Raw genomic sequence first — 56,446 nt, 5'->3', positions numbered from 1 at the left:
TGCGGCGAGCAAAACCGTGCGTGACCTCAAGGGCCTGATCCGCAAACCCGCCAAGCCCGTGTCCCTTGACGACATGAGCCGCGCCATCGCGGCGCAAGGGGCAAAAGCGCGATGATCGGCCTGGATACCAATGTGCTGGTGCGCTATGTCACCCAGGATGACCCTGTGCAATCGCCCAAGGCATCCGCGCTGATCGAATCGCTCACCACCCTGTCGCCGGGCTTTGTCAGCCTGGTGTCGGTAGTTGAACTGGTGTGGGTTCTGCAAAGTTGCTACCAATGCCTCAAGCAGGAGGTGGTGACGGTGCTGGAAACGCTTTTGCGCACCCGTGAAATCACCATCGAGCATGCCGAGATCATCTGGCAGGCACTGCGCCGCTTCAGCGCGAACAAAGCCGATTTTGCCGACTGCCTGATCGAACGCTGCGGCCACGCGGCGGGGTGCGAGTACACGGCCACCTTTGACATTGAAACGGCCAAGGCACCTGGCATGAAACGACTGGGCTGAACCGTAGTGTTGCGACGACATTGAGGCTTTGGTAAAAATCCCGTTCAACCTTGATCGAGAGAAAGACCCACGTGCGTACGCTTCTTCTCGCAATCCTGAGCATTGCATCGCCCTTGGCCAGCGCCAACACCATCATCTGGCCCGACCTCCCGCAAACCTGCTTTGTCAGTGGCCGCTCCGCCACCAGTGCGGACGTCGATACGGGTTGTGCGGCGTTTCTGATCAATGTGAAAGGTGAAGCGGCGGGTACGCCGATCAAGCTGGATATTCCGCAGTACGCCATGCATGTCGACGAAACCACCGGCAAGGAAACGCCGGTGATCATCATCCAGGCGGAAGAGAACGGCGAGATCAAGGCGGTGGGTTACAAGGAACTGGGCACCGATCAGCTCGGTGCCGCGCTATTGCGGGAAGTTCGGCTGCTGGGTATCAAGAAGCCGAGCTAGCCTGGGGCTCAACGCACCCAGCCACCACCCTGCCAGTGGTAACCATCACTACGTTGCACCCAATGCGGATGCACGTAGCGATACCCCTCGCGCACCGGCTCCCAATGGCCGTGAACCGCAACGTAACGCCCACCCGCCCAACGCCAGTAACCGCGCGACCATACGTAGCCATAACGGACTGGCGGCTCGACTTCGATCACCTGCACGGGCGGCGGCTGCGGGGCAATCACCTCGACGTATTCACGCTGAACCGGCCTGCGTTCATGCACGACACGCTCTTGCACACACCCGGATGCCGCGACGACCACCGCCGCCAATGCCGCATAACGTAGCAACATACAAACCCCTCGGGCGTCATCGCCCTACACCTGCACCGACAAAATCCCCCCTTGCTGCAGCCACGCTCCTGCTTGGCCTGGAGTATTTTTAACAGGTAGTGTCTGTCGGGTTGCTGAACCCATCGCCGCCGAAACGCTGCAACACAGCCTCGACAAATCGCCGCAGCTTGGCCGTGCGCTGGCGGTTGGCGGTATAGACCAGATGCATCGGCCGACTTGGCGCATCGAAGTCAGGCAGTACCCGGACCAACTCGCCCTTGGCCAACGCCACACGCAAGAAATCTTCCGGGCCGAGGACGATACCAAAACCATCCAGCGCAGCCGACATCAGGGCCCTGCTTTCGTTGATCCGCAAACGACTGGCAACCGGCACGGTGTAAGACGTCGCGCCCTGGTGAAAAACCCACTCGCGATCCGCCGGGCGAGACCAAAAGGCGTAGCCCAGGCATTCGTGGTGCTCAAGGTCTGCCGGTGTCAGCGGTAGACCTCTCGCTGCCAGGTAAGCGGGCGCCGCGCAAACCACCAGACGATAAGGCGCAAGTGGTCGCGCGGTGAGGCCGGTGGTCGCGAGGGGACCAATGCGAAATGCCACCTCGTAACCCTCCTCCACCAGATCGACGAATCGGTCGGTCAGGTGCAGGTCGATTTCCACATCCGGGTGGTCGCGTAGAAATTGGGTGATCAAGGGCATCAGGCTGTAGGAACCAAACGTCACCGGCGCAGTGACTTTCAGCTTGCCACGCGGCGTGTCGTTCATGATCTGCGCCAGCGAGTCGGCGGCATCAGCCTCCGTCAGAATATGTTTGCAACGCTCGTAGTACGCACTGCCCAACTCCGTCAGGCTTTGCCGCCGCGTGGTGCGATTGAGCAGGCGGGCACCGAGACGTTGCTCGAGTGCCGCGACGTGTTTGGCGACCATCTGTGCCGACATGTTCAAGCGCTCGGCCGCACGGGCATAGGAGCCTGATTCGGCAGCCATCACGAAAGCATTCATGCTTGAAAGACGGTCCATCATTCCCTACTCCCAGTAACAACAGCAACACCAGAACGATCATTTATCACCAAATGGTTGCCAATCATCATAACCACTCCCGCAATCCACTGGAGCAAGGACATGAACATTGGCGTTATTGGAGCAGGATTCATCGGGCGCGCCGTTGCCCAGTTGGCCCTGGCTGCCGGGCATGAGGTGATGTTGAGCAACTCCCGTGGCCCACAAACCATGAGCAGCGTGCTCAGCGGCATACCCGGTGTTCAAGTCGGCCGCGCGGAAGACGCGGCCAAGTTCGGCGAACTGGTGCTCATAGCGATTCCCCTGGAGCACTATCGCGCCGTGCTCCCGCAATGGCTGGAAGGCAAGACGGTGATGGATGCCAACAATTACTATCCGCAGCGCGACGGGCACATCCCAGTGCTGGACCGTTTTGAAACCACCACCAGCCGGCTGCTCGCCGACCATCTGCCACACGCGCACGTAGTGAAGGTGTTCAATGCGATCTTTGCGCCGGAGCTGACCCAGGATGCGCGCCCTCACGGCGCCACCGACCGCCGTGCGCTGCCAGTGGCTGCGGATGATGCAGCGGCAAATGCGCAAGTGATCCGATTGCTTGATGAGTTGGGTTTCGACGCGGTGGATGCCGGTGGGCTGGATGAAAGCTGGCGATTTGAGCGGGCCAAACCGGCCTATTGTGTCCGGTTGGACCAGCACGCCTTGAAGGCGGCGCTGGCCGCAGCCGAGCGAACGGTGGAATTGCCTGCAGTCGAGCGGGTTCGCACCCACGGGTAACCTGCGCACAAAAAAAACCGCTGACCGTTGCCGGTTCAGCGGGCTTTTTTGTTTCAGCGTGGTCCGTGGGACCACAGCTGCTTCTTACAACGCCAGATCAGACGCCGGCTTGCTCGGCTCAGCCGCAGGCTTTGCAGCCTCGACAGCCTTTGGCGCGGCGCTTTGTGGGATCACAGGCGGTGTCGGCAGTTGCAGGACACCGGCGGTGTAGGCCCATTCCTTGGCAACCGCTTCAGGGCTGTCGTTCAGCTTGGTACCATAGCTCGGTACGATCTGGTGCAGCTTGGCCTGCCACTCAGGGGTCGCAACCTTGTCCTTGAACACTTTCTGCAGCACGGTCAGCATGATCGGAGCCGCGGTGGACGCGCCCGGCGATGCACCCAGCAGGCCTGCAATGGTGTTGTCGGCAGAGCTGACCACTTCGGTGCCCAGCTTCAGGACGCCGCCCTGCTCTTCGTCACGCTTGATGATCTGCACGCGCTGACCGGCTTGCCACAGGCGCCAGTCTTCTTTCTTGGCGTTCGGGAAGTACTCTTGCAGCGCCTTGAAGCGGTCGTCATCCGACAGCATCAGTTGGCCAGCAAGGTACTCGACCAGTGGGTATTCACGAATACCGACTTTGGTCATTGGCCAGATGTTGTGGGTGGTGGTGCTGGTCAGCAGGTCCAGGTACGAACCTTCCTTCAGGAACTTGGTGGAGAAGGTTGCGAATGGGCCAAACAGGATCACGCGCTTGCCATCCAGCACGCGGGTGTCCAAGTGCGGAACCGACATCGGTGGCGCGCCAACCGACGCTTTGCCGTAGGCCTTGGCCAGGTGCTGCTCGGCCACGGTTGGGTTATCGGTCACCAGGAACGAACCACCTACCGGGAAGCCAGCGTATTCCCGGGCTTCAGGAATGCCGGATTTTTGCAGCAGGTGCAATGCACCGCCACCCGCGCCGATGAACACGAACTTGGCGTCGGTTTCGGTCTTGGTGCCGTCTTTCAGGTTTTTGTAGCTGACACGCCACGAACCGTCGGCGTTCTTGGTGATGTCCTGCACTTCGCTCGACAGTTTCAGGTCGAACTTGGGCGTGGTTTGCAGGTGAGCGACGAATTGGCGCGTGATTTCGCCAAAGTTCATGTCGGTACCCAGCGGACTCCAGGTAGCCGCGATTTTCTGGTTCGGGTCACGCCCTTCCATCATCAGCGGGACCCACTTGGCGATCTGCGCCGGGTCTTCGGAGTACTGCATGCCGGCAAACAGCGGGCTGGCTTGCAGGGCTTCGTAACGCTTCTTGAGGAACTTGATGTTGTCATCGCCCCACACAAAGCTCATGTGCGGAGTGGTGTTGATGAACGAACGTGGGTTCTTCAGCACGCCCTGCTGGACCTGCCAGGACCAGAACTGACGGGAGATCTGGAATGCTTCGTTGATTTCGACCGCTTTCGGGATCTCAACGTTGCCGTTCTTGTCTTCCGGGGTGTAGTTCAGTTCAGCCAGAGCCGAGTGACCGGTACCCGCGTTATTCCAGCCGTTGGAGCTTTCTTCGGCGACGCCATCGAGGCGCTCGACCATCTCCATCGACCAACCCGGCTCCAGCTCATTGAGCCATACACCCAGGGTTGCACTCATGATGCCGCCGCCGATCAGCAGCACATCGACTTTCTTTGCCTCTTCCGCGTGAACGGACGTGATCCCCATCGACAAAGCCAGCCCCAGCAGGGCAGTGTTTACTTTCTTAAACATCAGTAGCACCTATGATAAAACGCCATCCGCCCCACTGCCCCTAATCATGGACGACCCTCCTTCACGCTGCGCCAGGCAACGCACCGCGAGATAGGGTTTGCACATTCACTTCAGGACCGCAGGGTGGGCACACAAGGCCGACGTATCGACCTCACTTTTATGTCCCTTCTGCGCTGACTTCTTATCATTATTGGCTTCAGCTACCTCGGCGACAGTCATCCGCCGGCACGTATTCGGGTGTACGTGCCGAGGAAAGCTCAGACCAAGATGGCGCGCAGAATATCATGCCCGAGGAGGATGGGGCGTCTGATGTGGACTCAGCGGTCGAATCCCGACATCGGCGGGCTACCGGAGCAAAAGCCATACCGTAGCAGATTGGAACCTTTCGCCTCCCGCCACAATCGATATTGTCATTGTCCGGTAACGCTGTAACAGCAAATGCATTTAACTAATCTACAATCATCGAAACGTATTAAAAAGGATCTCTCGTGAGAAGCATGACGAAGCCGAATAATCAATACAACGATGATGAAATAGATCTCCTGCCATTCATCCATGCCTTATGGAAAAATAAAATAAAAATAAGTATAGCCGTTGTGATTGGAGTAGTGATTGCGTTGGCTGCGTTTTACTTTTCACCCCCTAAATGGGTTGCCAGCAGCTATATCACCAAAGGCTCATTGTTGAGTATGTACAGAGAAGTGCGCAGCACCGAAACGGTGCCCGTCTCGACGACACAACCGATAGAAATCAAGCTCTACAGCTCGATCCAGGACGATGTGTACTACATCGCCATGGGCATCATGACAGCCAACAAGGTTGACATCGTGGGCACGCCCCAACCCTACGTCCATCTGGCGTCGTTCAAGGCAAACTCAAAAGAACTGGCTATATCGAAACTGAAATCGATATTGGATACCGCCAACACACAGGCCCTTGCCCTCAGCCTACCGTCCCTGACGGTTGATCACAGCCTCAGGGCATTCAACACCCTGGGTAAAGTCAAAATAAAAAACGCAAAAGCCATAACACCGTATTTGGTAGCGGGTATTTTCCTGGGACTATTAGTGGGGTGTTTATTGGCCTTGCTACCCCTGCTCAAATCTCATTATGAGCGTACGAATCGCGACTAACACTATTGATGCTGGACAGACCATAAGAACCACTATTTAAAAACAATCAGCGCATTCGCAGCGGTTTTTATTAAACACTCATCGAGGATTCGAGCGATCGTATGAAATCCCTGCGCCACCACTCACTAACGACTCTTCTACCCTGCGCATTCTATGGACCAAACCACACCTGAACGCCAAGCGCCTGAAAGCCCTGAACTCTGGTGTGAAAAGCCTTTCCTAGACGCCTCCCTTGACGTTCTTTAGCATCACCGGCTTACCTTGCGCCCCTTGAGAACAGAGCATTCCATGTCCACCCAACAAACACCTGGGCACGTACTGCCCGCGCGCAGCGCCGCCAAAATGGAAGCGGCGATGGCCGTCGGCAGCTTCGCGATTGGTACCGGCGAATTTGCGATCATGGGCTTGATGCCCGACATCGCCAGCAACCTGCACCTGAGCGAACCCCAGGTGGGCCATGCGATCAGCGCGTATGCCCTGGGCGTAATGGTCGGCGCCCCGCTGCTGGCAATCCTTGGCGCCAGGCTATTGCGCAAACATATGCTGCTATTGCTGATGGGTCTTTATGCCTTGGGCAACCTGGCGACCGCCTTCACCCCGACGTTCAGCTCCCTGGTGGCGTTCCGCTTTGTCAGCGGCCTGCCCCACGGTGCTTACTTTGGGATTGCCGCCGTAGTAGCGTCCAGCATGGTGCCCTCGGACAAGCGCGCCGGTGCCGTCGCGCGCGTAATGATGGGCTTGACTCTGGCCATGCTACTGGGCAATCCAATCGCGACTTTCCTGGGGCAGCATCTGGGATGGCGTTCGGCGTTTGCGCTGGTGAGCCTGATCGCCCTCTGCACCATCGCCCTGGTCTGGCGCTTCGTCCCCGAGCGTCATGACGAACCGCGCAGCGACCCACGCAAGGAACTGCGCGCTTTCACCAAACCCCAGGTGTGGATGGCCCTGTCGATTGGCGCCATCGGTTTTGCCGGCATGTTCTGCGTCTTCAGCTATCTGGCCCCGACCATGCTCGAAGTGACCAAGGTCGCGCCTCAGTGGATCCCCTTCGGCCTGGCCGCATTTGGCGTTGGCGGCATCATCGGCAATATTGCCGGCGGAAAGCTGTTCGATCGTATGCAGTTCCGCGCCGTGGGGTTGATATTGGTCTGGTCGATGGCCGTGCTGGTGTTCTTCCCTTTCGCTGCCGGATCGCTTTGGGGTGTGTTGCTGGGCATCGGCCTGGTCGGCACCATGGTGTCACTGGCAGCACCGCTGCAGATCCGCCTGATGGACATTGCCCACGAAGCACCAAGCCTGGCGGCGGCGTCCAACCACGCGGCATTCAACTTGGCCAATGCGTTGGGACCATGGTTTGGCGGGATCGCGATCACTGCAGGCCTGGGGTGGACCAGCACCGGCTACATTGGCGCAGCGACGGCCTTGATTGGGCTGGGGCTTTACCTGGTAGCCCGTCGGATGCGCGGAGGCGATTAAACGATCGAGACGTACCTGTCAATGCAACAAAGCCCAACTGCGGACAGTTATTTATTTATCAGACAGGTTAGGTTCAGGTTGGATCCAATAGCACCTCACGTGTAACATTCCCGTCATATTTCCTCCATGACAAGGACGTGTTTTGATTTTCCCCGACCCAGGTGTGCTTCGGAGCTTTCCAGCAACACTCGACCACCGCAACGCCAGGATTTTTCTGACACAAGAAACAGATAGCAGTGTCGAGTTGGCGATCCAGAGCCTTATCGACAGCCGACACCAGCTACCGCACCGCATCAGCGCCCCGCTTCAAGGCATGGAAAGCGACCTTTTTGCCAAGTTTCAACCCCTCGACAGCCTCAAGCCAAAATTGAGAGTGACCCTCGGACGTGCCAAGCGCGACGGCGCGTTCGATTGGCCGGTCGAAGAAGTCATCAACACCTACGGCGCACAGAAACGCGGGGCCCCCGTCGCCAACTTGCTGGGCTTTGGCTACAGGAAATCGGCGATTGGCTTGATCCAGGAGTTTTTTATCTTCACCGAAATGCTCGATGACCATCTCAATGGTCTCGAGTGGCTAAACCAGAGCCGCGACATCCGCAGCCTGATCACGCGGTCATTCGACCTGCTTCGCGCCCTGCACGAAAAAGGCATCGTGCACATGGACTTCTGGGCAAACAACGTGATGATCAATTTTGACGACGCACGCCCCGCGAAGGCAATTGATCTGGAAAACTGCTTCCTCACTCCGACGGACTACTTGGCCGAAGTATTAGCGTTTCAATTCGGGTTCTATTATCGCCGGGAAGTCTTCCGCTTTGTGATCGAACAGGAATACGACCAACTCGTCATGGACGAGCTGAGCAAATATGGCGATATCGATCGTCGTCGATTCGACAGCATCTATGCAGCAAGCAAGTATGAAAATATAAGCCGCCGAGCCAGACGGGAGATTTTTCATAAGGGCACGGTGACTACAGGGTGAGCACAAACCCTGAATGCCGTCCGGCAGCAGGGTGCGGATTCAGTGAAGGCAGCGCCGCAAGCATGGGGTTTGCAGCGGCCTTATAGGGCATGTTGCCCCCAGGACTTTTTAGCAAAATCCCGGCCAAGCGATAGTCTCAGACCTGAATATCAACTCATAAAATCACTCAGCATGTACCAAGTCCAATCGTTTAATCCCAAAAAAACGGGTCGAGACTTTATAGTCGGCGATATCCACGGACACTTCAGGGTTTTAGGCATCGTTTAAAAACATCGGGTTCAATACACGTCGGCTGTTCTTCTGATGACGGGGTAGTAACACTCATTGAACTCAGTTTGTCCTGTGCGTGAAGCGGCTGATTACTTGTCAGTTCCAGGCAGGATATGTTCTTCCACATATTCAATCAGTCGACCCAAGCTGTGCTCAAACGTCTGGCCAGCGGTGTCGATGATCAGATCAGGGGCCAGCGGCGGCTCGTAAGGCGCGTCTATACCGGTAAAATCGCGAAGCTCTTTGGCCCTGGCCTTGCGGTATAGACCCTTGGGGTCACGCATCTCACAGGTTGCCAAGTCTGCCGCTATGTAGATCTCATGAAAAGAAGTGTTGCAGGCAGCGGCACGAGCACGCGCCCTCCCCTCACGATAGGGTGAAATAAACGCCGTGATGCAAATCATGCCCGCATCAGCGAACAGGGCCGCCACTTCACTTACCCGGCGAATATTTTCTGTTCTATCGTCTTCTGAAAAGCCCAAATTGGCGTTAAGCCCCTTGCGGACATTATCCCCGTCAAGGGTGTAGCACGCGTAACCCGACCTCAACAGGTGAGCCTCCAACGCCATCGCCAGACTCGACTTGCCAGAGGCGGAGAGCCCAGTGAACCAAAGTACAGCGCCGGGATGCCCCATGTAATGGGCACGCTCAGCCTGGCTCACATGGTGGCTGACAGAAGTCAAATTCTGGTTATTGACCGGCGAATTCATAAAATAGTCTAGCGCCTCACAACACATTGATTATGTCCGCCCGAGCATTCCACTCGGCAACGTTTTATTGTAGCCGGCAAACCTCGACGTCACCGCACCAGGCAATCAGCCAAAACTTCTTCCAAATACCCAGATAGATATTCGGCTGAAAAGGCGTGGGCTGCGCGTACTCCACCAACTCTGGCTGTTCGGCGCTGCATGGCCCAACTCATCTGGCTGAGCCAGCTCGGTCTCCCGTCGCTTGGCCCAGGCCTGGGCGACCTGCTTACAGTCGAAGGTTCGGCTTTCCTGATAAACTGTCTTGCCATCCCGATTGATCCGTATCTGCGCCGCGTAGGCTGTCGAGTTGTCCTTGCGCTTACGTGCTGTGATCGTGCCCATTTCCAGTTGCTACATTGCCGAATGTCGATTGCTACTACGTAGCTACCGACTTCAGAAAACAAGGGAAAACGGGAAAAAACCGCCGTATAAAAGATCAGTATTAATGAACTCCGAAAAAGCCGAATCCCCAGCAAACGCTAACCTTTCCCGCTCCGAGCCCTCTCGCCGCTTCAGCGTGGCGCCGATGATGGATTGGACTGATCGCCACTGCCGTTTTTTCCTGCGCCTGTTGTCAAAAAACGCACTGCTCTACACCGAGATGGTGACCACTGGCGCGATCCTGCATGGCGACCACGAGCGTTTCCTGCGCCACAACGACGCCGAGCACCCGTTGGCACTGCAACTGGGTGGCAGCGTTCCGGCGGACTTGGCGGCCTGCGCCCGGATGGCCGAGGCCGCCGGGTATGACGAGGTGAACCTGAACGTTGGATGCCCCAGTGATCGCGTGCAGAACAATATGATCGGCGCGTGCCTCATGGGCCATCCGGCGCTGGTGGCAGATTGTGTGAAGGCAATGCGCGATGCGGTGTCGATTCCGGTAACGGTGAAGCACCGCATCGGGATCAATGGCCGGGACAGCTACGCCGAGCTGTGTGATTTTGTCGGGCAGGTGAAGGACGCAGGCTGCACCAGTTTTACCGTGCATGCGCGCATTGCGATTCTGGAGGGTTTGTCGCCCAAGGAGAATCGGGATATTCCGCCCTTGCGTTATGACGTGGCGGCGCAGCTGAAGCGGGATTTTGCCGAGCTGGAGATCATCCTGAACGGTGGAATCAAGACGCTGGAGCAGTGCCAGGAGCACTTGAAGACCTTTGACGGGGTGATGCTGGGGCGCGAGGCGTATCACAACCCCTATGTGCTGGCGCAGGTCGATCAGCAGCTATTTGGCAGCACGCAGCCGGTGATCACGCGGGCGCAGGCGCTGGCGCACCTTCGGCCGTATATCGCGGCGCATTTGGCGACAGGCGGTTCGATGCACCACATCACCCGGCATGTGCTGGGGCTGGGCACCGGCTTTCCTGGAGCGCGCAAGTTCCGGCAGTTGTTGTCGGTGGATATTCACAAGGCTGCCGACCCACTGGCACTGCTCGATCAGGCAGCCGCTCTGCTGGATGGGCGCTGACCGTTAGCGGAGTTGAACCTGCCAGCCTTTTCGCCCTCCTATTAAACCGTCAGGCCCGCCATTCAGATGACCGTTCCCAGATTGTTGCCACGGCGGGCCGATGAACGCATTTGCGCCCTTGAGCGGCTGTCAGCGCTCGGGTAATGTCATCAGACCCACAGGACAGAGCACGCCCATGACTTCCAAGCTGGAACAACTCAAGCAAATCACCACTGTCGTAGCCGATACCGGCGATTTCGAAGCTATCGCTCGGGTCAAACCGCAGGATGCCACCACCAACCCGTCCCTGCTGCTCAAGGCGGCGTCGATTCCGGCCTATGCCAAGCTGCTGGATGAGTGCGTGAAAGACTGCAACGGCGACGTTGGCCTGGCCAGTGACCGCTTTGCGGTGGCCGTGGGCCAGGAGATCCTGAAAGTAGTCCCGGGGCGCATCTCCACTGAAGTGGATGCACGCTTGTCGTTCGACACTGACGCCGTACTCAAGCGTGCGCACCGTCTGATCGATCTGTACGAAAAAGCCGGCGTTGGCCGTGACCGTGTGCTGATCAAGATCGCCTCCACCTGGGAAGGTATCCGCGCCGCAGAGAAGCTGGAAAAAGAAGGCATCCAGACCAACCTGACCCTGCTGTTCTCCTTCGCCCAAGCGGTGGCTTGCGCGGAAGCGGGCGTGTTCCTGATTTCGCCGTTCGTGGGTCGCATCTACGACTGGTACAAGAAGGCCAACGGCACCGACTACACCGGCTCGGAAGATCCAGGCGTACAGTCGGTGACGCGCATCTACAACTACTACAAGGCCAATGGCTACAAGACCGTGGTGATGGGTGCGAGCTTCCGCAACCTGAGCCAGATCGAAGAGCTGGCCGGTTGTGATCGCCTGACCATCAGCCCGGACCTGCTGGAAAAACTCGCTGCCGATACCGGCAAGCTGGAGCGCAAGCTGTCGCCCGGCCATGCCGGTGAGCCACGCGTGCATTTGACTGAAGCGCAGTTCCGCTGGGAATCCAACGAGGATGCGATGGCAACCGAGAAGCTGGCCGAAGGCATTCGCCAGTTTGCGCGTGACCAGGAGAAGCTGGAGGCGCTGTTGACTGCCAAGCTGTAAGGCAGCAGCAACAAAAAGGGCGGCACCTGTGAAGGTGCCGCCCTTTTTTGTCTGTTTGGAAGTGCGCTGATCGATCTGGCGCTATCGGGGGCAAGCCCCCTTCCATATTTGGGATGTATTCCTACACAGGAGATCAGTGGCGCTCGAGGGCATTGACGAGGTCGTGAAACGCCTCGCGGTTGGACTCGTTCAAGCCCATCAGGATCTTGTGCGCTTCCAGCACCTTGATGCGTACCACCTCCTCGGACTGGTCCTGGGACGGCAAGTCAGTCAGGCATTCCGGGCATGGAATCGGGCGATCAACGATGTTGAACACCTGATCGAAGCCCATGGACTGCAACAGCCGGGTGATGTCTTCGTGGGTGGTGACCACCGTCGGCAACAAGCCGACCTTCTGCCGCGACAGAATGGACAACTTGGCCAACAACCCAAGGGTCGTGCTATCGATGCTGCGGGTTTCGGTCAGATCGATCACGATCGCCGAAAAATTCAGCGCGGTGAAGATCCGCTCGATCGTCGCATCCAGCGCCGAACACAAGGTCAGGCGCACTTCACCGACAAACTTCAGGACAAAGGTCCCGTCTTGCTCGGCGAATTGGATTCTTCCGGTACTCATCAAAGATTCCTGCTCAACACCAATAGGGCGATATCATCCGGCATCTCCCCTAGCGTGGCCAATCCAAAAACCTGCCGCAGGCCATCCAGGCTGCCGCCCGCCGACTTGACCTTTTGGGGCAAGGCAGCTTCTTTCTCCTTGAGTGTAGGCTCTGGAAGAAGGTCGAGGATGCCATCGGACATCAGCGTCAAGCTGAACGTCGGTGGCAGTTCCAGGATGTGGTCTTCGTAGGTGGCTTCGTTAAACAAGCCTACGGGCAGACCCCGTCCTTCCAGGTAACGCACACTGTCAGGCGTGTACAACACAGGCATCGGCAGGTGACCGCCAATGCTGTAGGTCAAAAGACCGGTTTCTTCATCAATCACGCCGCCCACCATCGTTACGTGCTTGCCCAGCTTGCAGCTGATCAGGCCTCGGTTGATGTGGCCCAGCACCTCGGACGGGGTGAACTCCGGCAAGGTGCCATTGCGCTTGGATTCGAACAGCAGCCGCGTGGTCATGAACTTCAACAACACGGTGACAAAAGCAGAGGAAGCACCATGGCCGGAGACATCGGCCAGGTAGAACGCGACACGCCGCTCATCAACGCGGAAGTAGTCGACAAAATCACCCGACAGGTACAAGGACGGAATGATCTGGTGGGCAAACTGAAACTCGTCGATGGTCCAAGGGCTCACCGGCAGCATGTTCATCTGCACCTGGCGACCGGCATTCTGGTCTTCCTGGAGCAGGTTCAGGCTGGCTTCGAGTTCGCGGTTGGCGGTTTCGAGCTTTTCGCGGTAGCGCTGGTTTTCCAGCAGCAGGCGTGCACGATCCAGGGCACGACGCACCGAGTGCTCCAGCACCGCGAGGTCTTCAAGGGGCTTGATCAGGTAGTCGGCAGCGCCCAGGCGCAGAGCCTCGACCGCATCGTTCATCACCCCGGCACCGGACACGACAATCACCGGCGTCTGCGGCGCGAGCTCGGTCACCTGGCGAATCAGCTCCAGGCCGCCCATCTGGGGCATGCGCAGGTCGCAGATCACAAGGTCGGGCTTGTCGCGCTCGAATACCTGGAGACCCTGTTGGCCATTGCTGGCCTGCAGGACGCTGAAGCCACTGTCTTCCAAATAGGCCGCGAGACTCGCGCGCACTACTTCGTCGTCATCGATTATCAGCAGCGTGGCACTGGTTTTTTGCATGTGGGCAAACGGCGCCAGAATTAGGTTGGCGTAGGTGGCGCGACAATGGCCGGGCGCACTTACTGGATTCGCTTTCTAGCCTCTCTGTCCTACAAAGCATGGGCATTTGGCCCACGCACAACGGTAAAGCAGAGGTGCCCTTCTAAGGCGCAGACGGTACTCCCATCCGTCAGGGGTTTCAAGCTCATGCCGATGGTCGCCAAGCGTCTTTACATCGCAAATCACCGAGAGTTATAAGAACAGCCACGACCACAACACAAAGTAAGGATGGAACCCGTGAGCCAACACGAGCGCGACTACGCCGAAAAACGCGATTTCATCCGCATGCGAGTGGATGCCGATGTGTCGCTGATCCACGCCGGGCAGGAGATTGCCGGGGTTTGCGTGGACCTTTCCAGTTCCGGCATGCAGGTGCAGGCACCTCGCCAATTCCAGGTAGGCGACAAACTGACTGTACGCATCGATTCCGAGCACAGCGCCCTCACGGGACTGGAAGCGGACACCGAAGTGGTCTGGACCAAGACAAACGGCCCAGACCAGCACCTGGGGCTCAAGATCCTGAAAATGTACTGAAACCTGCCCACAAAAAAGGCGACCATCGAGGTCGCCTTTTTCGTTTCAAAACATCACGGCTTAAAAGTCGTCGACGACCTTGCCGTCCTTGACCTTGAACTCGCGGTTCTGCAGGTAAGCATTGCGGATGAACGTGTACTTGTCGCCGGTGATCAGCTTCTCGCTGTCCAGCAGGCTGGCACGGGTATCGACAACGTTCAGACCGAAGGTGCTGTTGCGCCAGCCGATGTCGTTCATATAGCGGTACGGCTGGGTGTAGCTGTCTACGTATTTGGACGGCGCATCACGCAGGGTGCTTGGGCCCAGCAGTGGCAGCATCACATAAGGACCACTGCCGACGCCCCAGTAGCCGAGGGTCTGACCGAAGTCTTCGTCACTGCGTTGCAGCCCCATTTTGGTGCCGACGTCGATAAAGCCGAGCACACCAAACGTGGTGTTCATCAGCAAGCGCGCCGTGTCCACACCCGCCGCATGCGGCTTGAGCTGCAGCACGTTGTTGGCCAGGTTGCCGACATCGCCGATGTTACGGAAGAAGTTATGAACGCCGTCCTGCATGAATTGCGGCGTCACGAACTGATAACCCTGGGCCAATGGCTTGAGCGCATAGGTATCAACGGTGTCGTTGAAGGTGAAGATCGGGCGGTTGACGCTTTCCCACGGATCATCTTCCGAGGCGGCCTGTACAGCGAACGGGGCCAGCAGGACAGTGGCACACACCGACAGCTGAGCGAAATAGTGGCTCCAGCGCATAGCTTTTGCTCCTTAAGGGTCTGTCATGGGCGCTATGCCCTGAATAAGTCAGTGAGTATATGACGGAAGTGTCCATTTACGCAGCAGTCGGGGAAACGTCCTGTCTAAAATGCACAAAATTCCTACAATTGAAGCCCTGTGTCATCCACTTGTCATCCTATGCCGATAGCGTCAGAGCTATTTCAGGGATGTCGACATGCCTCACGCCGAGATTGCCATCGCCAGCGCGCCTGCCTTGACCGCTGTATTGTTCGGCCTGAGTGGCTGCCTGGTGGACTTCGGTTCCCAGGCACGTACCGATTCGCCCTCGCCAGGCTCCCACGCCACGCCGGGCGCCCTGAGCATACTGCGCAGCCTGCATGAACAAGGCGTGCCCTGCGCCTGGCTGGATGAACTGCCCGCTTCCGTCACCACGCCACTGGCCGCCGTATTGCCGGGCTGGCTGAAAGCCGCATCGCCCTCTGCCATCCGTTGGCCTGCGCCTCACGCCTGCTGGCAAGCCTTGATGGAACTGAACATCGAACGCCTGGAAGGCTGTGTGCTGGTCAGCGGCGAACCGCGCTTGCTGCAATCAGGGCTCAACGCCGGCCTGTGGACGATTGGCCTGGCATCCTGCGGCTCGCTGTGCGGCATGGCCCCGACACAATGGCAGGCATTGAGCGAGCAAGAGCGCGAGCACAAGCGCGGCAAGGCCACCGTGGCCCTGTACGGGCTGGGCGTGCACTCGGTGATCGACCACCTGGGCGAACTCGGCACCTGCCTGGCCGACATCAGCCTGCGCCAACTAAAAGGCGAGAAGCCCTGACACGGATCATGCACGGTTGGCGCCAGTGGATTAATCTACAGGTCAGCCCGTAGACCTTTCTCGGCGTGCCGTGGTCTATGTCAGTGCCTATCGATAAAAGGAAACACGTCATGCCTGATCGCAAAAAACTGGAAGAACAGGTCGAAATCCTGCGCGGGCAGTTGGAACAGGAACCGCCGCTGTCGGAAGAAAAACGTACAGCATTGCAAGCCTTGATTGCCAAGTTCGAATTACAACTTGAACTTGAGCCGGCCACCCAGACACCGAGTATTTCCGATGATGTGAATCAAGCGGCCATTGAGTTCGACGCTGAGCACCCGGTGATTTCCGGGACCTTGCGCAATATCATGGTCATCTTGGGCAATATCGGGATCTGACGGCACAGCACCTGAAAATCAACATCTATCAGAGCTGCATTTGCGCGGATCCCTCTCGGCAAACAATTGAAAACCGATGCCTAAGCGGGCGTCGGCTTTTTTTTGCTCAGAAATACGCCTTCCCTTTTGTAGAATCATAGCGTCGCTTTTGCGGGAAATTTCATCATCGACGGGAACCCAAACCGCTGAGCTTTCCACTCAGGTTGTGAGAGGAATGGTCCTTTCAATTAACTTTGGAAGTTTTACCTATAATGAATGCCGTATCGAGCACATCGCCAGTTTTTCAACCAAGCCAACAGTATTATCAGCAGAACGAGATAGATACAGGGCCGCAAGAGGCTAAAGGACCTGGGCCTTCATACTCAATTTCGCGCAGCGCTGGTGAGGCTTCAGACGAGAATGGTCGACGTTTCACAGTTGGCGACGACATGGAGAAAATGCAAATCACATACTGATACCCACGAAACGCCGTCTATCCACGCACATTAGGCGTGGATAAGAAAGTGGCGGGAGGAACCACTCCCGCCACTCCTGAAGAGTGACGTTTTCCGGTTTTACTGACGCGCCAGGCGCACGTTCTGGAACGCCACATCCTCAGTACTGCGATACGGGTTGATATCCAACCCGCCCCTGCGAACATACCGCGCATACACGGTCAGTTTTTCCGGCTTCAGCAAGCTCGCGTGATCCAACGCGCGCCCCCGGTATTCGACCACCACACTGCCCCAATCGGGCTGGCTGGTCACCGGGCAGTTGGATTTGAGCAGGTGGCTGTGCACGCCCTCCTCGACAATCCGCGATTGATCGCAACGCAGCAGCTCCGGGCGTGGGTGTTCGTAGTTGCTGACGCTGATGTCCAACTCTTCAATGCACAGACCGGGCAACGCCATCACGCCTTCGGCCTCGATCTCGGCCAGGCTGCGGATGCGCACGCTCACCGGCTTGCCCGACGGCAGCAGCCAGGACAGTTCGAAGCAGTTCCAGAAATCCACGCCTTTGTATGGCAGGGTCTCGGCACTCAGGCCCAGCTCGGCCCATTTGGCGGCGCGAGGGATCGGGAACAACAACGACGGGGTGTAGGTGGAGATGTATTCACTGGACTTGCCCAGCGGCGAATTTCCGGGACCTTGCGCAATATCATGGTCACCTTGGGCAATATCGGGATCTGACGGCACAGCACCTGAAAATCAACATCTATCAGAGCTGCATTTGCGCGGATCCCTCTCGGCAAACAATTGAAAACCGATGCCTAAGCGGGCGTCGGCTTTTTTTTGCTCAGAAATACGCCTTCCCTTTTGTAGAATCATAGCGTCGCTTTTGCGGGAAATTTCATCATCGACGGGAACCCAAACCGCTGAGCTTTCCACTCAGGTTGTGAGAGGAATGGTCCTTTCAATTAACTTTGGAGTTTTTACCTATAATGAATGCCGTATCGAGCGCATCGCCAGCTTTTCGACCAAGCCAACAGGATTATCTGCAGAACGAGATAGATGCAGGGCCGCAAGAGCGTGTGAAAGATAAAGAACATAAGCCTTCACAGGCAATTACGCGCAGCGCCTCTGGGGCTACAGACGAGAATGGTATATATTTCTCAGAAGCTGGCCCTGAACAGAGAATCACATACTGATACCCACGAAACGCCGTCTATCCACGCACATTAGGCGTGGATAAGAAAGTGGCGGGAGGAACCACTCCCGCCACTCCTGAAGAGTGACGTTTTCCGGTTTTACTGACGCGCCAGGCGCACGTTCTGGAACGCCACATCCTCAGTACTGCGATACGGGTTGATATCCAACCCGCCCCTGCGAACATACCGCGCATACACGGTCAGTTTTTCCGGCTTCAGCAAGCTCGCGTGATCCAACGCGCGCCCCCGGTATTCGACCACCACACTGCCCCAATCGGGCTGGCTGGTCACCGGGCAGTTGGATTTGAGCAGGTGGCTGTGCACGCCCTCCTCGACAATCCGCGATTCATCGCAACGCAGCAGCTCCGGGCGTGGGTGTTCGTAGTTGCTGACGCTGATGTCCAACTCATCAATGCACACACCCGGCAACGCCATCACGCCTTCGGCCTCGATCTCGGCCAGGCTGCGGATGCGCACGCTCACCGGCTTGCCCGACGGCAGCAGCCAGGACAGTTCGAAGCAGTTCCAGAAATCCACGCCTTTGTATGGCAGGGTCTCGGCACTCAGCCCCAGCTCGGCCCATTTGGCGGCGCGAGGGATCGGGAACAGCAACGACGGGGTGTAGGTGGAGATGTATTCACTGGACTTGCCCAGCGGCGAATTTCCGGGACCTTGCGCAATATCATGGTCACCTTGGGCAATATCGGGATCTGACGGCATAGCACCTGAAAATCAACATCTATCAGAGCTGCATTTGCGCGGATCCCTCTCGGCAAACAATTGAAAACCGATGCCTAAGCGGGCGTCGGCTTTTTTTGCTCAGAAATACGCCTTCCCTTTTGTAGAATCATAGCGTCGCTTTTGCGGGAAATTTCATCATCGACGGGAACCCAAACCGCTGAGCTTTCCACTCAGGTTGTGAGAGGAATGCTCCTTTCAATTAACTTTGGAGTTTTTACTTATAATGAATGCCGTATCGAGCACATCGCCAGCTTTTCGACCAAGCCAACAGGATTATCTGCAGAACGAGATAGACGCAAGGCAGCAAGAGGCTGTGAAAGAGAAAGAACATAAGCCTTCATGGTCAATTTCGCGCAGCGCCAGTGGGTCTACAGACGAGCAAAAAGGATATTCCTCAATTGTCGACAAAATACCGACAGTGGAAATCACATACTGATACCCACGAAACGCCGTCTATCCACGCACATTAGGCGTGGATAAGAAAGTGGCGGGAGGAACCACTCCCGCCACTCCTGAAGAGTGACGTTTTCCGGTTTTACTGACGCGCCAGGCGCACGTTCTGGAACGCCACATCCTCAGTACTGCGATACGGGTTGATATCCAACCCGCCCCTGCGAACATACCGCGCATACACGGTCAGTTTTTCCGGCTTCAGCAAGCGCTGCAAATCCAGGAAGATGCGCTCCACGCACTGCTCATGGAAGTCAGAGTGCTGGCGAAAGCTCACGATATATTCCAGCAAGCTCGCGTGGTCCAACGCGCGCCCCCGGTATTCGACCACCACACTGCCCCAATCGGGCTGGCTGGTCACCGGGCAGTTGGATTTGAGCAGGTGGCTGTGCACGCTCTCCTCGACAATCCGCGATTGATCGCAACGCAGCAGCTCCGGGCGTGGGTGTTCGTAGTTGCTGACTCTGATGTCCAACTCATCAATGCACACACCGGGCAACGCCATCACGCCTTCGGCCTCGATCTCGGCCAGGCTGCGGATGCGCACGCTCACCGGCTTGCCGGCGGCGGCGCCGAGGTCGGTACGCAAGGTCGCTTCCAGGCTTGCCGTATCGGCAAACGCGGTCTGGTTCAACGAGTTGAGGTACAGCTTGAAGGACTTGGACTCAATGATATTCGGCGAGTCAGCCGGGATGCTGAACTCACCGATGGCCACCACCGGCTTGCCCGACGGCAGCAGCCAGGACAGTTCGAAGCAGTTCCAGAAATCCACGCCTTTGTATGGCAGGGTCTCGGCACTCAGGCCCAGCTCGGCCCATTTGGCGGCGCGAGGGATCGGGAACAACAACGACGGGGTGTAGGTGGAGATGTATTCACTGGACTTGCCCAGCGGCGAATGTTCGGCTGCGGGATGCATGGCGGAAACCTGGCTAAATAAACGCCGCCAGTCTACCAGCCTTTGCCCCCGCCTTTGCGGCCTACTCGACGTTCAGCTTGCCAACCATGCCCGCCTGATAATGCCCTGGCAGGTTGCAAGCAAACTCCAGGCCCGTGGACTGGGTGAACGTCCACGTCAACTCGGCGGTTTTGCCGGGCTCGACCAACACGCTGTTGGGATCATCATGCTTCATCATTGCGCCATGGCCCATGGCGCTGTGATCCATCTTGCCCATGCCAGTGGCGGTGAGCATGCCGCTGGCCTGCATCTGCAACATTTCCTTCTGGTGCTGGGCATGCATCGCCGCATCGCCCAGGTTGAATTCGTGCAGCAACTGGCCTTTATTCACCAGGACAAAGCGCACGGTCTCACCGGCCTTCACGTCCAGTGACTTGGGCGAAAAAGCAATGTCCTGCAGGGTCACTTCCACGGTACGCGTGGCCTGCTCGGCCGGGGCCGCGTGGCCGAAGGCAAAGGTATGTGCCGCATCCGCCATCGCACCAAAACTCGCCACCAACAGGCAACCTGCCAACAACAGGGGTGTACGCAATGCCATCTCAACTCTCCAAAAATGTGTAACCCGCTTGGACAGCACTCTAAGATGAGGCCGCTGCCAGCCAGCTGACTGCTAGATTACAACTTTGTCAGGTTGCGCCCTGATCCCGTAACCCACGGTATAAAGCGCCTCGTGCACCGCAACCAAGAGCCGCCCATGAAATTGCTGATTGTCGAAGACCAACCGAAAACCGGCCATTACCTGCGCCAGGGCCTGGCCGAGGCCGGCTTCACCACCGAACTGGTGGCCGACGGCACCAGCGGCCAGCACCTGGCACTGACCGGCGACTATGATCTGCTAATCCTCGACGTGATGCTGCCGGGGCGCGACGGCTGGCAAATCCTGCAAGCGGTACGCAGCGCCGGCCTGGACATTCCGGTGCTGTTTCTCACCGCTCGCGACGCCGTGGAAGACCGCGTGCATGGCCTGGAGCTCGGCGCCGACGATTATCTGGTCAAACCCTTCGCCTTTTCCGAACTGCTGGCCCGGGTACGCAGCCTGCTGCGCCGCGGTAGCAGTTCGCCGCAGGAAACCGCCCTGCAACTGGCCGACTTGCGCCTGGACCTGATCCGCCGCCGCGTCGAGCGGGATGGCCAGCGCATCGACCTCACCGCCAAGGAGTTCTCCCTGCTGGAACTGCTGCTGCGCCGCCAGGGCGAAGTATTGCCAAAATCCCTGATTGCCTCACAAGTGTGGGACATGAACTTCGACAGCGACACCAACATCATCGAAGTGGCGATCCGCCGCCTGCGCCTGAAAGTCGACGACAACTTCCCCAACAAACTGATCCACACAGTACGCGGCATGGGTTATGTGCTGGAGGAGCGTGTCAATTGATCAAGCGCCTGTCCCTGGCCAGCCGCCTGGCGCTGCTGTTTGCCGCGTGCACGGCGGTGGTCTCGTTGCTCGCCGGCGTGTTGTTCAACCGCGCCAGCGAGGCGCACTTCATCGAACTGGACCAGCAACTGCTCGAAACCAGGCTGGGAGCCCTGCGCAGTACCTTGCAGGGGGTCGACACGCCGCAGCTATTCAGCCAGCGCGAAGCGCAATTGCGCACTGAACTCGATCACCAACCCGACCTGACCCTGCGCATCAGCGCTGCCGGCCAACGCTGGTTTGATGGTGCGCCGGGGGTCACGCTACCCGAATCCCCGGGCCTGCATCGCCTGCAACACGCCGGCACCGATTACCGTGTCTACAACGCGCCGCTGAGCGCCGGTCAACCGGGCTCGGCGCAACTGAGCCTGATGCTCGACATCACCCACCACCAGCACTTCCTGCAACGCATGCAGCATTTGATCTGGCTCACCGTCGGCCTTTCGGCACTCGCCACCGCACTGCTCGGCGCATGGGCGGCACGCAGTGGCTTGCGGCCACTGCGGCGCATGGGGGAAGTGGCGGCGGGCGTTTCCGCCCACTCCCTGACCCAGCGCCTGCCCCAGGAACAAATGCCGGCGGAACTGGCCGAGTTGGCCCAAGCCTTCAATGCCATGCTCGGCCGCCTGGACGACGCGTTCCAGCGCCTCTCGGCGTTCTCCGCCGACATCGCCCATGAACTGCGCACGCCGCTGTCAAACCTGCTGACCCAGACCCAGGTCATCCTCACCCAGCCACGCCCGCTAGAGGATTATCGCGAGGCCCTGCACAGCAACCTGGAAGAGCTGCAATGGATGGCGCAGCTCGTGAACGACATGTTGTATTTGGCCAAGGCGGACCACGGCTTGCTGATGCCCAGGCGCGAACCGCTGGCACTGGCGGAAGAAGTGGATGCCCTGCTGGAGTTTTTTGCGTTGCTGGCGGAAGACGCGCAGATCAGCCTGATGCGCGAAGGCACGGCCCACATCACCGGGGATCGCGGGATGCTGCGTCGGGCGCTGTCGAACCTGCTGGATAACGCGCTGCGGTTTACCCCGACAGGCGGAGAAGTGCGGGTACGGATCGAGGACGGGGTGCGGCTGACTGTCGAGAACACCGGGGAAGGCATTGCACCGCAGTTGCTACCAAAGCTGTTTGACCGCTTCTACCGGGCTGACCCGGCGCGGCGCGAGGGCAGCAGCGAGCATGCGGGGCTGGGGCTGGCGATTACCCAGTCGATTGTGCGGGCGCATGGGGGGCGGATTTTCTGTGAGTCCGGGCCGGGGTGGACCAGGTTTGTGGTTGAGCTGCCACAGCCGGATTGATGCAGGCGGTGCCGGCCGCTTCGCGAGCAAGCCCGCTCCCACATTTGAATGTATTCACAACTCAAAATGTGGGAGCGGGCTTGCTCGCGAAGACGGTCTTAAAAACTACGAGTATCTCAGGGCATGCGCCGGCTCAATCTTCGCCGCCCGATACGCCGGGTACAGCGTCGCCAAAAAGCTCAACACAAACCCTGCCGTACAAATCAGCAGCACATCGCCGCCTTGCAGCTCCGAGGGCAGGTTACTGACGAAGTACACGTCTGAGCTGAAGATATGCTGCCCCGTCACCCGCTCGACCCAGCCCACCAGCTCACTCACGTTCAGGGCCGCAATCACCCCCAGCACACCGCCAATCAACGTGCCGACGATGCCGATCACCGTGCCCTGCACCATGAAGATCGCCATGATCTGGCGTGGCGTGGCGCCGATGGTGCGCAGAATCGCGATGTCGGCGCCCTTGTCGTTCACCACCATGATCAAGGTCGCGATGATGTTGAACGCCGCCACCGCGACGATCATCAGCAGCAACAAGCCGATCATGGTCTTCTCCATCTTCATCGCGCTGAACAGGCTGCCCTGGGTGTGGGTCCAGTCATCCGCCTTGTAGGCCGCGCCCAGGCTAGCGGCAATATCGGCCGAGACTTTGGGGGCGGCGTACAGGTCCTTCACCGCCAGGCGCACGCTCTGCACCTGGTTCGGCTGCCAATGCTGGATTTCTGCCGCGTCAGCCATGTGGATCAACGCCATGGAGCCATCCAGCTCGGCGCCGACCTTGAAGATGCCGACCACATTCAAGCGCTGCATGCGCGGGGTGATGCCGCCGGGCGCGCTGCTGATTTCCGGCACGATCAGGGTCAGCTTGTCACCCACGTTCAGGCGAAAGCGCCGTGCGGTGATTTCGCCGACCACCACTCCGAACTCGCCGGGTTTCAGGTCATCCAGTTTGCCCTGCACGATGTGCTGGGCCACGATAGACACCTTGCCTTCCTGGGCCGGGTCGACGCCGCTGATTTCAATCGGCTGCATGGCGCCCTTGTAGGAGAACATGCCGTCCATTTGCGTGAACGGTACTGCGGCAGTCACCTCGGGATTCTTCATCGCAGCGGCAGCCAGCGGCTGCCAGTCGTCAATCGGGTTCACGCCGACGATGGTGGCGTGGGGCACCATGCCGAGGATGCGCGAGCTCATTTCACGCTGAAAGCCGTTCATTACCGACAACACCACGATCATCGCCAGCACGCCCAGGGCGAGGCCGATCATCGAGGTCATCGAGATAAACGAAACAAAACGGTTGCGGCGCTTGGCGCGGGTATAGCGCGTGCCGATGAAAATCGATAACGGTCTGAACATTCGCGGGCACCGTTGGAAAAATAGAAAACCCGATGTAGGACACCGGGCTTGAAACAGGTCAGATGGCGACCAGATGACCTTCCTGCAGATGCAGCACACGGTCCATCTGGCGGGCCATGCTCATGTCATGGGTCACCACCAGGAACGCGGTGCGCATCTGGGTGCTCAGTTCCAGCATCAAGTCCTTGATGCCCTGGGCGGTGTGGGAGTCGAGGTTGCCGGTCGGCTCGTCGAGCATCACCAGGCCCGGGTTGTTCACCAGGGCGCGGGCGATGGCCACGCGCTGGCGCTCACCACCGGACAGCTCGGCCGGCTTGTGCTCCAGGCGATGGCCGAGGCCGACGCGCTCCAACAAGGCTTTGGCGCGCTGGCGGGCTTCCGGGATCGCGGTCTTGCCAATCAGCAGCGGCATGCACACGTTTTCCAGGGCGGTGAACTCAGGCAGCAGGTGGTGGAACTGGTACACAAAACCGAGGGAACGGTTACGCAGTTGGCCACGAGCCTTTTCACCGAGGGCCGAGAGTTCTTCGCCGGCCAGCCAGACGCTGCCCTGGGACGGCGTATCAAGGCCGCCCAACAGGTTCAGCAGGGTGCTTTTGCCGGAGCCGGAACTGCCGACAATCGCCACGCGCTCGCCAGGATGCAGTTCCAACTGCAGGTTCGACAGCACCACCACCGACTCCGGGCCTTCCTCGTAGGACTTGCCCAGGTTGCGGCAGCTCAAGATTGCTTTTTCACTCATGCCCGATTCACTCATAACGTAAGGCCTGTGCTGGCTGGGTACGTGCCGCGCGCCAGGCTGGATACAGGGTGGCAAGGAAGCTCAATACCAACGCGGCGCCGCCCACCATCAACACGTCCTGGGCCTGCACCTGGGACGGCAAGTAATCGATGAAATAGACGTCGGCGTTGAGGAATTTGTGGCCGATCAAGGTTTCAAGGCCGGCGATGGCGGCGCTGACGTTGAGCGCGGCCAAAATCCCGACGGCGGTACCGATCAAGGTGCCGACCACGCCGATCACCGTGCCCTGCACCATGAAGATCGCCATGATCTGCCCGGGCGTGGCGCCCAGGGTGCGCAGGATGGCGATGTCGCCCTTCTTGTCGTTCACCACCATCACCAGCGTGGAGATGATGTTGAACGCGGCCACGGCGACGATCAGCAGCAACAGCAGGCCGATCATGGCTTTTTCCATGCGGATGGCCTGGTACAGGTTGCCGTGGGTACGCGTCCAGTCGCGGGCGTAGTACTGGCTTTCACCCAGGTGCTGGGCGATTTCCCACGAGGTACGCGGAGCGTCGAACAGGTCGTTGAACTTGAGACGCAGGCCCTGCACCTGATCCGGCTTCCAGCGATGCAGGCGCGCCAGATCGGTGAGGTTGGTCAAGCCGAGGTAGCCGTCGATCTCGCCGGCGCCGACGTGGAAGGTGCCGACCACGGTAAAGCGCTTCATGCGCGGGAACATGCCTGCCGGGGTCACGGTGACTTCCGGGGCGACGAAGGTCAGCTTGTCACCCAGGTTAACGCCGAGCTTGGCCGCCGCCTTGTCGCCGATCACGATGCCGAATTCACCCGGCGCCAGGTCATCGAGTTTGCCCGACAACATGAACTTGTCGATGATCGAGACGTTGCGCTCCTGGGCCGGATCGATGGCATTGAGCAGGATCTTCTGCACCTTGCCGTCATTGGTCAGCAACCCCTGCATCTGGGTAAACGGCGCGACGGCCACTACCTTGGGGTTCTGCTTGACCTTCTCGGCCAGGCTTTGCCAGTCACTGATGGGCGCGTCGCCCTCGATGGTCGCGTGGGGCACCATGCCCAGCACGCGGGTACGCATCTCATGATCGAAGCCGTTCATCACCGACAGCACCACGATCATCACGACCACGCCCAAGGCGAGCCCGATCATCGAGGTCAAGGAAATGAACGACACAAAATGATTGCGACGCTTTGCACGGGTATAACGCGTGCCGATAAATACGAAGAGAGGTCTGAACATGTCGGGGCTTGTTCGGAGGAAAAGAAGACGTCCCGGTGGCGGGGTCTGGTAAGCAGCTTTACACTCAGACCATTAACGCTAGCTGGGGTTCGCCATGTCGACATTAGATGAAGAAGAGCGCCGCGAATACTACCGTATCGACGACATGATCGCACTTCAAATCAAAAACCTGTCCGCCCCTGAAGCAGCGAGCAAGGAAGTGTTGCAGGATGAGTCACCGCTGTTCAATCTGCTCAGCGAACTGCACCTGAGCGAATTCGAAGCCCAACACCTGCTACGCCAGATCAGCGAGAAAGATCGCAGCCTGGCCGCCTTCCTCAAAGTGCAGAACAAGCGCCTGGACCTGCTCAGCCAGGTCATGGCGCAAAGCCTGCGCAGTGCGGTTGGCGAGCCGCAGCCGGTGATCATTTCCGAAGGCGGCATCGACTTCCAGCACCCCACCCCGCTCGTCCCCGGCGCACACCTGGCGGTCAAGCTGGTGCTGATGCCCCAGGCGCTCGGCCTGCTGCTGCGTGCGCGGGTGACCCATTGCGATCCCAAGGGCGCAGGTTTTGACATCGGCACCGAGTTCGAATCCATGACCGACGCCCAACGCCAACTGCTCGCCCGCTATATCCTGCAAAAACAAGCCCAGGAACGCCGACTGGCGCGGGAACAAAGCGACGCCCAAGACACCTGAATCCCTATTCACCCCGCCAGGACAGCTGGCGCAAAGGAGCAATTGTGACCCTGATTTACGGCCACCGCGGTGCCAAAGGCGAAGCACCGGAAAACACCCTGACCAGCTTTCAGGAATGCCTCAAGCACGGCGTGCGCCGTTGTGAACTGGATCTGCACCTGTCCATGGACGGCGAGTTGATGGTCATCCACGACCCTACCCTCAAGCGCACCGCCGACCGGCGCGGCAAAGTCGTCGAATACTCGGCGGCGGACCTGGTGAAGATGGACGCGCGCAAGGGCGGCCCTGGCTGGATCACGCCTTGCCCGATCCCGCGCCTGGAAGAACTGTTCGAAAAATGCGACTTCGATCACTGGCAACTGGAAGTCAAAAGCGCTTCGCGCACCCGCGCGGCCACCACCGTACTGGCAATTCGTGAGATGGCCGTACGTTTCGGCCTGATGGACAAGGTCACCGTGACCTCAAGTTCGCGGGAAGTACTGAAAGCCGCGGTAGAACTCACCCCGGATCTGTCACGCGGCCTGGTGGCCGAATACGCCTGGCTCGACCCGCTGAAGGTCGCGCAGAACTACGGCTGTGAGATTCTGGCGTTGAACTGGACGTTGTGCACCCCCGAGCGTCTGGAAAAAGCCCAGCGCCAGGGCCTGCATGTATCCGTGTGGACGGTCAACGAACCTGCGCTGATGCGCAGGCTCGCCGACTTCGGCGTAGATAGCCTGATTACAGACTTTCCCGGTTTGGCCACTGCCACCCTCGGGAATTACTGAAATCGGTCTCCCCGGCCGGCTCAGGCCACCGGCCGGAGCCGCTCAAAAAAGCCGGTTGAGACCGTCGTAGGCGGCTACCCGATAGGCTTCGGCCATGGTCGGGTAGTTGAACGTCGTGTTCACAAAATACTTGAGGGTATTCTGCTCGCCCGGCTGGTTCATGATCGCCTGGCCGATGTGCACGATCTCCGACGCCTGATAGCCGAAGCAATGCACGCCGAGGACTTCCAGGGTTTCGCGGTGGAACAGGATCTTCAGCATGCCTTGGGGCTCACCGGCGATCTGCGCACGCGCCATGCTCTTGAAGAACGCCTTGCCCACTTCGTAAGGCACCTTGGCCTTGGTCAGTTCGTGCTCGTTCTTGCCGATCGAGCTGATCTCGGGAATCGTGTAGATCCCGGTCGGCACGTCGTTCACATAACGCCAGCTGCCATTGTCGACGATGCTGCCAGCGGCCGAACGGCCCTGGTCATGCGCGGCACTGGCCAGGCTTGGCCAGCCGATCACGTCACCGGCGCCGTAGATGTTCGGCACGCAGGTGCGGTAGTTCTCGTCCACCTCGATCTGGCCACGGCTGTTGACCTTGACCCCGATGTTTTCCATGCCCAGCTTGTCGGTGTTGCCGGTACGGCCGTTGCACCACAGCAAGGCGTCGGCCTTGATCTTCTTGCCGGACTTGAGGTGCAGGATCACGCCGTTGTCCAGGCCTTCGACGCGCTCGTACTCTTCATTGTGGCGCACGGTGATGTTGTTGTTGCTGAAGTGGTAGCTCAACGCCTGGGAAATTTCCGAGTCGAGGAAGCTCAGCAACTGGTCGCGGTTGTCCACCAGCTCCACCAGCACACCCAGGCCGCTGAAGATCGAGGCGTATTCACAGCCGATCACGCCGGCGCCGTAGATGATCAGTTTGCGCGGGGTGTGGCCCAGGCTCAGGATGGTGTCGCTATCGTAGATACGCGGGTGGTGGAAATCGATGTCCGCCGGACGATACGGGCGCGAACCCGTGGCGATGATGATGTGCTTGGCCACCAGCTTTTCGACCACGCCATTGGAGCAGACCACTTCGATGGTTTGCTCGTCGGCGAAACTGCCGGTACCGAAGAACAGGTCGACACGGTTGCGCGCGTAGTAGCCAGTGCGCGAGGCGACCTGCTTGGAGATGACTTTCTCGGCGCTTTTCAGCACGTCCGGGAACGAGAACCAGCGCGGCTCACCAATGGCCCGGAACATCGGGTTGGTGTTGAACTGCATGATCTGGCGTACGGAGTGACGCAACGCCTTGGACGGGATGGTACCCAGGTGGGTGCAGTTACCGCCGACCTGGCGACGGCTATCGACCATCGCCACCTTGCGCCCTGCCTTCGCGGCGTTCATCGCCGCACCTTCTCCAGCCGGGCCGGAACCCAGTACCACCACGTCGTAGTTGTAGACAGCCATGCGTACTCCTCAGAACAGGCCAGGCGTACGGTTGGACGCCGGGCTAAATCATGCCGCGGCCAGCGGTCATGAAGGACAATTTGGCTCAAGTGTGTGAACCGGGGCACAGTCTATATAAGGCTCAACGCCGCGCACATTAACCCTTGGTCGCGTCGTAGGCCAGTCTTGCCTTTACTACAGGCTGCCGATTACGGTTTCAGCGCCGTCAGTTGCTCGAATGCCTTGTTACTGCGCGTGACGAAACCTTCGCCCTCACGCAGCACAAAAAACGCCGCGATCTGCTGTTGTTCGGCGTAGTTCCACGCCTGTTCAGGCCCAAGCACCAACAGCAACGTCGACAACCCATCGGCCATCAGCGCCGACGGATGCAACACCGTCACCGACGCCAGTCGATGCCTGACCGGCGCACCACTGCGCGCATCCAGCGTGTGGGAATAACGCTGTCCATCCTGCTGGAAATAATTGCGATAGTCACCTGAAGTGGACACACCAAAGCCATCCACGGCGATGATTCTTTCGGCGACCCGTTGATCGTCACGCGGCTCTTCCAGGGCGATGCGCCAGGGTGTGCCGTCCGGTTTGCGCCCGGCAGCCTTGAGTTCGCCCGTCGCTTCGGCGAGGTAGCGGTGGATGCCCTGCCCGGCCAACAACTCGGCGATGCGATCCACTGCGTAACCGGCGGCGATGCTGTTGAAGTCGACCTCGACGGCGGCGTCCTTGCACAACTGTGCGCCATTGATGCGCAGGTGCTGGTGGCCAACCCGCTGGCGGACCTGCGCCAGCGTCGCCGCGTCCGGCACCTTCAGCTCACGCGCCTGGGGGCCGAAGCCCCACAGGTTGAGCAACGGCTCGACCGTCAGGTCAAACGCGCCGTCACTGGCCAGGGACAACTGCTCCCCGGTGCGCACCAACTGCAGGATCGGCTCGGGCATGGGCTGGCAACTGTGCGCCGGCAGGGCGTTAAAGCGCTCGATGTCCGAATCGCTGCGGTAGGTCGACATTTGCCGGTCAACCTCATCCAAGAGATTTTCCACTTGGCGTTGAAGCTCTTTCGGCGCCGGAGTATGGGCCGTTCTGACGTACTGGACCGAATACGTACTGCCCATGGTCGGGCCTTCAAAGTGCTCCAGCGTCTCGCCACCGCATCCCGCCAGCAGGGCAAGCATCCCCATCATCACCACTTGTCGCAGATCACCCATAAATCCAGTCGCCATCGCAAATTGAATTAACCTGTAGGCACGCACCCTTTCAGGACTGGCCATTATGCGGCATGCGCTTTTTTGTCTATTGCTGATGTTGGCGCCCACAGCCCAAGCCAATGAGGCAGATCGTCTCAGGCAAGCGGATTTTCCGGTGCAGGCGCATGCGCTGACCCTGAAAAACCAGACCGTGCTCACCTACCTCTGGGCCGATGTGTACGCAGCCGCCCTGTACGCCCCGCCTGACACCAGCGCGAAGCTCGCCTGGCATCAGCAACAGGACCTGCGTCTTGAGCTGTATTACTACCGCGACATTGATCGCAGCGATGTGATCAAGGCGGCCAATAGCACGCTGGAGCGCCAGCAAGCCGACGCGCGCTTGAAGCCCGCAGTGGCCCGGCTGCACGCCCACTTTCGCGACATCCGCCGGGGCGATCGGTATGCGCTGGATTATCGAACAGCGCGCGGCTTGAATCTGGAGATCAATGGCCAGGTGGTGTTCAGCAGTCGCGACCGTGAACTGGCGAAGGCTTACCTGGGAATCTGGCTGGCGCCCAAGGGGTTGTCAGAGGGGCTGTTGGACTGAAACTGATCGGTTGGCTGAGCTGACGCCTTCGCGGGCAAGCCCGCTCCCACATTTGGAATGCAACGCCCTGTGGGAGCGGGCTTGCCCGCGATGAGGCGCTCACAACCAGCACAAACCCCTCAGCCACAAAAAAGCCCCGAACCAGTCGGGGCTTTTTCATTCAGCGCTGATGCTTAGCGCGGGAACGCAGGCGGGTTGACCCCGGCCATGTCTTCCATCACGCGAACCACCTGGCAGCTGTAGCCAAACTCGTTGTCGTACCACACGTACAGGACAACACGGTTGTCCTGGGTGATGGTCGCTTCAGCGTCCACCACACCGGCGTGGCGCGAGCCAACGAAGTCGGTGGAGACCACTTCCTGGGAATTGACGAAGTCGATTTGCTTATGCAGATCGGAGTGCAGCGCCATGAAGCGCAGGTACTCGTTCATCTCTTCGCGGGTAGCGGCTTTCTCAAGGTTCAGGTTGAGAATGGCCATCGACACGTTAGGCGTCGGAACGCGGATCGCGTTACCGGTCAGCTTGCCGGCCAGTTCAGGCAGGGCCTTGGCGGCGGCAGTGGCAGCACCGGTCTCGGTGATGACCATGTTCAACGCGGCGCTGCGGCCACGGCGATCGCCCTTGTGGAAGTTGTCGATCAGGTTCTGGTCGTTGGTGTAAGAGTGAACTGTCTCAACGTGACCGTTGACGATGCCGAACTTGTCATTCACCGCCTTGAGCACCGGCACAATGGCGTTGGTGGTGCAGGAAGCGGCGGACACGATCTTGTCGTCAGCGGTGATTTCACCGTGGTTGATGCCGTGAACGATGTTCTTCAGCTTGCCCTTGCCCGGAGCGGTCAGGACAACGCGGTCGATACCCGGGCAGGCCAGGTGCTGGCCCAGGCCTTCGGCGTCACGCCACACACCGGTGTTGTCCACCAGCAGCGCGTCTTTGATGCCGTACTGGGTGTAGTCCACCTCAGTCGGGTTCTTCGCGTAGATCACCTGGATCAGGTTACCGTTGGCGGTGATGGTGTTGTTTTCTTCGTCGATGGTGATCGTGCCGTTGAACGGACCGTGCACCGAATCACGACGCAAGAGGCTTGCGCGCTTGGTCAGGTCGTTGTCGGCGCCTTTACGCACCACGATGGCACGCAGGCGCAGGCCGTCGCCACCACCGGTTTTTTCGATCAGGATGCGCGCCAGCAGGCGGCCGATACGACCGAAGCCGTACAGCACAACGTCGGTGCCTTTGCGGGCAGCGGCGTTTTGCTGACCCACCACATCGGCCAATTCTTCACGCACGAACTGCTCGGCGGTACGCCCGGCGCCTTCCTTGCGGAATTTGTAGGCCAGCTTGCCCAGGTCTACCGAAGCCGCGCCGAGCTTGAGCTCGCTCATGGCTTTAAGCAGCGGGAATGTTTCGTGGACGGAGAGTTCGCTGTCGTCGGCGGAGCGATGGCGCGCAAAGCGGTGAGCTTTGAGAATCGCGATGACAGACTGGTTGATCAGGCTGCGGCCATAGATCGAGCTCACCACATTGTTATTGCGGTACAGCTGGCCGATAAGCGGAATCATCGCTTCTGCGAGTGCTTCACGGTCGATCCATTCACCAAGACACTGGTCGGGCTTCTGAGTCACGGGAACCTTCCACATGTAGGGGCAGAAAAAAGGGGCTACATTATGCCGCCCGACCGCCCTCGGAGCAATGCGCGCAACCCAACAAAAAGTGCTTGCGAAAAACAGGCACCGCGCTGGAGCCCAGTAAACACGCGGGTTTCAGAAGGCCATCAGTTGAGCGCGGCACGCGACTTGTCCGTAACCCTCCGAAAACCTGAGCAGTTTTGGCACTACATATTGAGTCAAAACCCGCCATTGTTTGTCTTAGCCACTACATTTCCTACAAACCGTAATAGGCGCAGTCAGCAACTGACAGACGGCGCCTTGCCCCGTTACAATTACCGACTTTGTCGCAACGCTTGGAGCTCAACCTTCCGTGCCCGTCCTGCGTCTACCGCTTCTCCCTGCTGCGGCAGGCAAACAGCACTGGGGCAACCTGCCCGGTGCCGCCCTGAGCCTGGCCATCGCCGAGGCTGCCAGCGCAGCCAAGCGCTTTACCCTGCTGCTCACCGCCGACAGCCAAAGCGCCGAACGGCTGGAGCAGGAGCTGAGCTTCTTCGCCCCCGATTTGCCGGTGCTGCATTTTCCCGACTGGGAAACCCTGCCCTACGACCTGTTCTCGCCGCACCAGGACATCATCTCCCAGCGCATCGCCAGCCTGTACCGCCTGCCGGAACTGGCCCACGGCGTGCTGGTGGTGCCGATCACCACCGCCCTGCACCGCCTGGCGCCGACCAAGTTCCTGTTGGGCAGCAGCCTGGTGCTGGATGTCGGCCAGAAGCTCGATGTAGAGCAGATGCGCACGCGCCTGGAAGCCAGCGGCTACCGCTGCGTGGACACGGTGTACGAGCACGGTGAGTTCGCCGTACGTGGCGCGCTGATCGACCTGTTTCCGATGGGCAGCAAGTTGCCGTATCGCATCGACCTGTTCGATGACGAAATCGAGACCCTGCGCACCTTCGATCCGGAAAACCAGCGCTCCATCGATAAAGTCGATTCGATCAAGTTGCTGCCCGCGCGGGAATTCCCGTTGCAAAAGGATGCGGTCACCCGCTTCAAGGCGCGCTTCCGTGAACGCTTCGACGTCGACTTCCGCCGCTGCCCGATCTTCCAGGACTTGAGCAGCGGGATTACACCCGCTGGTATCGAGTACTACCTGCCGCTGTTCTTCGACGAAACCTCCACCCTGTTCGATTACCTGCCCCAGGACACCCAGGTGTTCTCCCTGCCAGGCATCGAGCAAGCGGCGGAAAACTTCTGGAACGACGTGCGCAACCGCTACGAAGAACGCCGCGTCGATCCGTCCCGGCCTTTATTGCCGCCCGCCGAGTTGTTCCTGCCGGTGGAAGACTGCTTCGCCCGCCTGAAAAACTGGCCGCGCGTGGTCGCCAGCCAACAGGACGTGGACGCTGGCAGTGGCCGCGAGCGCTTTCCCGCGCAGGCGCTGCCCAACCTGGCGATTGAAGCCAAGGCCAACCAGCCACTGGAAGCGCTGTCCAACTTCCTCGGCGATTTCCCTGGCCGCGTGCTGTTTACCGCCGAATCCGCCGGCCGCCGTGAAGTGCTGCTGGAACTGCTCGAACGCCTGAAACTGCGACCGAAAACCGTCGACAGCTGGCCGGATTTCGTCAAAGGCAAAGACCGCCTGGCGATTACCATCGCGCCGCTGGATGAAGGCCTGCTGCTGGACGACCCGGCCCTGGCACTGATCGCCGAAAGCCCGCTGTTCGGCCAACGCGTGATGCAGCGCCGCCGTCGTGAAAAACGCGCCGACGCCAACAACGACGCGGTAATCAAGAACCTCACCGAACTGCGCGAAGGCGCGCCGGTGGTGCATATCGACCACGGTGTCGGGCGTTATCTCGGCCTGCAAACCCTGGAGATCGACAACCAGGCCGCAGAATTCCTCACCATGGAATACGCCGAGGGCGCCAAGCTCTACGTGCCGGTGGCCAACCTGCACCTGATCGCGCGCTACACCGGCAGCGACGACGCGCTGGCACCGTTGCACCGCCTGGGCTCCGAGACCTGGCAGAAAGCCAAGCGCAAGGCCGCCGAACAGGTGCGCGACGTGGCCGCCGAGTTGCTCGACATTTATGCCCGCCGCGCCGCCCGCGAAGGCTATGCGTTCGCCGACCCGAAAGCCGACTACGCCACCTTCAGCGCCGGCTTCCCCTTCGAAGAAACCCCAGACCAGCAAACCACCATCGAAGCGGTGCGTGCCGACATGCTCGCACCCAAGCCGATGGACCGCCTGGTCTGCGGCGACGTGGGCTTCGGCAAGACCGAAGTGGCCATGCGCGCCGCCTTCATTGCGGTACACGGCGGCCGCCAGGTGGCGATCCTGGTGCCCACCACCCTGCTCGCCCAACAGCACTACAACAGCTTTCGCGACCGCTTCGCCGACTGGCCGGTAACCGTGGAAGTGATGAGCCGCTTCAAGTCGGCCAAGGAAGTGAATGCCGCCGTCGCCGATTTGGCCGAAGGCAAGATCGACATCGTGATCGGCACCCACAAGCTGCTGTCGGACGATGTGAAAATCAAGAACCTGGGCCTGGTGATCATCGACGAAGAGCACCGCTTTGGTGTGCGCCAGAAAGAACAGCTCAAGGCCCTGCGCAGCGAAGTCGACATCCTCACCCTCACCGCCACGCCGATTCCGCGCACGCTGAACATGGCGGTGTCGGGCATGCGCGATCTGTCGATCATCGCCACGCCGCCGGCGCGCCGCCTGTCGGTGCGCACCTTTGTGATGGAGCAGAACAAAAGCACGGTCAAGGAAGCGCTGCTGCGTGAACTGCTGCGCGGCGGGCAGGTGTATTACCTGCACAACGACGTGAAGACCATCGAGAAATGCGCCGCCGACCTCGCCGAGCTGGTGCCGGAGGCGCGTATCGCCATCGGCCATGGGCAGATGCGCGAACGTGAACTCGAACAGGTGATGAGCGACTTCTACCACAAGCGCTTCAACGTGCTGATCGCCTCGACCATCATCGAGACCGGCATCGACGTACCGAGCGCCAACACCATCATCATCGAGCGGGCCGACAAGTTCGGCCTGGCGCAACTGCACCAACTGCGTGGCCGGGTCGGGCGCAGCCACCACCAGGCGTACGCCTACTTGCTGACGCCGCCGCGCCAACAGATCACCTCCGACGCGGAAAAGCGCCTGGAGGCCATCGCCAACACCCAGGACCTGGGCGCTGGTTTTGTACTGGCCACCAACGACCTGGAAATCCGTGGCGCCGGCGAACTGTTGGGCGACGGCCAGAGCGGGCAGATCCAGGCGGTGGGTTTCACGCTGTATATGGAGATGCTCGAACGCGCGGTGAAAGCCATCCGCAAGGGCGAACAACCCAACCTCGATCAGCCGCTGGGCGGTGGTCCGGAGATCAACCTGCGCTTGCCGGCGTTGATTCCCGAGGACTACCTGCCCGATGTGCATGCGCGACTGATCCTGTACAAGCGCATCGCTTCGGCTACCGACGAAGAAGGCCTCAAGGACCTGCAAGTGGAGATGATCGACCGCTTCGGCCTGCTGCCGGAACCGACCAAGAACCTCGTGCGCCTGACCCTGCTCAAATTGCAGGCCGAGCAACTGGGGATCAAGAAGGTCGACGCCGGGCCGCAAGGCGGGCGTATCGAGTTTGAAGCGCAGACGCCGGTGGACCCACTGGTGCTGATCAAACTGATCCAGGGCCAGCCCAACCGCTACAAGTTCGAAGGGGCTACGCTGTTCAAGTTCATGGTGCCAATGGAGCGCGCCGAAGAACGCTTTAATACCCTGGAGGCGCTGTTTGAGCGCCTCATCCCGAAATCTGTTTGAAGGACGCCGTCATGCGCCTGTTCCGCACCCTGAGCCTGTTGTTGCTGGTCGTGGCCCCGTCGGCGTTCGCCGACAGCCCGTACCAGGTGGAAATGATCCTGGTGCGCCAGAATGCGGAGCCGCCGCTCAACAGCCGTGCCGCGCCGGAAAACTGGGATGCCGGGGCGGTGCATCTGAACGCCGATAAAATGAGCCCGCCACGCCTGAGCAATATTGTCGACAAGCTGCGCGCCGACAACAGCTACACCGTGCTGGTGCACAAGGCCTGGGAGCAAAACCTCGGCGAACAACCGGTAAAGGTCGCGATCACCGACGGCCAGGAACAGTTCGGCCAGTTCCCCATCGAAGGTGTACTGAACCTGCAATTGGGCCGTTTCACCGACATCGACGCCGACTTCTGGCTCAACAGGTTCGACAGCAACGGCAGCGTGATCGCCAGCGAACATCTGAGCCAGACCGACGTGCGCACCAAGAACAACCAGCTCAACTACCTGGACGGCGGCCACCTGGCCTTGCTGATCAAGATCACTTCGCTGACCGCCAAGCCACCCAGCGCACCACCGCCTGACATTCAGGACTGATCCAGCGCCATGCCCCTGACGTCGCAATTGACCAAACCCCTGGCCCCGTCATGGGCCAATCGCTTTAAAGAGCAGAGCCTGGAGCGCGGGCGGCGTTATGCCCTGGAGAATCGCGTGCGCATCGTCGAGTCCGGCGACAGCACCATCATCGCCAGTTGCTTGGGTTCGGGCGGCAACGTCTACCGGCAGACCATCTCGTTGCGCGAATCGGCCAAGGGCACGCTGATCCTCGTCGACAGCCGCTGTACCTGCCCGGTGCACACCAACTGCAAACACATCGCAGCAGTGCTGCTCAAGGTCCAGGAAACCCTGGACTACCCCGCCGCCGCCCAGGATGCCGAGCTGCTGGAAAAACTCCAGGCCGTGCTGGATAACCGCGTGGTATTGCCGCAAGTGCTCATGGAGGATGTGCTGCCGGTGCCGCGCCTGTGGCTGGCCAGCGTCGAGTTCAGCGCCTTTGAACCGCGCAATGGCAAGATGCAGCGTTATATCCAGCACCGCGCGGCACTGTCGTTCAACTACCTGGGCAACTATGTCAGCGGGCAGAAGAACGCCGACATCATCGTCCGTCAGGACACCCAGAGCCTGCGGATCAAGCGGCATCCGGAGCTGGAGCAAGCGTATCGCGAGCAACTGCGCCTGTTGGGTTTCAAGATCGCCACCCGCCAGAGCAAAGCCTTGCCGGAAAGTGCCGGCGAGCTGTTCGAGATGGTCAATGACAGTGCCTGGCTGAACTTCACCCTCAATGCGTCGCCCACCTTGCGCGCCGAGGGCTGGGAGTTGCAGATCGACGAGGATTTCGGCTTTGACCTGAGCGCCGTCGACGATTGGTACGCCACCGTCGATGAAGGGCCGGAGCGCGACTGGTTCGACCTGGAACTGGGAATTATCGTCAACGGCGAACGCCTGAGCTTGCTGCCGATCCTGTTGAACCTGATGCGCTCCCACACCGAGATCCTCAACCCGGAGAAACTTGCGCGACGCCGCGACGATGAGCTGATCCTGGTGAACATCCCCGGCCTGCCCAACGGCCACGGCCCGCTGCAAGTGGCGCTGCCGTACGGCCGCTTGAAACCGGTGCTGGCAACCCTGGGGGAGTTTTACCTACAGGAACCCGGCACCACAACATTGCGCCTGGCAAAGGCGGATGCAATCCGCTTGAACCCGCTGGAAGACCTGCCGCTGCAATGGGAGGGCGGCGAGAAGATCCGCAACTTCGCCCAGCGCCTGCGGGACATCAAGGATTTCAGCTGTGTGGCGCCAGACGGGCTGAACGCGACCTTGCGCCCGTATCAACTGGAAGGCTTGAGCTGGATGCAGTCGCTGCGTCAGCTCGATGTCGGCGGCATTCTTGCGGACGACATGGGCCTGGGCAAAACCCTGCAAACCCTGGCGCATATTCTCACCGAGAAAGCTGCCGGGCGCCTGGATCGGCCCTGCATGGTGGTGATGCCCACCAGCCTGATTCCCAACTGGCTCGACGAGGCTGCGCACTTCACCCCGCAACTCAAAGTTCTGGCACTTTACGGTGCCGGGCGTAAGAAACATTTCGCCAGCTTGCAGGACTATGACCTGCTGCTGACCACCTATGCCCTGCTCCCCAAAGACATCGAAGTGCTTGCCGCCCAGCCCTTGCACGCGCTGATCCTCGATGAAGCCCAATACATCAAGAACCCCAACAGCAAGGCCGCCCAGGCGGCCCGTGAGCTGAACGCACGGCAGCGCCTGTGCCTGAGCGGTACGCCACTGGAAAACCACCTGGGCGAGCTGTGGTCGCTGTTCCACTTCCTGCTGCCGGGCTGGCTGGGTGACGTGAAAAGCTTCAACCGTGATTACCGCGTGCCGATCGAAAAGCGCGCCAGCGAGGTGCGATTGCAGCACCTTAACGGTCGGATCAAACCCTTCTTGCTGCGCCGCACCAAAGAACAAGTGGCGACGGAGTTGCCGCCCAAGACCGAGATCATCCACTGGGTCGATCTCAACGAAGCCCAGCGCGACGTGTACGAAACCATGCGCCTGGCCATGGACAAAAAAGTGCGCGATGAAATCACCCGCAAGGGCGTGGCGCGCAGCCAGATCATCATTCTTGAAGCGCTGCTGAAGTTGCGCCAGGTCTGCTGCGACCTGCGCCTGGTCAACGACGCCACCCTGCCCGCCCGCGGCAGCAGCTCAGGCAAGCTCGACAGCCTGCTGGAAATGCTCGAAGAACTGTTTGCCGAAGGGCGACGGATCCTGTTGTTTTCGCAGTTCACCTCGATGCTCAGCCTGATCGAAGTCGAGTTGAAGAAACGCGACATCGCCTACGCCCTGCTGACCGGCCAGACCCGGGATCGACGCACGCCGGTGAAGGACTTCCAAAGCGGCAAGCTGCAGATTTTCCTGATCAGCCTGAAGGCCGGTGGCGTAGGGTTAAACCTCACCGAAGCCGACACGGTGATCCATTACGACCCGTGGTGGAACCCGGCCACGGAAAACCAGGCCACCGACCGTGCGTATCGCATTGGCCAGGAGAAGCCGGTGTTCGTTTACAAAATGATTGCACGGGGCACGGTGGAGGAGAAAATCCAACACCTGCAAAAGGAAAAGTCCGACCTGGCGGCCGGCGTGCTGGATGGCCGCACGACGGGGGATTGGCAGTTGGGGAACGAGGATATTGAGGCGTTGTTTGCGCCGTTGCCCAATAAGCAAGAGAAGCGCTGAGCTGTAGATCGCTATCGCGGGCAAGCCCGCTCCCACAGGTTGAGCGCCTTCCAAAATAGGCACTCGGTCGAATGTGGGAGCTGGCTTGCCTGCGATGGCCACACCACGGTATTCAGTCGATCAACTGAGCCTCACGCAACGCAGTCAGCGCCGCCAACCAGCGCGGGTCTTGCTTGTAATCTGTCGAAGCAATCGCCTGCCCGCGCATCCGCGCGATGCGGGCCGATGGCGTCACTTTCATCCGCTGGGCAGCAGTCAGTGCCAACTCCGCCGCCGCGCGATCGTTACACACCAGCCCCATGTCGCAACCCGCCGTCAGCGCCGCCTCGATCCGACTGGCCGCATCGCCGACCACATGGGCACCGGCCATGGACAGGTCATCGCTGAAAATCACCCCATCAAATTGCAACTCGCCGCGCAGGATGTCTTGCAACCAGCGCCGCGAAAACCCTGCGGGCTGGGCATCGACTTGCGGGTAGATCACGTGGGCCGGCATGACTGCCGCCAACTGCTGACTCAGGCGTGCGAAAGGCACCAAGTCATTGGCGCGAATCTGTTCCAGGCTGCGCTCGTCATTGGGAATGGCAACGTGGGAATCGGCCTCAGCCCAACCGTGCCCTGGGAAATGCTTACCGGTGGCGGCCATACCGGCGCTATTCATGCCACGGATAAAAGCCCCGGCAAGCACGGCGGCGCGCTCGGGGTCGCCTTCAAAAGAACGGGTGCCGACCACGGCGCTGCGCTGGTAATCCAGGTCCAGCACCGGAGCGAAGCTGAGGTCGAGGCCCACGGCCAGCACTTCAGTGGCCATGATCCAGCCGCACTGCTCGGCCAGGTATTCGGCGTTGGGGTTGTCCGCCAGCGCACGCATGGCCGGCAGGCGTACGAAGCCCTGGCGCAGACGCTGCACGCGACCGCCTTCCTGGTCGACCGCCAGCAGCAGGTCCGGGCGCACCGCACGAATCGCCGCGCTCAATTCGCGGACCTGGCGCGGATGCTCGATGTTGCGCGCAAAAATGATCAGGCCGCCCACTTCAGGCTGGCGCAACAGGTGGCGATCCTCGGCCGTCAGCCAGGTGCCGGCAACGTCGACCATCAAAGAACCTTGCAGGGCAGCAGTCATAAACCTTCCTTAAATAACGCACACAACCCGTTGCCCTCACCCGATGCGATTGGCACGGTGAACACAACGGGTTGCGAGTAGATAGCTGAATTCGGCATGGGCGGCTAGCTTAGCGGATGCAAGCGGCCGCGCACACCCGGAACGGTCAAACCTTGGCGACAGCCGGAGTGGATTTGCTGCGCGGGCGCAATTGCGCGGCAGCCATGGCCTGGTCGGTCACGCCGGTTTCGGCACGCATGCCGGCGGCGAGGAATGGCACCATCAGGCGCATGACCTGCTCGATGGAGGTATTTACGCCAAAATCGGTCTCGGCAATCGCCCGCAGCGCCTTGATCCCGGACATGCTGAATGCTGCCGCGCCGAGCATGAAGTGCACACGCCAGAACAGTTCGATCGGCGGGATGCGCGGGGCGGCTTCGTTGACCAGCAACATATAACGACGGAATACCTTGCCGTACATATCTTCCAGATACCGCCGCAGGTGGCCCTGGCTCTGGCTGAACGCAAGGCCCAGCAAGCGCATGAAGATCGACAGGTCGTTGCCGCTGCGCGGCTGCACCACCAGCGCTTGCTCGACGAGGATTTCCAGCAGGTCTTCCAGGCTTGGCTTGTTGTCAGGCTTGGTCTGGCGGCGTTCCAGCTCACGGTCGAGGCTGGCGCAGAATGGCCCCAGGAAGCGCGAGAACACGGCCTGGATCAGGGCTTTTTTCGAGCCGAAATGGTAGTTCACTGCAGCGAGGTTGACCCCGGCCTTACTGGTGATCAGCCGCAATGAAGTTTCAGCAAATCCTTTTTCCGCGAACAACTGCTCGGCAGCATCGAGAATGCGTTCAACGGTTTCCGACTGGGCCATGACTACTCCGCCTGACAAACACTTGTTTGAAACATACGTTTCAGGGTGTGTCTTGTCAACCCTGAGGGTCCGTTTTCCGGCCGGTCAGTCATCTATTTAGTCGCTATTTAATCACATCCTTCCTGGTCTGTAGGCAGCGCTATCTCTGGCTTGTAGGAGGAGTGACGAATGACCGTCCAGCGGAGCGACAGAAAAGGATGATTGCCAAGCGCAGTTCACTGTATATAATCCCAGTCACTGTATAAAAAGACAGAGCGATCAACATGCTAAAACTGACGCCACGCCAAGCTGAGATTCTGGCTTTTATCAAGCGCTGCCTCGATGACAACGGCTACCCGCCGACACGAGCGGAAATTGCGCTGGAACTGGGGTTCAAATCCCCCAACGCCGCCGAGGAACACCTCAAGGCCCTCGCCCGCAAAGGCGCGATCGAGATGACCCCGGGGGCTTCACGCGGCATTCGCATCCCTGGCTTCGAAGCCAAGGCCGACGAATCGACACTGCCGATCATCGGCCGCGTCGCCGCCGGTGCGCCGATCCTGGCACAGCAGCATGTCGAAGAATCCTGCAACATCAACCCGACCTTCTTCCATCCTCGCGCCGACTACCTGTTGCGGGTCCATGGCATGAGCATGAAGGACGTGGGCATTTTCGATGGCGACCTGCTGGCCGTCCACACCACCCGCGAAGCCCGTAATGGCCAGATCGTCGTCGCCCGTATCGGCGATGAAGTCACCGTAAAACGCTTCAAGCGCGAAGGCAGCAAGGTCTGGCTCCTGGCCGAGAACCCTGAGTTCGCACCGATTGAAGTGAACCTGAAAGATCAGGACCTGGTGATCGAAGGCTTGAGCGTCGGCGTCATTCGCCGCTAAAGGAGGCATCATCATGCAGCTCGTGCACACCCCACAACACACACAACTGTCGCTGTTCGAGGCCTTCATGGCCCAACCCCTTGCGCCTATCCTCAAGGAAACGGTCGAGGCGCCCTGGAGCGCCGAGCCCGAGGCGTTCAGTGAATTGTCGTTGCGCGGTGCGGCCGGGAGCTGCCTGAGCCTGCTGGCGCCTATCCTGCGCGAACTCAGCGAAGAACAGGACGACGCCCGCTGGTTGACGTTGATCGCCCCGCCCGCCAGCCTGACCCAGGCCTGGCTGCGGGACGCCGGCCTCAACCGCGAGCGCATCCTGCTGCTGCAACCACGTGGCGCGCAAAGTGCCCAGCAGTTGACGTGCGAAGCGTTACGCCTGGGCCGTAGCCATACGGTGGTGAGCTGGTTGAATCCACTGAATGCCAGCGCCAAGCAACAGTTGGTCAGCGCAGCGCGCGTGGGCGATGCTCAGAGCTTGAATATTCGATTGGGATAAAGTCACAGGCTGGGCTGTGGTGGGGGCGCTCACTGTGGCCAGAGAGCTTGCTCGCGCTGGGCTGCGAAGCAGCCCCAAAACCAGGCACCGTGGAATGCCTGATAGACCGCATCAATCTATTTAGGGCCGCTTCGTAGCCCAGCGCGGGGCAAGCCCGCTCTCTACACTGCAGCCACCTTCGGTTCTTAATGAAGAACCCGCGGCCCATCATCCTTCTCCGGCTCGCCTTCCGCCAGACGCCCTGCCATCTGCACACCAACGCTCAACATGGCTTTTGCCACTTCCACGTGCTGGCCTTGCAGGAACGCTTTTGCGTCCTCGGAAAAGTCCAAAGTCACCAGAGAACCCTCGTCCTCAGCCCGGCGCAGCTCGATTCGGCCGTCAGGCAGTTCAACAATTTCCAGAAAGGACGTTGGCATAAAAGTCAGTTCTCCACGAAAGGCCGGGATTATATCAGTCATCCACCCGGCCCCGCTGAGGATCTGAAGAGGTTTCTTTACAGCATGATGAACGGCGCGCTCTGCTGCATCGCTAAACAGTGGGGGTACATCAGCACTCGTTCAAGCCTTCGCGAAACCGCAGTGCCATTTTTTTCAGGTCCTGACGCCAGCTTTCCAGCTCCTGCCGGCTCAACGGCTTGGGCTCGTCCTCTTCCAACGCAACTGCCACGATCAGCGGCTGGGTCACATCGCCCTTGGGCACATGGGGGACGCGCGGAGGCTGGAACATATCGGCATGGGCCTTGAGCAGGCGCGCCACCCAACTGTCGGGGCTCTGGGCCATTTCCACCAGTTCGGCCAGCTCAGGGATGGCCATGGTTTCCAGCACCTCGCGGTTCATGATCATTTCTGCGCGGGGCGAACCGGCCTGGGGCAAGCGATAGAACCCGGCGATTTCATGGCACAGCCCCAGCAAAGCACCGTACAGGTGGAACAACGCCGCTTCACGCCCCGCCTGGACCAACGCGATGGCATTCATCTCCTTTCCGTCCTCGGCACGGCCAAAGGCCTCCAGCGACAAACCCGCAAAGTAAATTTTCTGATTGGTACGGGTATAGAGTTCGTTGGCCATAACGGCAGTCTCCACAACGAAATGAGGCTTGATGCTGGTTTTGTAATGTAACGAGGGAGCTTGCTCCCGCTGGGACGCGCAGCGCACCCAAAGCTTGGGCCTGCTGCGCAGTCCGGCGGGAGCAAGCTCCCTCGCCACAGCAAGCCCGTTCCTACAACTCCGACAGGTTAGTCGATCAAGCGCCCTGGCGCTTGTCCTCGACCTTCCACTTGCCGCCGTCGTAGAACGCTTTCCAGCCGGTAGGCTTGCCGTCCACTTCGGTCTGCACGTACTGCTCCTTGGTCTTGCGACTGTAGCGGATCACGGCTGGGCGACCATCCGGGTCCTTCTTAGGCGCTTCACACAGGAAGTGGTACTTAGGATCGATCTCATCCTTGTGCGGCACGATCTCCAGCACCAGCGGTGCACGGGTCTCGCGGTTTTTCGGGAACTGGCTGGCAGCCAGGAACAAGCCCGAAGCACCATCACGCAGGATGTAAGTGTCGTTGACCTTCTCGCACTTGAGCTCGGGCATCTTCACCGGGTCCATCTTCGGTGGCGCCGCATCGCCGCTCTTCAGCAGTTTGCGGGTGTTCTTGCACGTCGGATTGGTGCAACCGAAGAACTTGCCAAAACGGCCGGTCTTGAGCTGCATCTCGCTGCCACACTTGTCGCACTCCAGGCTCGGACCTTCATAGCCTTTGATGCGGTAAGTGCCCTCTTCAATCTCGTAGCCGTTGCAATCGGGGTTGTTACCACAGATGTGCAGCTTGTGCTTCTCGTCCAGCAGGTAGGCATCCATTGCCGTGCTGCAGATCGGGCAACGGTGCTTGCCACGCAGCACCAGCGACTCGGATTCACCCTCGTCGTCAGCCGCAATTTCATCGCCCGGCACCAGGTTGACCGTGGCCTTGCAGCGCTCTTTCGGCGGCAGGCTGTAGCCCGAGCAACCGAGGAAAACACCAGTGGACGCGGTCCGGATCTGCATCGGACGGCCGCAGGTCAGGCACGGGATGTCCGTCATCACCGGCTGGTTGGCGCGCATGCCGTGCTCCGGGCTTTCGGCCACTTCGAGCTTCTTCTTGAAGTCGCCGTAGAACTCGTCCAGCACGTTTTTCCAGTCGCGTTCGCCCTGGGCCACGTCATCAAGGTTCTCTTCCATGCCGGCGGTGAAGCCGTAGTCCATCAGGTTGGAGAAGCTCTCGGACAAGCGCTCGGTAACGATGTCGCCCATCTTTTCCGAGTAGAAACGACGGTTGTGCAGCGCAACGTAGCCACGGTCCTGGATGGTCGAGATGATCGCCGCATAAGTCGAAGGACGACCGATACCGCGTTTTTCCATCTCTTTCACCAGGCTGGCTTCCGAGTAACGGGCCGGCGGCTTGGTGAAGTGCTGGGACGGATCGAGCTTGATCAGTTTCAGCGTGTCACCCTGGGCCATGTCCGGCAGTACGTCGTCATCGCCTGGCTTGGCGATTTGCGGCATCACACGGGTGTAGCCGTCGAACTTGAGGATACGGCCCTTGGCACGCAACTCGAAGTCGGAAGCCGCCACAGTCACCGTGGTGGACAGGTATTGCGCCGGCAGCATCTGGCAGGCCAGGAATTGGCGCCAGATCAGCTCGTAGAGGCGCTCAGCGTCGCGCTCCATGCCGGTCAGCTTGGCCGGCGTGGTGTTGGCGTCGGAAGGACGAATCGCTTCGTGAGCCTCCTGTGCGCCTTCCTTGCTGCTGTAGACGTTCGGGTTCTCCGGCAGGTACTTCTTGCCGAACTCGCCTTCGATATAAGTACGCGCCATCGCCACCGCGTCTTGCGACAGGTTGGTGGAGTCAGTACGCATGTAAGTGATGTAGCCGGCTTCGTACAAGCGCTGGGCCATCATCATGGTTTTCTTGACACCAAAGCCCAGGCGGTTGCTCGCGGCCTGTTGCAAGGTGGAAGTGATGAACGGCGCCGACGGCTTGCTGCTGGTCGGTTTGTCTTCACGCTTGACGATGCTGTAGCTGGAAGCCTTGAGCTTCTCCAGCGCGGCCATGGCCTGGGCTTCGTTCAGCGGCTTGAAGGCCTCGCCTTTCTCGCGGGCCACTTCAAAGCGCACGTTGGCGCCCTTGGCGGTGCCGAGGTCGGCGTGGACTTCCCAATACTCTTCAGGAATGAACGCACGGATCTCGCGCTCACGCTCCACCACCAGTTTTACCGCAACCGATTGCACACGGCCGGCGGACAGGCCGCGAGCGATCTTGGCCCACAGCAGCGGCGAGACCATGTAGCCCACGACGCGGTCGAGGAAGCGACGGGCCTGCTGGGCGTTGACGCGGTCGATGTCCAGCTCGCCTGGCTTGGAGAAGGCTTCCTGGATGGCTTTCTTGGTGATTTCGTTGAACACCACACGCTTGTAGCGGCTGTCATCACCGCCAATGGCTTCCCGCAGGTGCCAGGCAATGGCTTCCCCTTCGCGGTCCAAGTCCGTTGCGAGATAGATGGTGTCGGCATCCTTGGCGAGCCGGCGCAGCTCTTCGATGACCTTTTCCTTGCCCGGAAGGATTTCGTACTTGGCCTTCCAGCCATGATCCGGGTCCACACCCATGCGCGAGACCAGCTGCTTGCGCGCCTTCTCTTTAGGGGTGAGCACCGGACCTTCGCCCGCAGCCGCCTTGCCGCGCTTGGCGGCAGGCTCCTTGCTGGCGCTAGCCGAACCGCTGGTGGGCAGGTCTCGGATATGGCCGATACTCGACTTCACCACGTACTCGTTACCCAAGTACTTGTTGATGGTCTTGGCCTTAGCCGGGGATTCCACAATGACCAGCGATTTGCCCATGGATCGGAAAATTCCTGAATTCGAGAAGTGAGAGGCAGTTGGCGCCTGTCGCGGCAACGCTATATATAGTGGCAACAAGGTGAGGTCAAGCGCAGCATTCTGCGCGACCTGCCGTTATTGCCCTGAAAAAAGACTGGGTTCGGCCTGGACCAAAGCAAAGCGCGGGACCTGCTCGCCGTCAACTTCGACGGTCTCCACGAACATGCTCAATGGGCGTACCCAAAAGCCGTAATCCCCATACAGTGCTTGGTAGAACACCACTTCTTCTTCGGTCTCGGAATGCCGCGCCACACTGAAAACACGGTACTGCGGACCTTTATAATGCTGGTAGAGCCCTGGTTCGACTTTCATGCTCTGCCCCTCTTACAAAATTTGTTGAAAAAAAAATACGAAACTGCCCAAAAACAAAAACCGGGGCACTGGGCCCCGGCTTCCGTCAACCCAACGCTTAGACGCGTTCGAAGACGGTGGAAATGCCTTGGCCGAGACCAATGCACATGGTTGCAACCCCGAGGTTGCCGCCATTTTGCTTCATCACGTTCAGCAAAGTGCCGGAGATACGCGCACCGGAGCAACCGAATGGGTGGCCCAGGGCAATCGCGCCGCCGTGCAGGTTAACCTTCTCATTCATCTTGTCGAGTACTTTCAAATCTTTCAGCACTGGCAAGGCCTGTGCGGCGAAAGCTTCGTTGAGCTCGAAGAAGTCGATGTCGTTGATGGTCAGGCCCGCGCGCTTCAAGGCTTTTTGTGTGGCCGGTACTGGACCATAGCCCATGATTGCCGGGTCCACACCCGCCACTGCCATCGAACGGATCACCGCCAGCGGCTGGATACCCAGGTCCTGGGCACGCTGCGCCGACATCACGATCATGCACGAAGCACCGTCGGTGATTTGCGACGAAGTGCCCGCTGTCACGGTACCGCCCTTTGGATTGAACGCCGGCTTCAAGGCCGCCAGGCTTTCCAGGGTGGTGTCCGGACGAATGGTTTCGTCGTAGTCGAACAGTTTCAGGAAACCGTTCTCGTCGTAGCCGTTCATCGGGATGATTTCGTCCTTGAACTTGCCTTCCACCGTCGCCTTGTGGGCGAGCTGATGGGAACGCAGGCCGAACGCATCCTGGGCTTCGCGGGTAATGCCGTGCATCTTGCCGAGCATTTCTGCGGTCAGGCCCATCATGCCCGAGGCTTTCGCCGCGTACAGCGACATGTGCGGGTTCGGATCGACGCCGTGCATCATGCTGACGTGGCCCATGTGCTCCACGCCGCCGACCACGAATACATCACCGTTGCCGGTCATGATCGCTTGCGCAGCGGTGTGCAGCGCGCTCATCGACGAGCCACACAGGCGGCTGACGGTCTGGCCGGCCGCAGTGTGCGGGATCTGGGTCATCAGCGACGCCATGCGCGCGATGTTCCAACCCTGCTCCAGTGTCTGGTTGACGCAGCCCCAGATCACGTCCTCGACTTCGCTCGGATCAACCTTGACGTTGCGTTCCAGCAATTTGCTGATCAGGTGTGCCGACATGTCTTCGGCACGGGTGTTGCGGTGCATGCCGCCCTTGGAGCGGCCCATTGGCGTGCGACCGAAGTCGACAATCACCACGTCTCTTGGATTCAAGCTCATAAATAGTCTCGCTCTAGTCGTTTGGGCGCTTAACCGAAGAAGCTCTGGCCGTTCTTGGCCATTTCACGCAGCTTCGCGGTCGGGTGGTACAGCGGGCCCAAATCAGCGTATTGATCAGCCAGGGCAACGAACTCGGCCACACCGATCGAATCGATGTAACGCAGCGCACCACCACGGAATGGAGGGAAACCAATCCCGTACACCAGACCCATATCGGCTTCGGCGGCGGTTTCAACGATGCCGTCTTCCAGGCAACGTACGGTTTCCAGGCACAGGGCGATCATCATCCAGTTGATGATGTCTTCGTCCGACACCTCACGCTGCTCGTAGATGACAGGCGCGAGTACTTCGTGCACCGAAGGGTCGGCCACTTTCTTCTGCTTGCCCTTCTTGTCGGTCTCGTAGGCGTAGAAGCCCTTGCCATTTTTCTGGCCCAGGCGCTTGGCCTCGTAGAGCGCGTCGACAGCCGAGCGGCGGTCGTCTTTCATGCGGTCCGGGAAGCCTTCAGCCATTACGTCGCGACCGTGGTGGCCGGTGTCGATGCCGACCACGTCCATCAGGTACGCCGGGCCCATTGGCCAGCCGAATTTTTCCATGACCTTGTCGATGCGTACGAAGTCCACGCCGGCGCTGACCAGCTTGGCGAAACCGCCGAAGTACGGGAACAGCACACGGTTGACCAGGAAGCCCGGGCAGTCGTTGACCACGATCGGGTTCTTGCCCATTTTCTTGGCGTAGGCAACGGTGGTGGCGATGGCCAGCTCGCTGGACTTCTCGCCACGGATCACTTCTACCAGCGGCATCATGTGCACCGGGTTGAAGAAGTGCATGCCGACGAAGTTTTCCGGACGCTTGAGGGCCTTGGCCAGCAGCGAGATGGAAATGGTCGAGGTGTTGGACGCCAGGATGGTGTCGTCTTTGACCTGAGCTTCCACTTCGGCCAATACGGCTTGCTTGACCTTCGGGTTTTCGACAACCGCTTCGACCACCAGGTCGACATGGCCGAAATCACCGTAGGACAGCGTAGGACGAATGCCGTTAAGCACTTCAGCCATCTTCGCTGCGGTCATGCGACCTTTATCCACACGACCGACCAGCAGCTTGGCGGCTTCCGCCAGGCCCTGCTCGATGCCGTGTTCGTTGATGTCTTTCATCAGGATCGGCGTGCCTTTGGACGCCGACTGATAGGCGATACCGCCGCCCATGATACCGGCGCCGAGTACGGCAGCCTGCTTCACGTCCTTGGCGATTTCGTCGTAGGCCTTGGCCTTTTTCTTCAGTTCCTGATCGTTCAGGAACAGGCCGATCAGGCTCTGGGCCGCCGAGGTTTTCGCCAGTTTGACGAAACCTGCTGCTTCCACTTCCAGGGCTTTGTCGCGACCGAAGTTCGCCGCTTTCTGGATGGTCTTGATCGCTTCAACCGGCGCCGGGTAGTTCGGGCCGGCCTGGCCAGCCACGAAACCTTTGGCGGTTTCGAACGACATCATTTGTTCGATAGCGTTGAGCTTGAGTTTTTCCAGCTTCGGCTGACGCTTGGCCTTGTAGTCAAATTCGCCGCTGATGGCGCCCTTGATCAAGTTCAGTGCGGCTTCTGCCAGCTTGTCCGGGGCAACCACGGCATCGACGGCGCCGACTTTCAGCGCGTCTTCAGCACGGTTTTCCTTACCGGCGGCAATCCACTCGATGGCGTTGTCCGCACCGATCAGGCGCGGCAGGCGGACGGTGCCGCCAAACCCTGGGTAGATGCCCAGTTTGACTTCAGGCAGACCGATCTTGGCCGTGGCCGACATGACGCGGAAGTCCGCCGCCAGGCACATTTCCAGGCCGCCGCCCAACGCGATTCCGTTGATCGCGGCAACGGTCGGCACGTTGAGGTCTTCGAAATCGCTGAAAATCTTGTTGGCTTCGAGGTTGCCAGCCACCAGCTCGGCATCGGGCAGCTTGAAGTTGTCGACGAATTCGGTGATGTCAGCGCCGACGATAAACACGTCCTTGCCGCTGGAAACGATCACGCCCTTGACCGAAGCATCTGCTTTGATGGTGTCTACGGCCTGACGCAATTCATTCAGGGTTAGACGGTTGAACTTGTTGACGGACTCACCCTTGAGGTCGAACTTCAGTTCGACGATGCCACTTTCAAGAGCCGTAACCGTGATGGCTTTACCTTCGTAAATCATCAACTGATCTCCACGATATGGAAGCTGAACAGTACACATTGGACGCTGGCCTATTGGTTGGACATTGATGATTTGGTCAACGTTCAGGCCAATCCGCCAGGCACACCCGCCAATGCGATAGTCGGGATTATGTATGAGCGGTCTGACAGACAAACGCTCAATTCATACGCCCGTTTGATTTGGGTACGCCACCTTCATCCAATTCCGGGCAATTGTCAATCGCTCGAAAGGCTAGGAAAAACGCGACTTTCCAGTCATTTCAGAACCCCGCGCCCACACCGGCGCCTCGTCAATATTCGAATATTCACGAAATCAATAATAGAAAAGAGCCGGGAAAAGGCTGTACAGATTCGGATATACGGCTAGGCTAGCCGCAACCGCAAAGCGCACGGATGAACATCCGGCGCAAGACACCTCAGAATTACCGGCCTGCCTGGCCAACTCCAGCCCGATGATGATGTCGGGCTTTTTATTGCCTGCCATTTTTGCTGCACGGGTCGGCTCAGGCCAAGGCTTTGAGCAGCGTATCAATGTCCTTCAACACGCTCGCCTCACCCTTCTCGCCCCAATACAAGGCGATCATTTGTTTGTCCGCCTCGATTTTGTAGACGTTGTCCGGCAGCCTCGAAAAATACCCCAGCAACGTCTCATCGACGCACACTTCACGCCACTGGTTGACCCACACCCCCGGCTCCAGTTGCCAATAACTCCAGAGCGCCGGTGTGCTGCCGCGCCGTGGCCGACAGTACTGCGCGCACGGGCTCGGCGGCTCCTGCTTGAGCCAGTGCGGCCACTCCTGAGGCGCCAATTGCATGGCCAGGCCGATGCGGCGCGCCTCCATGCGCAGGGCCATGCGCCCGCTCTGATGGCGCGAAGGGCGCAGCCAGGCCAGAGGGCTCAGAACCACCACAAGGATTGACACCACTATCCAGACCGTCATATGTGTACTCCCGAATTTCTAGATGAGCGGATTTGATCTGACGCAACCCCATCCGCTTGAAAGCAGCCATACTGAATCTATTGCAGTCCCCTGGAGGAACGCCCCATGTCCTACGAACGTATTCTGGTCGCTGTCGACCTGACTGAAGAGTGCGATCCAGTCATCAAACGTGCGCGCGCGTTAGCCGTCGCCAGCGGCGCCAAATTATCGCTGGTGCATATCGTCGAGCCCATGGCCATGGCCTTTGGCGGCGATGTGCCGATGGACCTGTCCCAGCTGCAGCAACAACAGTTTGATCAGGCCAAGGAGCGCCTTGACCGCCTGATCCTCAAATATCCTGAGGTGACCAAAGAAAATTCCCACCTCACCTACGGCCAACCACGCCAGGAAATCCACCACCTGGCCAAGGAACAGAATTGCGACCTGATCGTGGTCGGCAGCCACGGGCGACACGGCCTGGCGCTGCTGCTGGGCTCCACCGCCAACGACGTGCTGCACGGTGCGCCGTGCGACGTACTGGCCGTCAAGCTGGTCAAAGCCCCTTGAGCGTTATGAAGATCCAATGTGGGAGCGGGTTTGCCCGCGAAAGCGGTCTGTCAGCTGCGGCATTTGGCGGCTGATACACCGCTTTCGCAGGCAAGCCAGCTCCCACACGTTTGATAGCATTTCATACAAAAAGCCCGGCGTTCATGCGAATGAAAGCCGGGCTTTTTTAATGCGCAGGAATCAATCAGGCATCCAACTCAGCCCAACGCTCAACCAACGCTTCCAGTTCCTGGTTCAATTTTTCCAGGGAGGCGATGACCTTGGCAGTCTCAGCCGCCGGACGCAGGTAGAACCCCGCGTCAGCCATTTCCGCTTCTACCGCCGCAATCTGCTGTTCCTTGGCGTCGATGTCACCCGGCAGGGCTTCCAGCTCGCGCTGCAGCTTGTAGCTGAGCTTCTTCTTGGCAGCCGGTGCGGCTTCCTGGACCGGTGCAGCGGCGGCCACAGGCGTCACCACCGCCGAAGTCAGGTCGGCCTTCCCGGACTTGCTCTCGGTCACGCCCAGCAGGCGCGGCGAGCCGCCCTGACGCAGCCAGTCCTGGTAACCACCGACGTACTCGCGCACCTTGCCTTCACCTTCGAAGACCAGGGTGCTGGTGACCACGTTGTCGAGGAATGCCCGGTCGTGGCTGACCATCAGCACGGTGCCGTTGAAGGTCAGCAAGACCTCTTCCAGCAGCTCGAGGGTTTCCACGTCGAGGTCGTTGGTCGGTTCGTCGAGGACCAGCAGGTTCGCCGGCTTGCTGAACAACTTGGCCAGCAGCAGGCGCGCACGCTCACCACCAGACAAGGCTTTCACCGGCGTGCGTGCACGCTGCGGGCTGAACAGGAAGTCGCCCAGGTAGCTGAGCACGTGGCGGCTCTGGCCGTCGATGTCGATAAAGTCACGGCCTTCGGCGACGTTGTCGATCACGGTTTTTTCCAGGTCCAACTGGTGGCGCAACTGGTCGAAGTAAGCCACGTCGATGCGCGTGCCCTCCTCAACCTTGCCGCTGGTCGGCTGCAGGCCGCTGAGCATCAGCTTGAGCAAGGTGGTCTTGCCAGTACCGTTGGCGCCCAACAGGCCGATACGGTCACCACGCTGCAGGACCATGGAGAAGTCCTTGATCAGGAACGGGCCGTCCGGGTGATGGAAGCTGACGTTTTCCAGCACCATCACCTGCTTGCCGGATTTCTCGGCGGTATCCAGCTGGATATTCGCCTTGCCGGTACGCTCGCGACGCTCGCTGCGCTCGACGCGCAAGGCTTTCAAGGCGCGCACGCGGCCCTCGTTACGGGTGCGACGGGCCTTGATGCCCTGGCGGATCCAGACTTCTTCCTGGGCCAGCTTTTTGTCGAACAGCGCGTTGGCGGTCTCTTCAGCCGCCAGGGTGGCTTCCTTGTGCACCAGGAAGCTGGCGTAGTCGCCGTTCCAGTCGATCAGGCCGCCACGGTCCAGTTCAAGGATGCGCGTGGCCAGGTTTTGCAGGAAGGAACGGTCGTGCGTGATAAACAGCACGGCGCCCTGGAAATCCTTGAGGGCTTCTTCCAGCCAGGCGATGGCGCCAATGTCCAGGTGGTTGGTTGGCTCATCGAGCAGCAGCAGGTCCGGTTCGGATACCAGGGCCTGGGCCAGCAGCACACGACGACGCCAGCCGCCGGACAACTCGGCGAGGGTCTTGTCGGGCGGCAGTTGCAGGCGGCTCAGGGTGCTGTCGACCAGTTGCTGCAAACGCCAGCCGTCACGGGCTTCGAGGTCTTGCTGAACATGCATCAGCTTGTTCAGGTCGTCTTCGGTGACGCAGTTCTGCGCCAGGTGGTGGTATTCGGCGAGCAGTGCGCCGACGCCGTCGAGGCCTTCGGCAACCACGTCGAACACTGTCCGTCCGTCGGCCACCGGCAATTCTTGCGGCAATTCGCCGATCTTGAGGCCTGGGGAGCGCCACACGGAGCCGTCATCGGGCTTCTGGTCGCCTTTTACCAGCTTCATCATGCTGGACTTGCCGGTGCCGTTGCGGCCGATGATGCACACCCGCTCACCACGGGCGATCTGCCAGGACACCTTGTCCAACAACGGCATAGCGCCGAAAGCAAGGGACACATCGCTGAATTTGAGCAGGGTCATACGCTTCTCCAAAAACTGGGCGCGCATTCTACCTGAGTTAGGGGTGGGATGCGGCTGGCATTTTCGCTATCGACACGTTCTGTAGGACATTTCCGGCTAACCTGAACGAACCGGCCAGCAAAGCTTTCGTAGGTGTCGGGCAAAAGGCTAAGCTAGGGGCAATCTAGTGTCGGCCTTACCGGCGCTCTTCGTGATTTCTCTGCACGGACGTCTCATGCGCAGTCGCCTTTTCAACTTTTTATCTTGTCTGCTTCTTTCCGCCACTGCCGCCCAATCCGCCCAGGCCGTGGACCTCACTACCCAACGTCAATATTACGATGAGGCCAAGCGTGCCCTGGCCAAGGGCGATTCCGGCCCGTACATGCAATACAGCCAGGCGCTGGCCGACTACCCGCTGACGCCGTACCTGGCCTACGACGAGCTGACCGCGCGCCTGAAAACCGCGAGCAACGAGGAAATCGAACAATTTCTTGGCAAAAACGGTGACCTGCCCCAAGCCAACTGGATGAAGTTGCGCTGGCTGCGCTGGCTGGCCGAGCGTGGCGACTGGCAGACCTTTGAAAAGTACTACGAGCCCAAGCTCAACTTCGTCGAACTGGACTGCCTGCACGCCCAGTACCAACTCACCCACAATCTGAAGGCAGAAGGCTACAAGACCACCGAAAAGCTCTGGCTGACCGGCAAGTCCCAGCCCGCCGCCTGTGATGCCACCTTCGCCCAATGGGCCGCAGACGGCCAACTCACCGAACAGAAGATCTGGGACCGTGCCAAGCTCGCCGCCGAAGCGCGCAACTACGCGCTGGCCAACAGCCTGGTGAAAACCCTGCCAACCCTCGGCGCCCAAGGCCGCCTGATGGTGGACGTTGCGCAAAAGCCCGAGATGCTGAGCGACCCGTCGCGCTTCCGGCCGGTCAACGAGGCCATGTCTGACGCCGTGGGCCTGGGCCTGCGTCGCCTGGCACGCCAAGACCCGGACAAGGCCATGGCCCTGCTCGACGGCTATGCCAGCAGCATGCACTTCTCCCGTGACGAAAAAGTGTCGATCGCCCGTGAAATCGGCCTGACCCTGGCACGTCGCTACGACCCGCGCGCCCTTGACGTGATGACCCAGTACGACCCGGAACTGCGCGACAACACCGTGTCCGAATGGCGCCTGCGTCTGCTGCTGCGCCTGGCACGCTGGGAAGATGCCTACCAGCTAACCCGCAAGCTCCCACAAGACCTGGCGACCACCAACCGCTGGCGCTACTGGCAGGCCCGCGCCCTGGAACTGGCCGAACCCAAAAACCCGCAAGCCCTGGTGCTGTACAAAAACGTGGCCAAGGAACGTGATTTCTACGGTTTCCTCGCCGCCGACCGCTCCAAATCCCCCTACCAGCTGACCAACAAACCGCTGGTGATGAGCCAGGCGCTGACCAACAAGGTGCGCAACACCCCAGGCGTGCGCCGTGCCCTGGAGTTCTACGCCCGCGGGCAGATCGTCGATGGCCGTCGTGAGTGGTATCACGTCAGCCGCCACTTCAACCGCGACGAAATGGTCGCCCAGGCCAAGCTGGCCTACGACATGAAGTGGTACTTCCCGGCGATCCGCACCATCAGCCAGGCGCAGTACTGGGATGACCTGGACATCCGCTTCCCGATGGCCCACCGCGACACCCTGGTGCGTGAAGCCAAGGTGCGCGGCCTGCATTCAAGCTGGGTGTTCGCCATCACCCGCCAGGAAAGCGCGTTCATGGACGACGCCCGCTCCGGCGTCGGCGCCAGTGGCCTGATGCAACTGATGCCCGGCACCGCCAAGGAAACCGCGCGCAAGTTCAGCATCCCCCTGGCCTCCCCGACCCAGGTGCTCGATCCGGACAAAAACATCCAGCTCGGCGCGGCCTACCTGAGCCAGGTGCACAGCCAGTTCAACGGCAACCGCGTGCTCGCATCGGCCGCCTACAACGCCGGCCCCGGTCGCGTACGTCAATGGCTGCGCGGCGCCGATCACCTGAGTTTCGACGTGTGGGTGGAAAGCATCCCGTTCGACGAAACCCGCCAGTACGTACAGAACGTGCTGTCTTATTCGGTGATCTACGGGCAGAAGCTCAATTCACCGCAGCCGCTGGTGGATTGGCACGAACGCTACTTTGACGACCAATAGTCCTGGTTGTAGTGAGCGGGCTTGCCCCGCGCTGGGTGGCGAAGCCGCCCTAAACCCAGGCACCACGGTGTATCAGTAAGACCGCGGGGCCTGGATTTGGGGCGGCTTCGCCACCCAGCGCGGGGCAAGCCCGCTCACTACATCCGTCAGGGGCTGTCACTGAACTGCAATGCCGCCAAACGCGCATACAGCGCATTGCTCG

The 56,446-nt window shown here is 59.8% G+C and carries 52 protein-coding genes and 1 pseudogene (2 of these 53 only partly in view); 24 read left to right on the top strand and 29 right to left on the bottom strand.

The window, feature by feature from the left end; genetic code table 11:
* The 3 genes from AC3ISR_RS08265 to AC3ISR_RS08255 all read left to right on the top strand — a co-directional run.
* On the top strand, positions 1-115 hold the 3' portion of the coding sequence (locus AC3ISR_RS08265; protein WP_192298659.1) for an AbrB/MazE/SpoVT family DNA-binding domain-containing protein. 143 nt of this gene lie to the left of the window's left edge; 115 of the gene's 258 nt are visible here — the last part of the coding sequence; the start codon falls outside the window, past its left edge; the stop codon is at positions 113-115.
* Positions 112-507, top strand: coding sequence for a type II toxin-antitoxin system VapC family toxin (locus AC3ISR_RS08260; protein ID WP_192298658.1), 396 nt, complete (start codon positions 112-114; stop codon positions 505-507). The genes AC3ISR_RS08265 and AC3ISR_RS08260 overlap by 4 nt, the downstream gene beginning before the upstream one ends.
* Positions 508-578: 71 nt before the next feature.
* On the top strand, positions 579-953 hold the full coding sequence (locus AC3ISR_RS08255; protein WP_192298657.1) for a hypothetical protein: 375 nt from the start codon (positions 579-581) through the stop codon (positions 951-953).
* A gap of 8 nt (positions 954-961) precedes the next feature.
* Here the strand turns inward: AC3ISR_RS08255 and AC3ISR_RS08250 are convergent, their stop codons facing one another.
* Both AC3ISR_RS08250 and AC3ISR_RS08245 read right to left on the bottom strand, forming a co-directional pair.
* On the bottom strand, positions 962-1,291 hold the full coding sequence (locus tag AC3ISR_RS08250) for a hypothetical protein (RefSeq protein ID WP_226455338.1): 330 nt from the start codon (positions 1,289-1,291) through the stop codon (positions 962-964).
* Positions 1,292-1,379: 88 nt separating this feature from the next.
* On the bottom strand, positions 1,380-2,306 hold the full coding sequence (locus AC3ISR_RS08245; protein ID WP_192298655.1) for a LysR family transcriptional regulator: 927 nt from the start codon (positions 2,304-2,306) through the stop codon (positions 1,380-1,382).
* 99 nt (positions 2,307-2,405) lie between these two features.
* Here AC3ISR_RS08245 and AC3ISR_RS08240 point away from each other — a divergent pair, with 99 nt between their 5' ends.
* Entirely contained in the window at positions 2,406-3,077 is a 672-nt protein-coding gene (locus AC3ISR_RS08240; RefSeq protein ID WP_489324683.1) for an NADPH-dependent F420 reductase, read from the top strand.
* A gap of 84 nt (positions 3,078-3,161) precedes the next feature.
* On the opposite strand, the gene mqo is transcribed toward AC3ISR_RS08240, so the two are convergent.
* Positions 3,162-4,808 (bottom strand): malate dehydrogenase (quinone), encoded by a 1,647-nt coding sequence (mqo, locus tag AC3ISR_RS08235; protein ID WP_192298653.1) that lies wholly within the window; start codon positions 4,806-4,808, stop codon positions 3,162-3,164.
* Between the two features lie 497 nt (positions 4,809-5,305).
* Between mqo and AC3ISR_RS08230 the strand changes: the two genes are divergently transcribed.
* The 3 genes from AC3ISR_RS08230 to AC3ISR_RS08220 all read left to right on the top strand — a co-directional run bounded on the left by AC3ISR_RS08230 (position 5,306) and on the right by AC3ISR_RS08220 (position 8,399).
* Entirely contained in the window at positions 5,306-5,941 is a 636-nt protein-coding gene (locus AC3ISR_RS08230; RefSeq protein ID WP_192298652.1) for a Wzz/FepE/Etk N-terminal domain-containing protein, read from the top strand.
* A 288-nt stretch (positions 5,942-6,229) separates the two neighbouring features.
* Positions 6,230-7,417, top strand: coding sequence for an MFS transporter (locus tag AC3ISR_RS08225; protein ID WP_192298651.1), 1,188 nt, complete (start codon positions 6,230-6,232; stop codon positions 7,415-7,417).
* A gap of 142 nt (positions 7,418-7,559) precedes the next feature.
* Positions 7,560-8,399, top strand: coding sequence for a protein kinase family protein (locus AC3ISR_RS08220; RefSeq protein ID WP_192298650.1), 840 nt, complete (start codon positions 7,560-7,562; stop codon positions 8,397-8,399).
* A 359-nt stretch (positions 8,400-8,758) separates the two neighbouring features.
* Here AC3ISR_RS08220 and cysC read toward each other — a convergent pair whose 3' ends face one another.
* Positions 8,759-9,379 (bottom strand): adenylyl-sulfate kinase, encoded by a 621-nt coding sequence (cysC, locus tag AC3ISR_RS08215; protein ID WP_489324682.1) that lies wholly within the window; start codon positions 9,377-9,379, stop codon positions 8,759-8,761.
* Positions 9,380-9,574: 195 nt separating this feature from the next.
* A pseudogene (locus AC3ISR_RS08210) lies at positions 9,575-9,760 on the bottom strand (hypothetical protein); the annotation flags it as partial.
* A gap of 103 nt (positions 9,761-9,863) precedes the next feature.
* Here AC3ISR_RS08210 and dusA point away from each other — a divergent pair.
* Entirely contained in the window at positions 9,864-10,883 is a 1,020-nt protein-coding gene (gene dusA / locus AC3ISR_RS08205; RefSeq protein WP_489324681.1) for a tRNA dihydrouridine(20/20a) synthase DusA, read from the top strand.
* Positions 10,884-11,058: 175 nt separating this feature from the next.
* On the top strand, positions 11,059-11,985 hold the full coding sequence (tal, locus tag AC3ISR_RS08200) for a transaldolase (RefSeq protein ID WP_226455330.1): 927 nt from the start codon (positions 11,059-11,061) through the stop codon (positions 11,983-11,985).
* Positions 11,986-12,118: 133 nt separating this feature from the next.
* Here the strand turns inward: tal and rssC are convergent, their stop codons facing one another.
* Both rssC and rssB read right to left on the bottom strand, forming a co-directional pair.
* Positions 12,119-12,601, bottom strand: coding sequence for an anti-sigma factor antagonist RssC (rssC, locus tag AC3ISR_RS08195; protein ID WP_010566476.1), 483 nt, complete (start codon positions 12,599-12,601; stop codon positions 12,119-12,121).
* On the bottom strand, positions 12,601-13,782 hold the full coding sequence (gene rssB / locus AC3ISR_RS08190; RefSeq protein ID WP_017737359.1) for a two-component system response regulator RssB: 1,182 nt from the start codon (positions 13,780-13,782) through the stop codon (positions 12,601-12,603). Before rssB ends, rssC begins: the two co-directional genes overlap by 1 nt.
* Before the next feature lie 276 nt (positions 13,783-14,058).
* Here rssB and AC3ISR_RS08185 point away from each other — a divergent pair, with 276 nt between their 5' ends.
* Entirely contained in the window at positions 14,059-14,355 is a 297-nt protein-coding gene (locus AC3ISR_RS08185; RefSeq protein WP_226455329.1) for a PilZ domain-containing protein, read from the top strand.
* Positions 14,356-14,415: 60 nt separating this feature from the next.
* Here the strand turns inward: AC3ISR_RS08185 and AC3ISR_RS08180 are convergent, their stop codons facing one another.
* The gene (locus AC3ISR_RS08180; RefSeq protein WP_192298646.1) at positions 14,416-15,105 is read right to left on the bottom strand and encodes an MlaA family lipoprotein; all 690 of its coding nucleotides are present in this window, start codon (positions 15,103-15,105) and stop codon (positions 14,416-14,418) included.
* Between the two features lie 196 nt (positions 15,106-15,301).
* Here AC3ISR_RS08180 and pcrP point away from each other — a divergent pair, with 196 nt between their 5' ends.
* Both pcrP and AC3ISR_RS08170 read left to right on the top strand, forming a co-directional pair.
* Entirely contained in the window at positions 15,302-15,910 is a 609-nt protein-coding gene (gene pcrP, locus AC3ISR_RS08175; protein ID WP_463984367.1) for an HAD superfamily inactivated hydrolase PcrP, read from the top strand.
* A 110-nt stretch (positions 15,911-16,020) separates the two neighbouring features.
* On the top strand, positions 16,021-16,287 hold the full coding sequence (locus AC3ISR_RS08170; RefSeq protein ID WP_489324680.1) for a DUF4404 family protein: 267 nt from the start codon (positions 16,021-16,023) through the stop codon (positions 16,285-16,287).
* A gap of 554 nt (positions 16,288-16,841) precedes the next feature.
* Here AC3ISR_RS08170 and AC3ISR_RS08165 read toward each other — a convergent pair.
* The 4 genes from AC3ISR_RS08165 to copI all read right to left on the bottom strand — a co-directional run bounded on the left by AC3ISR_RS08165 (position 16,842) and on the right by copI (position 20,598).
* The gene (locus AC3ISR_RS08165) at positions 16,842-17,423 is read right to left on the bottom strand and encodes a hypothetical protein (protein ID WP_489324838.1); all 582 of its coding nucleotides are present in this window, start codon (positions 17,421-17,423) and stop codon (positions 16,842-16,844) included.
* A gap of 590 nt (positions 17,424-18,013) precedes the next feature.
* Positions 18,014-18,634, bottom strand: coding sequence for a hypothetical protein (locus AC3ISR_RS08160; protein ID WP_489324679.1), 621 nt, complete (start codon positions 18,632-18,634; stop codon positions 18,014-18,016).
* A gap of 556 nt (positions 18,635-19,190) precedes the next feature.
* Positions 19,191-20,021: an NADPH-dependent 7-cyano-7-deazaguanine reductase QueF gene (gene queF / locus AC3ISR_RS08155; protein ID WP_489324678.1), complete on the bottom strand. Its 831-nt coding sequence runs from the start codon at positions 20,019-20,021 to the stop codon at positions 19,191-19,193.
* A gap of 61 nt (positions 20,022-20,082) precedes the next feature.
* Positions 20,083-20,598 (bottom strand): copper-resistant cuproprotein CopI, encoded by a 516-nt coding sequence (gene copI, locus AC3ISR_RS08150; RefSeq protein WP_192298641.1) that lies wholly within the window; start codon positions 20,596-20,598, stop codon positions 20,083-20,085.
* A 156-nt stretch (positions 20,599-20,754) separates the two neighbouring features.
* Here copI and AC3ISR_RS08145 point away from each other — a divergent pair, with 156 nt between their 5' ends.
* Positions 20,755-21,435, top strand: coding sequence for a heavy metal response regulator transcription factor (locus tag AC3ISR_RS08145; protein ID WP_226455324.1), 681 nt, complete (start codon positions 20,755-20,757; stop codon positions 21,433-21,435).
* Positions 21,432-22,778, top strand: coding sequence for a heavy metal sensor histidine kinase (locus AC3ISR_RS08140; protein ID WP_192298639.1), 1,347 nt, complete (start codon positions 21,432-21,434; stop codon positions 22,776-22,778). Before AC3ISR_RS08145 ends, AC3ISR_RS08140 begins: the two co-directional genes overlap by 4 nt.
* 105 nt (positions 22,779-22,883) lie before the next feature.
* On the opposite strand, the gene AC3ISR_RS08135 is transcribed toward AC3ISR_RS08140, so the two are convergent.
* The 3 genes from AC3ISR_RS08135 to AC3ISR_RS08125 are packed head-to-tail and all read right to left on the bottom strand — an operon-like array spanning position 22,884 to position 26,128.
* Positions 22,884-24,128, bottom strand: coding sequence for a lipoprotein-releasing ABC transporter permease subunit (locus AC3ISR_RS08135; protein ID WP_192298638.1), 1,245 nt, complete (start codon positions 24,126-24,128; stop codon positions 22,884-22,886).
* 58 nt (positions 24,129-24,186) lie between these two features.
* Positions 24,187-24,870, bottom strand: coding sequence for a lipoprotein-releasing ABC transporter ATP-binding protein LolD (gene lolD, locus AC3ISR_RS08130; protein ID WP_017477213.1), 684 nt, complete (start codon positions 24,868-24,870; stop codon positions 24,187-24,189).
* 7 nt (positions 24,871-24,877) lie between these two features.
* Positions 24,878-26,128 carry a lipoprotein-releasing ABC transporter permease subunit gene (locus tag AC3ISR_RS08125; protein ID WP_463984368.1) on the bottom strand — a complete coding sequence of 417 codons (1,251 nt, stop codon included), beginning with the start codon at positions 26,126-26,128 and terminating at the stop codon, positions 24,878-24,880.
* 94 nt (positions 26,129-26,222) lie between these two features.
* Between AC3ISR_RS08125 and AC3ISR_RS08120 the strand changes: the two genes are divergently transcribed.
* Positions 26,223-26,807, top strand: a complete 585-nt coding sequence (locus tag AC3ISR_RS08120) for a PilZ domain-containing protein (protein WP_192298636.1) — start codon at positions 26,223-26,225, stop codon at positions 26,805-26,807.
* A 44-nt stretch (positions 26,808-26,851) separates the two neighbouring features.
* Entirely contained in the window at positions 26,852-27,574 is a 723-nt protein-coding gene (locus AC3ISR_RS08115; RefSeq protein ID WP_192298635.1) for a glycerophosphodiester phosphodiesterase, read from the top strand.
* 42 nt (positions 27,575-27,616) lie between these two features.
* Here the strand turns inward: AC3ISR_RS08115 and sthA are convergent, their stop codons facing one another.
* Both sthA and AC3ISR_RS08105 read right to left on the bottom strand, forming a co-directional pair.
* Positions 27,617-29,011, bottom strand: a complete 1,395-nt coding sequence (sthA, locus tag AC3ISR_RS08110) for a Si-specific NAD(P)(+) transhydrogenase (protein WP_017526644.1) — start codon at positions 29,009-29,011, stop codon at positions 27,617-27,619.
* A 188-nt stretch (positions 29,012-29,199) separates the two neighbouring features.
* Positions 29,200-30,210, bottom strand: coding sequence for an FAD:protein FMN transferase (locus AC3ISR_RS08105; protein ID WP_225595458.1), 1,011 nt, complete (start codon positions 30,208-30,210; stop codon positions 29,200-29,202).
* A gap of 64 nt (positions 30,211-30,274) precedes the next feature.
* On the opposite strand from AC3ISR_RS08105, the gene AC3ISR_RS08100 reads away from it, so the two are divergent.
* On the top strand, positions 30,275-30,796 hold the full coding sequence (locus AC3ISR_RS08100) for a chalcone isomerase family protein (RefSeq protein ID WP_463984370.1): 522 nt from the start codon (positions 30,275-30,277) through the stop codon (positions 30,794-30,796).
* A 173-nt stretch (positions 30,797-30,969) separates the two neighbouring features.
* Here AC3ISR_RS08100 and AC3ISR_RS08095 read toward each other — a convergent pair whose 3' ends face one another.
* Positions 30,970-32,433 carry a glyceraldehyde-3-phosphate dehydrogenase gene (locus AC3ISR_RS08095; protein ID WP_192298633.1) on the bottom strand — a complete coding sequence of 488 codons (1,464 nt, stop codon included), beginning with the start codon at positions 32,431-32,433 and terminating at the stop codon, positions 30,970-30,972.
* A 340-nt stretch (positions 32,434-32,773) separates the two neighbouring features.
* Here AC3ISR_RS08095 and mfd point away from each other — a divergent pair, with 340 nt between their 5' ends.
* From mfd to AC3ISR_RS08080, 3 genes are read left to right on the top strand one after another with little or no spacing between them, the layout of a single operon-like run.
* On the top strand, positions 32,774-36,223 hold the full coding sequence (gene mfd, locus AC3ISR_RS08090) for a transcription-repair coupling factor (RefSeq protein ID WP_192298632.1): 3,450 nt from the start codon (positions 32,774-32,776) through the stop codon (positions 36,221-36,223).
* Between the two features lie 11 nt (positions 36,224-36,234).
* Positions 36,235-36,804, top strand: a complete 570-nt coding sequence (locus tag AC3ISR_RS08085) for a CsiV family protein (protein WP_463984371.1) — start codon at positions 36,235-36,237, stop codon at positions 36,802-36,804.
* A 9-nt stretch (positions 36,805-36,813) separates the two neighbouring features.
* A complete protein-coding gene (locus AC3ISR_RS08080; protein WP_489324677.1) occupies positions 36,814-39,504 on the top strand; it encodes an SNF2-related protein in 2,691 nt (896 codons plus the stop codon).
* Between the two features lie 112 nt (positions 39,505-39,616).
* Here the strand turns inward: AC3ISR_RS08080 and nagZ are convergent, their stop codons facing one another.
* Both nagZ and AC3ISR_RS08070 read right to left on the bottom strand, forming a co-directional pair.
* Positions 39,617-40,627 carry a beta-N-acetylhexosaminidase gene (gene nagZ, locus AC3ISR_RS08075; RefSeq protein ID WP_489324676.1) on the bottom strand — a complete coding sequence of 337 codons (1,011 nt, stop codon included), beginning with the start codon at positions 40,625-40,627 and terminating at the stop codon, positions 39,617-39,619.
* 145 nt (positions 40,628-40,772) lie between these two features.
* Positions 40,773-41,480, bottom strand: a complete 708-nt coding sequence (locus tag AC3ISR_RS08070; RefSeq protein ID WP_192298628.1) for a TetR/AcrR family transcriptional regulator — start codon at positions 41,478-41,480, stop codon at positions 40,773-40,775.
* A 263-nt stretch (positions 41,481-41,743) separates the two neighbouring features.
* Between AC3ISR_RS08070 and lexA the strand changes: the two genes are divergently transcribed.
* Both lexA and sulA read left to right on the top strand, forming a co-directional pair.
* Entirely contained in the window at positions 41,744-42,352 is a 609-nt protein-coding gene (gene lexA, locus AC3ISR_RS08065; RefSeq protein WP_003172575.1) for a transcriptional repressor LexA, read from the top strand.
* Positions 42,353-42,365: 13 nt separating this feature from the next.
* Positions 42,366-42,842 carry an SOS-induced cell division inhibitor SulA gene (sulA, locus tag AC3ISR_RS08060; protein WP_192298627.1) on the top strand — a complete coding sequence of 159 codons (477 nt, stop codon included), beginning with the start codon at positions 42,366-42,368 and terminating at the stop codon, positions 42,840-42,842.
* A gap of 185 nt (positions 42,843-43,027) precedes the next feature.
* Here sulA and AC3ISR_RS08055 read toward each other — a convergent pair whose 3' ends face one another.
* The 7 genes from AC3ISR_RS08055 to AC3ISR_RS08025 form a co-directional block, all read right to left on the bottom strand.
* Positions 43,028-43,261 carry a hypothetical protein gene (locus AC3ISR_RS08055; RefSeq protein ID WP_026136850.1) on the bottom strand — a complete coding sequence of 78 codons (234 nt, stop codon included), beginning with the start codon at positions 43,259-43,261 and terminating at the stop codon, positions 43,028-43,030.
* A gap of 130 nt (positions 43,262-43,391) precedes the next feature.
* On the bottom strand, positions 43,392-43,913 hold the full coding sequence (locus tag AC3ISR_RS08050; RefSeq protein ID WP_489324675.1) for a DUF6586 family protein: 522 nt from the start codon (positions 43,911-43,913) through the stop codon (positions 43,392-43,394).
* Between the two features lie 175 nt (positions 43,914-44,088).
* Entirely contained in the window at positions 44,089-46,710 is a 2,622-nt protein-coding gene (gene topA / locus AC3ISR_RS08045; protein WP_192298625.1) for a type I DNA topoisomerase, read from the bottom strand.
* Between the two features lie 114 nt (positions 46,711-46,824).
* Complete coding sequence (locus tag AC3ISR_RS08040) at positions 46,825-47,061, bottom strand: DUF1653 domain-containing protein (RefSeq protein ID WP_028619417.1); 237 nt, start codon at positions 47,059-47,061, stop codon at positions 46,825-46,827.
* 97 nt (positions 47,062-47,158) lie between these two features.
* The gene (fadA, locus tag AC3ISR_RS08035; protein ID WP_192298624.1) at positions 47,159-48,334 is read right to left on the bottom strand and encodes an acetyl-CoA C-acyltransferase FadA; all 1,176 of its coding nucleotides are present in this window, start codon (positions 48,332-48,334) and stop codon (positions 47,159-47,161) included.
* A gap of 29 nt (positions 48,335-48,363) precedes the next feature.
* Complete coding sequence (fadB, locus tag AC3ISR_RS08030; RefSeq protein WP_226455315.1) at positions 48,364-50,511, bottom strand: fatty acid oxidation complex subunit alpha FadB; 2,148 nt, start codon at positions 50,509-50,511, stop codon at positions 48,364-48,366.
* Between the two features lie 502 nt (positions 50,512-51,013).
* Positions 51,014-51,451: a hypothetical protein gene (locus tag AC3ISR_RS08025; RefSeq protein WP_489324674.1), complete on the bottom strand. Its 438-nt coding sequence runs from the start codon at positions 51,449-51,451 to the stop codon at positions 51,014-51,016.
* A gap of 105 nt (positions 51,452-51,556) precedes the next feature.
* Here AC3ISR_RS08025 and AC3ISR_RS08020 point away from each other — a divergent pair, with 105 nt between their 5' ends.
* Positions 51,557-51,997 carry a universal stress protein gene (locus tag AC3ISR_RS08020; RefSeq protein WP_192298621.1) on the top strand — a complete coding sequence of 147 codons (441 nt, stop codon included), beginning with the start codon at positions 51,557-51,559 and terminating at the stop codon, positions 51,995-51,997.
* A gap of 184 nt (positions 51,998-52,181) precedes the next feature.
* On the opposite strand, the gene AC3ISR_RS08015 is transcribed toward AC3ISR_RS08020, so the two are convergent.
* On the bottom strand, positions 52,182-54,101 hold the full coding sequence (locus tag AC3ISR_RS08015; protein ID WP_192298620.1) for an ATP-binding cassette domain-containing protein: 1,920 nt from the start codon (positions 54,099-54,101) through the stop codon (positions 52,182-52,184).
* Between the two features lie 214 nt (positions 54,102-54,315).
* Here AC3ISR_RS08015 and AC3ISR_RS08010 point away from each other — a divergent pair, with 214 nt between their 5' ends.
* The gene (locus tag AC3ISR_RS08010) at positions 54,316-56,244 is read left to right on the top strand and encodes a transglycosylase SLT domain-containing protein (RefSeq protein WP_226455312.1); all 1,929 of its coding nucleotides are present in this window, start codon (positions 54,316-54,318) and stop codon (positions 56,242-56,244) included.
* 146 nt (positions 56,245-56,390) lie between these two features.
* On the opposite strand, the gene AC3ISR_RS08005 is transcribed toward AC3ISR_RS08010, so the two are convergent.
* Positions 56,391-56,446: the 3' end of an ABC transporter transmembrane domain-containing protein gene (locus AC3ISR_RS08005; RefSeq protein WP_192298618.1), read on the bottom strand. 1,711 nt of this gene lie beyond the right edge of the window; the window shows 56 of its 1,767 coding nt (coding positions 1,712-1,767); its start codon lies beyond the right edge, outside the window — the gene reads right to left on this strand; it ends in the stop codon at positions 56,391-56,393.

The sequence above is a fragment of the Pseudomonas sp. GL_117 genome (genome assembly GCF_057835125.1).
This window is presented reverse-complemented; position numbering and strand designations above follow the sequence as displayed.

What these genes read in the sequence shown, in the direction of transcription:
- copI (WP_192298641.1), bottom strand. Translation starts at nt 20,598, where the DNA reads ATGGCATTGCGTACACCCCTGTTGTTGGCAGGTTGCCTGTTGGTGGCG.
- lexA (WP_003172575.1), top strand. Translation starts at nt 41,744, where the DNA reads ATGCTAAAACTGACGCCACGCCAAGCTGAGATTCTGGCTTTTATCAAG.
- AC3ISR_RS08095 (WP_192298633.1), bottom strand. Translation starts at nt 32,433, where the DNA reads ATGTGGAAGGTTCCCGTGACTCAGAAGCCCGACCAGTGTCTTGGTGAA.
- AC3ISR_RS08010 (WP_226455312.1), top strand. Translation starts at nt 54,316, where the DNA reads ATGCGCAGTCGCCTTTTCAACTTTTTATCTTGTCTGCTTCTTTCCGCC.
- AC3ISR_RS08230 (WP_192298652.1), top strand. Translation starts at nt 5,306, where the DNA reads ATGACGAAGCCGAATAATCAATACAACGATGATGAAATAGATCTCCTG.
- AC3ISR_RS08025 (WP_489324674.1), bottom strand. Translation starts at nt 51,451, where the DNA reads ATGACGGTCTGGATAGTGGTGTCAATCCTTGTGGTGGTTCTGAGCCCT.
- AC3ISR_RS08240 (WP_489324683.1), top strand. Translation starts at nt 2,406, where the DNA reads ATGAACATTGGCGTTATTGGAGCAGGATTCATCGGGCGCGCCGTTGCC.
- AC3ISR_RS08105 (WP_225595458.1), bottom strand. Translation starts at nt 30,210, where the DNA reads ATGGGTGATCTGCGACAAGTGGTGATGATGGGGATGCTTGCCCTGCTG.
- AC3ISR_RS08260 (WP_192298658.1), top strand. Translation starts at nt 112, where the DNA reads ATGATCGGCCTGGATACCAATGTGCTGGTGCGCTATGTCACCCAGGAT.
- queF (WP_489324678.1), bottom strand. Translation starts at nt 20,021, where the DNA reads ATGCATCCCGCAGCCGAACATTCGCCGCTGGGCAAGTCCAGTGAATAC.
- lolD (WP_017477213.1), bottom strand. Translation starts at nt 24,870, where the DNA reads ATGAGTGAAAAAGCAATCTTGAGCTGCCGCAACCTGGGCAAGTCCTAC.
- tal (WP_226455330.1), top strand. Translation starts at nt 11,059, where the DNA reads ATGACTTCCAAGCTGGAACAACTCAAGCAAATCACCACTGTCGTAGCC.
- AC3ISR_RS08015 (WP_192298620.1), bottom strand. Translation starts at nt 54,101, where the DNA reads ATGACCCTGCTCAAATTCAGCGATGTGTCCCTTGCTTTCGGCGCTATG.
- AC3ISR_RS08180 (WP_192298646.1), bottom strand. Translation starts at nt 15,105, where the DNA reads ATGCGCTGGAGCCACTATTTCGCTCAGCTGTCGGTGTGTGCCACTGTC.
- sulA (WP_192298627.1), top strand. Translation starts at nt 42,366, where the DNA reads ATGCAGCTCGTGCACACCCCACAACACACACAACTGTCGCTGTTCGAG.
- AC3ISR_RS08055 (WP_026136850.1), bottom strand. Translation starts at nt 43,261, where the DNA reads ATGCCAACGTCCTTTCTGGAAATTGTTGAACTGCCTGACGGCCGAATC.
- AC3ISR_RS08120 (WP_192298636.1), top strand. Translation starts at nt 26,223, where the DNA reads ATGTCGACATTAGATGAAGAAGAGCGCCGCGAATACTACCGTATCGAC.
- sthA (WP_017526644.1), bottom strand. Translation starts at nt 29,011, where the DNA reads ATGGCTGTCTACAACTACGACGTGGTGGTACTGGGTTCCGGCCCGGCT.
- AC3ISR_RS08070 (WP_192298628.1), bottom strand. Translation starts at nt 41,480, where the DNA reads ATGGCCCAGTCGGAAACCGTTGAACGCATTCTCGATGCTGCCGAGCAG.
- AC3ISR_RS08020 (WP_192298621.1), top strand. Translation starts at nt 51,557, where the DNA reads ATGTCCTACGAACGTATTCTGGTCGCTGTCGACCTGACTGAAGAGTGC.
- pcrP (WP_463984367.1), top strand. Translation starts at nt 15,302, where the DNA reads ATGCCTCACGCCGAGATTGCCATCGCCAGCGCGCCTGCCTTGACCGCT.
- fadB (WP_226455315.1), bottom strand. Translation starts at nt 50,511, where the DNA reads ATGATTTACGAAGGTAAAGCCATCACGGTTACGGCTCTTGAAAGTGGC.
- fadA (WP_192298624.1), bottom strand. Translation starts at nt 48,334, where the DNA reads ATGAGCTTGAATCCAAGAGACGTGGTGATTGTCGACTTCGGTCGCACG.
- nagZ (WP_489324676.1), bottom strand. Translation starts at nt 40,627, where the DNA reads ATGACTGCTGCCCTGCAAGGTTCTTTGATGGTCGACGTTGCCGGCACC.
- AC3ISR_RS08245 (WP_192298655.1), bottom strand. Translation starts at nt 2,306, where the DNA reads ATGATGGACCGTCTTTCAAGCATGAATGCTTTCGTGATGGCTGCCGAA.
- AC3ISR_RS08135 (WP_192298638.1), bottom strand. Translation starts at nt 24,128, where the DNA reads ATGTTCAGACCGTTATCGATTTTCATCGGCACGCGCTATACCCGCGCC.
- AC3ISR_RS08100 (WP_463984370.1), top strand. Translation starts at nt 30,275, where the DNA reads ATGCGGCATGCGCTTTTTTGTCTATTGCTGATGTTGGCGCCCACAGCC.
- mqo (WP_192298653.1), bottom strand. Translation starts at nt 4,808, where the DNA reads ATGTTTAAGAAAGTAAACACTGCCCTGCTGGGGCTGGCTTTGTCGATG.
- AC3ISR_RS08145 (WP_226455324.1), top strand. Translation starts at nt 20,755, where the DNA reads ATGAAATTGCTGATTGTCGAAGACCAACCGAAAACCGGCCATTACCTG.
- rssC (WP_010566476.1), bottom strand. Translation starts at nt 12,601, where the DNA reads ATGAGTACCGGAAGAATCCAATTCGCCGAGCAAGACGGGACCTTTGTC.
- AC3ISR_RS08080 (WP_489324677.1), top strand. Translation starts at nt 36,814, where the DNA reads ATGCCCCTGACGTCGCAATTGACCAAACCCCTGGCCCCGTCATGGGCC.
- cysC (WP_489324682.1), bottom strand. Translation starts at nt 9,379, where the DNA reads ATGAATTCGCCGGTCAATAACCAGAATTTGACTTCTGTCAGCCACCAT.
- AC3ISR_RS08040 (WP_028619417.1), bottom strand. Translation starts at nt 47,061, where the DNA reads ATGAAAGTCGAACCAGGGCTCTACCAGCATTATAAAGGTCCGCAGTAC.
- AC3ISR_RS08085 (WP_463984371.1), top strand. Translation starts at nt 36,235, where the DNA reads ATGCGCCTGTTCCGCACCCTGAGCCTGTTGTTGCTGGTCGTGGCCCCG.
- rssB (WP_017737359.1), bottom strand. Translation starts at nt 13,782, where the DNA reads ATGCAAAAAACCAGTGCCACGCTGCTGATAATCGATGACGACGAAGTA.
- AC3ISR_RS08050 (WP_489324675.1), bottom strand. Translation starts at nt 43,913, where the DNA reads ATGGCCAACGAACTCTATACCCGTACCAATCAGAAAATTTACTTTGCG.
- AC3ISR_RS08250 (WP_226455338.1), bottom strand. Translation starts at nt 1,291, where the DNA reads ATGTTGCTACGTTATGCGGCATTGGCGGCGGTGGTCGTCGCGGCATCC.
- AC3ISR_RS08125 (WP_463984368.1), bottom strand. Translation starts at nt 26,128, where the DNA reads ATGTTCAGACCTCTCTTCGTATTTATCGGCACGCGTTATACCCGTGCA.
- AC3ISR_RS08170 (WP_489324680.1), top strand. Translation starts at nt 16,021, where the DNA reads ATGCCTGATCGCAAAAAACTGGAAGAACAGGTCGAAATCCTGCGCGGG.
- topA (WP_192298625.1), bottom strand. Translation starts at nt 46,710, where the DNA reads ATGGGCAAATCGCTGGTCATTGTGGAATCCCCGGCTAAGGCCAAGACC.
- dusA (WP_489324681.1), top strand. Translation starts at nt 9,864, where the DNA reads ATGAACTCCGAAAAAGCCGAATCCCCAGCAAACGCTAACCTTTCCCGC.
- AC3ISR_RS08160 (WP_489324679.1), bottom strand. Translation starts at nt 18,634, where the DNA reads ATGCCGTCAGATCCCGATATTGCCCAAGGTGACCATGATATTGCGCAA.
- AC3ISR_RS08225 (WP_192298651.1), top strand. Translation starts at nt 6,230, where the DNA reads ATGTCCACCCAACAAACACCTGGGCACGTACTGCCCGCGCGCAGCGCC.